Origin of the sequence: Photorhabdus sp. CRCIA-P01 (assembly GCF_003545805.1) — a bacterium.
GTDB lineage: Bacteria > Pseudomonadota > Gammaproteobacteria > Enterobacterales > Enterobacteriaceae > Photorhabdus > Photorhabdus antumapuensis.
In genome coordinates this window covers 1-57,671 of sequence record NZ_NMQR01000022.1, presented here as the reverse complement: position 1 = coordinate 57,671, position 57,671 = coordinate 1, and the positions used below count along the sequence as shown (strand labels likewise).

The 57,671-nt window shown below is 41.1% G+C and carries 49 protein-coding genes, 2 tRNA genes and 2 pseudogenes (1 of these 53 running past the window's edge); 19 read left to right on the top strand and 34 right to left on the bottom strand.

Features of this window, described 5'->3' with window-relative positions; all coding sequences use genetic code 11:
* The 11 genes from D3222_RS14110 to D3222_RS14060 form a co-directional block, all read right to left on the bottom strand.
* On the bottom strand, positions 1-809 hold the 5' portion of the coding sequence (locus tag D3222_RS14110; protein ID WP_118986731.1) for a phage protein. 148 nt of this gene lie to the left of the window's left edge; only the first 809 of its 957 coding nucleotides appear in the window; the start codon lies at positions 807-809; its stop codon lies off the left edge, out of view.
* Positions 810-915: 106 nt separating this feature from the next.
* Positions 916-1,221, bottom strand: a complete 306-nt coding sequence (locus D3222_RS14105) for a phage baseplate plug family protein (protein WP_118986730.1) — start codon at positions 1,219-1,221, stop codon at positions 916-918.
* Positions 1,206-1,811 (bottom strand): phage baseplate protein, encoded by a 606-nt coding sequence (locus tag D3222_RS14100; protein WP_118986729.1) that lies wholly within the window; start codon positions 1,809-1,811, stop codon positions 1,206-1,208. Before D3222_RS14100 ends, D3222_RS14105 begins: the two co-directional genes overlap by 16 nt.
* A 2-nt stretch (positions 1,812-1,813) precedes the next feature.
* Positions 1,814-3,580, bottom strand: coding sequence for a hypothetical protein (locus D3222_RS14095; RefSeq protein WP_118986728.1), 1,767 nt, complete (start codon positions 3,578-3,580; stop codon positions 1,814-1,816).
* Positions 3,570-3,695 carry a DUF6889 family protein gene (locus D3222_RS26470; RefSeq protein WP_255417038.1) on the bottom strand — a complete coding sequence of 42 codons (126 nt, stop codon included), beginning with the start codon at positions 3,693-3,695 and terminating at the stop codon, positions 3,570-3,572. The genes D3222_RS14095 and D3222_RS26470 overlap by 11 nt, the downstream gene beginning before the upstream one ends.
* Before the next feature lie 56 nt (positions 3,696-3,751).
* Positions 3,752-4,183 (bottom strand): phage tail assembly chaperone, encoded by a 432-nt coding sequence (locus D3222_RS14090; protein ID WP_118986727.1) that lies wholly within the window; start codon positions 4,181-4,183, stop codon positions 3,752-3,754.
* Between the two features lie 114 nt (positions 4,184-4,297).
* A complete protein-coding gene (locus D3222_RS14085; protein ID WP_118986726.1) occupies positions 4,298-4,738 on the bottom strand; it encodes a DUF3277 family protein in 441 nt (146 codons plus the stop codon).
* 9 nt (positions 4,739-4,747) lie between these two features.
* On the bottom strand, positions 4,748-6,217 hold the full coding sequence (locus D3222_RS14080) for a DUF3383 domain-containing protein (protein WP_118986725.1): 1,470 nt from the start codon (positions 6,215-6,217) through the stop codon (positions 4,748-4,750).
* A gap of 3 nt (positions 6,218-6,220) precedes the next feature.
* Positions 6,221-6,769, bottom strand: a complete 549-nt coding sequence (locus D3222_RS14075; protein WP_441339100.1) for a phage neck terminator protein — start codon at positions 6,767-6,769, stop codon at positions 6,221-6,223.
* Positions 6,770-7,085: 316 nt separating this feature from the next.
* A complete protein-coding gene (locus tag D3222_RS14070; protein ID WP_118986723.1) occupies positions 7,086-7,505 on the bottom strand; it encodes an antiterminator Q family protein in 420 nt (139 codons plus the stop codon).
* A gap of 1,365 nt (positions 7,506-8,870) precedes the next feature.
* A tRNA-Thr gene (locus D3222_RS14060) sits at positions 8,871-8,946 on the bottom strand.
* A 555-nt stretch (positions 8,947-9,501) separates the two neighbouring features.
* Between D3222_RS14060 and D3222_RS14055 the strand changes: the two genes are divergently transcribed.
* The 8 genes from D3222_RS14055 to D3222_RS14020 all read left to right on the top strand — a co-directional run bounded on the left by D3222_RS14055 (position 9,502) and on the right by D3222_RS14020 (position 15,713).
* Entirely contained in the window at positions 9,502-9,867 is a 366-nt protein-coding gene (locus tag D3222_RS14055; RefSeq protein ID WP_118986721.1) for a Dabb family protein, read from the top strand.
* Positions 9,857-10,279: a DUF2000 domain-containing protein gene (locus D3222_RS14050; RefSeq protein ID WP_118986720.1), complete on the top strand. Its 423-nt coding sequence runs from the start codon at positions 9,857-9,859 to the stop codon at positions 10,277-10,279. Before D3222_RS14055 ends, D3222_RS14050 begins: the two co-directional genes overlap by 11 nt.
* A gap of 13 nt (positions 10,280-10,292) precedes the next feature.
* Positions 10,293-11,696 carry a phenylacetate--CoA ligase family protein gene (locus D3222_RS14045; protein WP_118986719.1) on the top strand — a complete coding sequence of 468 codons (1,404 nt, stop codon included), beginning with the start codon at positions 10,293-10,295 and terminating at the stop codon, positions 11,694-11,696.
* Positions 11,693-12,640: a branched-chain amino acid transaminase gene (locus D3222_RS14040; RefSeq protein ID WP_118986718.1), complete on the top strand. Its 948-nt coding sequence runs from the start codon at positions 11,693-11,695 to the stop codon at positions 12,638-12,640. The genes D3222_RS14045 and D3222_RS14040 overlap by 4 nt, the downstream gene beginning before the upstream one ends.
* A gap of 21 nt (positions 12,641-12,661) precedes the next feature.
* Positions 12,662-13,240 carry a prephenate decarboxylase gene (locus D3222_RS14035; protein WP_118986717.1) on the top strand — a complete coding sequence of 193 codons (579 nt, stop codon included), beginning with the start codon at positions 12,662-12,664 and terminating at the stop codon, positions 13,238-13,240.
* A 68-nt stretch (positions 13,241-13,308) separates the two neighbouring features.
* Positions 13,309-13,851 (top strand): carboxymuconolactone decarboxylase family protein, encoded by a 543-nt coding sequence (locus tag D3222_RS14030; protein WP_118986716.1) that lies wholly within the window; start codon positions 13,309-13,311, stop codon positions 13,849-13,851.
* Between the two features lie 9 nt (positions 13,852-13,860).
* Entirely contained in the window at positions 13,861-14,808 is a 948-nt protein-coding gene (locus tag D3222_RS14025) for an ornithine cyclodeaminase family protein (protein ID WP_118986715.1), read from the top strand.
* A gap of 278 nt (positions 14,809-15,086) precedes the next feature.
* Entirely contained in the window at positions 15,087-15,713 is a 627-nt protein-coding gene (locus D3222_RS14020; protein ID WP_118986714.1) for a LysE family translocator, read from the top strand.
* A gap of 341 nt (positions 15,714-16,054) precedes the next feature.
* Here D3222_RS14020 and D3222_RS14015 read toward each other — a convergent pair.
* Positions 16,055-16,142: transfer RNA gene (locus D3222_RS14015), tRNA-Ser, on the bottom strand.
* A gap of 338 nt (positions 16,143-16,480) precedes the next feature.
* Between D3222_RS14015 and rcsD the strand changes: the two genes are divergently transcribed.
* Positions 16,481-19,171 (top strand): phosphotransferase RcsD, encoded by a 2,691-nt coding sequence (gene rcsD, locus D3222_RS14010; protein WP_118986713.1) that lies wholly within the window; start codon positions 16,481-16,483, stop codon positions 19,169-19,171.
* Between the two features lie 4 nt (positions 19,172-19,175).
* A complete protein-coding gene (gene rcsB / locus D3222_RS14005; RefSeq protein WP_118986712.1) occupies positions 19,176-19,829 on the top strand; it encodes a response regulator transcription factor RcsB in 654 nt (217 codons plus the stop codon).
* A gap of 102 nt (positions 19,830-19,931) precedes the next feature.
* On the opposite strand, the gene rcsC is transcribed toward rcsB, so the two are convergent.
* Positions 19,932-22,748: a two-component system sensor histidine kinase RcsC gene (rcsC, locus tag D3222_RS14000; RefSeq protein WP_118986711.1), complete on the bottom strand. Its 2,817-nt coding sequence runs from the start codon at positions 22,746-22,748 to the stop codon at positions 19,932-19,934.
* Positions 22,749-22,919: 171 nt separating this feature from the next.
* Positions 22,920-25,559, bottom strand: coding sequence for a DNA topoisomerase (ATP-hydrolyzing) subunit A (gyrA, locus tag D3222_RS13995; protein ID WP_118986710.1), 2,640 nt, complete (start codon positions 25,557-25,559; stop codon positions 22,920-22,922).
* A gap of 188 nt (positions 25,560-25,747) precedes the next feature.
* On the opposite strand from gyrA, the gene ubiG reads away from it, so the two are divergent.
* The 4 genes from ubiG (at position 25,748) to yfaE (ending at position 30,537) form a co-directional block, all read left to right on the top strand.
* The gene (gene ubiG, locus D3222_RS13990) at positions 25,748-26,470 is read left to right on the top strand and encodes a bifunctional 2-polyprenyl-6-hydroxyphenol methylase/3-demethylubiquinol 3-O-methyltransferase UbiG (protein ID WP_118986709.1); all 723 of its coding nucleotides are present in this window, start codon (positions 25,748-25,750) and stop codon (positions 26,468-26,470) included.
* Positions 26,471-26,836: 366 nt separating this feature from the next.
* Entirely contained in the window at positions 26,837-29,128 is a 2,292-nt protein-coding gene (nrdA, locus tag D3222_RS13985; RefSeq protein WP_118986708.1) for a class 1a ribonucleoside-diphosphate reductase subunit alpha, read from the top strand.
* Positions 29,129-29,140: 12 nt separating this feature from the next.
* The gene (gene nrdB / locus D3222_RS13980) at positions 29,141-30,271 is read left to right on the top strand and encodes a class Ia ribonucleoside-diphosphate reductase subunit beta (RefSeq protein ID WP_118986707.1); all 1,131 of its coding nucleotides are present in this window, start codon (positions 29,141-29,143) and stop codon (positions 30,269-30,271) included.
* A complete protein-coding gene (gene yfaE, locus D3222_RS13975) occupies positions 30,271-30,537 on the top strand; it encodes a class I ribonucleotide reductase maintenance protein YfaE (protein WP_036781049.1) in 267 nt (88 codons plus the stop codon). Before nrdB ends, yfaE begins: the two co-directional genes overlap by 1 nt.
* A gap of 3 nt (positions 30,538-30,540) precedes the next feature.
* On the opposite strand, the pseudogene D3222_RS13970 reads toward yfaE, so the two are convergent.
* The 4 genes and pseudogenes from D3222_RS13970 to D3222_RS13955 all read right to left on the bottom strand — a co-directional run bounded on the left by D3222_RS13970 (position 30,541) and on the right by D3222_RS13955 (position 32,621).
* A pseudogene (locus D3222_RS13970) lies at positions 30,541-30,870 on the bottom strand (type II toxin-antitoxin system YafO family toxin).
* Positions 30,871-30,920: 50 nt separating this feature from the next.
* The gene (locus D3222_RS13965; RefSeq protein ID WP_118986706.1) at positions 30,921-31,541 is read right to left on the bottom strand and encodes an iron-sulfur cluster assembly scaffold protein SufA; all 621 of its coding nucleotides are present in this window, start codon (positions 31,539-31,541) and stop codon (positions 30,921-30,923) included.
* Positions 31,542-31,965: 424 nt separating this feature from the next.
* Complete coding sequence (locus tag D3222_RS13960; protein ID WP_118986705.1) at positions 31,966-32,385, bottom strand: type II toxin-antitoxin system VapC family toxin; 420 nt, start codon at positions 32,383-32,385, stop codon at positions 31,966-31,968.
* A complete protein-coding gene (locus D3222_RS13955) occupies positions 32,382-32,621 on the bottom strand; it encodes a FitA-like ribbon-helix-helix domain-containing protein (RefSeq protein WP_118986704.1) in 240 nt (79 codons plus the stop codon). The genes D3222_RS13960 and D3222_RS13955 overlap by 4 nt, the downstream gene beginning before the upstream one ends.
* Positions 32,622-33,250: 629 nt before the next feature.
* On the opposite strand from D3222_RS13955, the gene D3222_RS13950 reads away from it, so the two are divergent.
* From D3222_RS13950 to D3222_RS13940, 3 genes are all read left to right on the top strand, one after another.
* The gene (locus D3222_RS13950; RefSeq protein ID WP_118986703.1) at positions 33,251-34,249 is read left to right on the top strand and encodes a Gfo/Idh/MocA family protein; all 999 of its coding nucleotides are present in this window, start codon (positions 33,251-33,253) and stop codon (positions 34,247-34,249) included.
* Between the two features lie 109 nt (positions 34,250-34,358).
* Positions 34,359-34,637 carry a type II toxin-antitoxin system TacA family antitoxin gene (locus D3222_RS13945; RefSeq protein WP_036848211.1) on the top strand — a complete coding sequence of 93 codons (279 nt, stop codon included), beginning with the start codon at positions 34,359-34,361 and terminating at the stop codon, positions 34,635-34,637.
* Positions 34,638-34,644: 7 nt separating this feature from the next.
* The gene (locus D3222_RS13940) at positions 34,645-35,145 is read left to right on the top strand and encodes a GNAT family N-acetyltransferase (RefSeq protein ID WP_118986748.1); all 501 of its coding nucleotides are present in this window, start codon (positions 34,645-34,647) and stop codon (positions 35,143-35,145) included.
* Positions 35,146-35,279: 134 nt separating this feature from the next.
* Here D3222_RS13940 and D3222_RS13935 read toward each other — a convergent pair whose 3' ends face one another.
* The 7 genes and pseudogenes from D3222_RS13935 to D3222_RS13910 form a co-directional block, all read right to left on the bottom strand.
* Positions 35,280-35,786, bottom strand: a complete 507-nt coding sequence (locus D3222_RS13935) for a contact-dependent growth inhibition system immunity protein (protein ID WP_118986702.1) — start codon at positions 35,784-35,786, stop codon at positions 35,280-35,282.
* Positions 35,786-36,478, bottom strand: a complete 693-nt coding sequence (locus D3222_RS26035) for a hypothetical protein (protein WP_232832522.1) — start codon at positions 36,476-36,478, stop codon at positions 35,786-35,788. Before D3222_RS26035 ends, D3222_RS13935 begins: the two co-directional genes overlap by 1 nt.
* 767 nt (positions 36,479-37,245) lie before the next feature.
* A complete protein-coding gene (locus D3222_RS13925) occupies positions 37,246-38,130 on the bottom strand; it encodes an Abi family protein (RefSeq protein WP_157975332.1) in 885 nt (294 codons plus the stop codon).
* A 160-nt stretch (positions 38,131-38,290) separates the two neighbouring features.
* A pseudogene (locus tag D3222_RS26465) lies at positions 38,291-38,395 on the bottom strand (hypothetical protein); the annotation flags it as partial.
* A 49-nt stretch (positions 38,396-38,444) separates the two neighbouring features.
* Entirely contained in the window at positions 38,445-38,648 is a 204-nt protein-coding gene (locus D3222_RS26460; protein ID WP_255417037.1) for a contact-dependent growth inhibition system immunity protein, read from the bottom strand.
* Positions 38,649-38,806: 158 nt separating this feature from the next.
* Entirely contained in the window at positions 38,807-39,313 is a 507-nt protein-coding gene (locus D3222_RS13915; protein ID WP_049584738.1) for a contact-dependent growth inhibition system immunity protein, read from the bottom strand.
* Entirely contained in the window at positions 39,313-44,637 is a 5,325-nt protein-coding gene (locus D3222_RS13910) for a DUF637 domain-containing protein (protein ID WP_118986700.1), read from the bottom strand. The genes D3222_RS13915 and D3222_RS13910 overlap by 1 nt, the downstream gene beginning before the upstream one ends.
* Positions 44,638-45,454: 817 nt before the next feature.
* Here D3222_RS13910 and tyrP point away from each other — a divergent pair.
* Entirely contained in the window at positions 45,455-46,660 is a 1,206-nt protein-coding gene (tyrP, locus tag D3222_RS13905; RefSeq protein ID WP_118986699.1) for a tyrosine transporter TyrP, read from the top strand.
* Positions 46,661-46,716: 56 nt separating this feature from the next.
* Here tyrP and D3222_RS13900 read toward each other — a convergent pair whose 3' ends face one another.
* Complete coding sequence (locus D3222_RS13900; protein WP_118986698.1) at positions 46,717-47,259, bottom strand: YfaZ family outer membrane protein; 543 nt, start codon at positions 47,257-47,259, stop codon at positions 46,717-46,719.
* A gap of 285 nt (positions 47,260-47,544) precedes the next feature.
* On the opposite strand from D3222_RS13900, the gene D3222_RS13895 reads away from it, so the two are divergent.
* Entirely contained in the window at positions 47,545-48,987 is a 1,443-nt protein-coding gene (locus D3222_RS13895) for a catalase (RefSeq protein WP_118986697.1), read from the top strand.
* Between the two features lie 88 nt (positions 48,988-49,075).
* Here D3222_RS13895 and D3222_RS13890 read toward each other — a convergent pair whose 3' ends face one another.
* The 8 genes from D3222_RS13890 to menF all read right to left on the bottom strand — a co-directional run bounded on the left by D3222_RS13890 (position 49,076) and on the right by menF (position 56,888).
* Positions 49,076-49,516: a helix-turn-helix domain-containing protein gene (locus D3222_RS13890; RefSeq protein ID WP_118986696.1), complete on the bottom strand. Its 441-nt coding sequence runs from the start codon at positions 49,514-49,516 to the stop codon at positions 49,076-49,078.
* Positions 49,517-49,526: 10 nt separating this feature from the next.
* Positions 49,527-49,715 carry a hypothetical protein gene (locus D3222_RS13885; RefSeq protein ID WP_198672817.1) on the bottom strand — a complete coding sequence of 63 codons (189 nt, stop codon included), beginning with the start codon at positions 49,713-49,715 and terminating at the stop codon, positions 49,527-49,529.
* Positions 49,716-49,768: 53 nt separating this feature from the next.
* Positions 49,769-51,169, bottom strand: coding sequence for an o-succinylbenzoate--CoA ligase (menE, locus tag D3222_RS13880; RefSeq protein ID WP_118986695.1), 1,401 nt, complete (start codon positions 51,167-51,169; stop codon positions 49,769-49,771).
* On the bottom strand, positions 51,157-52,128 hold the full coding sequence (gene menC / locus D3222_RS13875; RefSeq protein ID WP_118986694.1) for an o-succinylbenzoate synthase: 972 nt from the start codon (positions 52,126-52,128) through the stop codon (positions 51,157-51,159). The genes menE and menC overlap by 13 nt, the downstream gene beginning before the upstream one ends.
* Entirely contained in the window at positions 52,128-52,985 is an 858-nt protein-coding gene (gene menB, locus D3222_RS13870) for a 1,4-dihydroxy-2-naphthoyl-CoA synthase (protein WP_118986693.1), read from the bottom strand. The genes menC and menB overlap by 1 nt, the downstream gene beginning before the upstream one ends.
* Before the next feature lie 12 nt (positions 52,986-52,997).
* Complete coding sequence (gene menH, locus D3222_RS13865) at positions 52,998-53,765, bottom strand: 2-succinyl-6-hydroxy-2,4-cyclohexadiene-1-carboxylate synthase (RefSeq protein ID WP_118986692.1); 768 nt, start codon at positions 53,763-53,765, stop codon at positions 52,998-53,000.
* Positions 53,762-55,456, bottom strand: a complete 1,695-nt coding sequence (gene menD / locus D3222_RS13860) for a 2-succinyl-5-enolpyruvyl-6-hydroxy-3-cyclohexene-1-carboxylic-acid synthase (protein WP_118986691.1) — start codon at positions 55,454-55,456, stop codon at positions 53,762-53,764. The genes menH and menD overlap by 4 nt, the downstream gene beginning before the upstream one ends.
* 112 nt (positions 55,457-55,568) lie before the next feature.
* Positions 55,569-56,888, bottom strand: coding sequence for an isochorismate synthase MenF (gene menF, locus D3222_RS13855; RefSeq protein WP_118986746.1), 1,320 nt, complete (start codon positions 56,886-56,888; stop codon positions 55,569-55,571).
* Positions 56,889-57,671 lie beyond the last annotated feature (783 nt).

The window sequence follows — 57,671 nt, the reverse complement described above, 5'->3', positions numbered from 1 at the left end:
GCGTCCAACATTGCCGGTTGTGCTTTTGCATCCTTATGATCGCCAGACCAAGCGGCTTGTTTAGTCGCCGGATCAACCGGTTTGATTGAGCGGTTATCCAGCCTGATTAATGTACCGGGGCGGATATTCGGATTAATTAAGCATGTAACGTTAATGCCTGAACCAATAGTTTGTTCAGGCATGCCAATAAGACCTGTTTTTGAAGTAAGGACAATCGCTTCAGTTAAGTATTTATTTTTGGGTACAATATGTAATTGGTTATCTTCATAGCGCCAATTAGCATCACATTGTTTTGCCAGATTAGAAACTTCATTGCGATGCATGCCAAAAAGCACTTTCCCTCTGGGTGAGGCTGATTTGCTGAATTCAGGGCGTAGACCTGCCGTAATGCCATATTTGGTAATATCACGCATTAACAAATGATCTAAATCTGCTTGCGAATACCCAGCCGCAATGGTGGTATTCACTGTCGCGTAATTGTGTGCTTCATCCCCGTCCGCTGCATGGATCACAACACAAGTATCAGTTGGGTTGTCTCTCTTTACATACGTGTACTGAATTTGGCCTGAGAATATTTGGCCTGAGTTCTCTTTATAACCGGCTACAAATTTAATCTTGTTAAACTCATTCCGGCGTAATTTATTACTGGTTTCGTTATTAAGGTTATATAGGGTAAAAATACCGGTAGCAGGATTGGAAGATTCCGTTCTGCTAATGTTAAATATGATTTTCAAGTCTGATAAATTTACTTTTTCGCCATCTTTGTCTACAACGATAAGGTGGCATTCTCTTATCCATTGTTTTGACATAATTCACCTAATTAATAGAAGTAAAATTAATAGAAATAAAAAAACCGCAATTACGCGGCGTATGTAATAAATTATTACAAAATATCTTATCCTTACTCTCATCACGTTAATTTATTACAAAGTATAACCTATCCTCTTTGCCAAGATTATTTCTGAAAGGTTTCTCCTGATTTATATCACCATAAAAAATTAATGAGCCGTTAAAACCAAGATGACGATATTGTTCCAGTAAGTCAGCCCCAAAAACCAACGGTAAACCTGTGACAATAAATTCACTGTCCGGCGTCATAATATCCAAAATCCAACCCGCGATATCACGCCACATCAATCTCATTTTATAGTTAATGCCATTTAGCTGAATATCGAATTGCTGATTTTTGGGTGATAAAGGAATTTCTACAACCCTAGCCATTTCTTACCTCGCTCTATAATAAAATCAAGAATAATCTTTGGTATCGATGGCTTCACCGTGACTTTGGCTCCCATATTAACTACAGGTGCTGTATCTTCAGGATTTTTCATATTTTCCGCCGGCGCAGCCTTATTCGGTGATGTTTCAACAATAACAATTTCACGTAGGTTTAACACCACCGATAAAACATTTTCACTGGTTTTATCCGTTGTGACACTGATATCTTTAATCAACATATTTTTATATAAGCGCTTTCCCGTTACGACATCAAACGGTTTATGTGATGCCCTCAGGTCAAGTAGTTGTTGATATATATCACGCGGACTGGTTCCAAGGCTCAGCCCGGTAGAAATATCAAATACCTTTGTCGTATCGATAACATCAAGCAGCGAACCACCACCCGCGAAACCTAAATCCATTCTCACTTCCGATGGGCTGTCATAAGCATGATCACTGAATGTTACCCCCTGCTGGACCGGATGATCGGTGATATTCGATATATCGGTATGTGTTTCTGAAATAACGACACTCGGTACAATGACACCTATCTTTCTCTTTTGCTGAGAAAACATGACTGATAATATATCCATTGTTATCTCACCTGTGTTTGCATATTTCGCAGGAGCATACTGTGAGTACGTTCTATCGTTTCTCCGGTCAGTCTCGCCGCTTCTTTGGGAGATTCAACGCCATTAATCTCAATATGGTAGTTTATTTCTCCTATTCCCTTCATATTATTGCTGGCAGATATTGGCGCACGATGTAATAAAGCAGGAGTAAATTCCTGATGATTCACCATATTATTGATATTTGTCACCGCGCCGTTGATCATTCGGTGATCAATGGAAATATTTCGCAAAGAATGAGCCACACGATTTAAATGTCTAGCCTGCTTTGAAGGTTTATTCGCTGGCTGTAGCTCTGCCATAATCGCTGACCTGATAAATTCTGGTGAATAAGGATTACCACCACTTTCCACTATCATCATGCTATCAATCAACCGTTGCATCACATCAGGATCAGTGAGATCAAGGACCGTATCCTTAGAAATCCCCATCATTTTAGACACATTGGCAATGTACTGTTTGGTTTTATTATGATCCTTCTTTGGTGCCCATACCGGAACAATACTTGCAATAGTCTGTAGCTTTGTTCCTGTAGTTTTACCATGAAAATAACGACTCAACTGGTGAGCAGTAGCCCTTAATCCACTGAATGCATCTGGATACTTAGCAAATCTGGGTTTTGGATTATCTTCAGGTACCGCTCCTGTCTGATGTACAAAGTTCATATTTAATGGATTGTTATTCCGTACTCCTCGCGAAGACTTTAATCTCTTTAGCTTTGCTGCTGTAAGCTCACTATTAAAAATATTCGTTGGTGGATTAACTGGAGTATTTAGCCTCCTATGAGCACCGTGATGCTCAGCAATACCAGCTTTAAAATGGCCTTTATTTAATTGCTTATTCTGTCGTTTCTTTTTCGTTTTACTTGATCGTTCTGATACTTTACTGGAAATATCAGCAACTTTCTGGCTGTGTTCTTTGTCGATTATCGTTTTCTTACCATTAATTTGTTCTTGGTATTTTTCATATTTATCTTTGCTGAAAAATGGAGTCAAGTCAGAAGCAATATAGATCCCATGTGTTGACATCCAATTATTGAGTTGATCATATGTTATAAGTGGTTTTTTATTTGCATCATGTTCTCTTTGCCGCCGTGACAATGTTTCAGCCATTGTTTCGTGATTTTTCTTTGCTTCTTCCTGTAATGCATTTAATCGACTATTAAAATCAAATAATACACCCAGAACAATTTTTCTTCCTGTAAATTTCCACAATTCATTTAATGTCACCAATAAACCTTTCGCAGAAATTTCTCCTTTGTCTAACCATTTGACTAATTCCTCAATAGCATTAAATATGTCATCACTATCAAGTATGCTGGTATTTTGATTAGCACAATCCGTCGGTATTTTTAATAACTGTTCACCCATCGATGTGACCAAGGAGGCAGTATTAAAATGGCGACTATTTGTATCACGGGATTGAACATCAATACACGGCAGAAATGTCTCTACGCTTCCCACAACGCAACGGATACCCTCATTGGTAGATTTAATTTTTTCAATTGTTGCGTCTGTTTTTTGCAACTGTCCGCAGAGTTTGTCCAGCCCATTAGCGGCTTGAGTAATAAAATTAACCACCGCTAATGTGGCTTCTTCAATTTCCGCCCTCATTTTGAGAATACTAGACGTGACTTCGGCAGTAACAGCCATAAATTTACGCTGCCCTACTTCATCAACGTCAAACTTAAGTGATACCAGGAAATCTTTCATTATTTCAGCATTACTGCTCATTTCGCCACCTCTCTATCATGGCCTCATTTTCCGATTTAACATCAAGGGCATCATTCATCAATGCAATATCAGCCAGATCAAGAACGCTGTTTTTCAATGATTCATAACGGCACATGCCCGCAATGACCGGGCGTAACAGATAATCACGCCCTTTCGGGAGGGTTTCAAAATTTAAACTGGATTGTCCTGGAATGACATTGCGCTCTCTAATGGGGCGGGAAAAAAATTTCCCAATGAGTCTCGAATAATAAAACCGACAATTTTCAGCAGTTCGAAGCCGTTGATGTCATCAAACATCAATACCTGTCCATCAGGATCACAAATCCTGCTCCATACTCCATTTTGTTCACGCGAAACCACTGATAAGCAAATATCATTAATTTCATGTCGGTTGGATTTTCCTAATGCGCTGATGGATTCCACCAAATAAGGGAGCACTTCTTCAAAGCCCGTTATCCCATCCTCATTTCTGGCTGTCACAATCTTTTTCATCAGTGGCCCAAGTGCCGGAATAGCCGGAGCCAAAGCCACTGCTAAATCCTGTTGCTGAAAAGCGTTTAGTTTACCAGCGCGATATTTTTTACCCTCGATTTCAAATTCCATGATCACTTATCCTCAAGCGCACTCAAACTACCGCAGCATAAGTCCGATATTAAAAATACGGACAAATGCTCCGGTAGATTTGACGGTGATTTAAATGTTTGTGAAGTAAGCCGGTTAGAATGTGCCTAACATGATGTCGATTTTTCCGCAATCAAATACCCAGGCAACCGTATTACCCGCTTTGGCATTCTGCAAGTCCGGCTGTTTCTGAAAGGCAACAGAACGTGCAACAGCAATGTCATTACTTTGCTTATTTCGAATAACAATCACGTTATTACCCCATGCAGCCGATGAAAGGGATTGCGCACTGAGCATCGCATTCAATTTAGCATTGACTGGACTGGTCTTAAGTAAATTAACCGTGATGGTGCCAGACTTGGTTGCATGCAATGAATGCATGACTTCCCCGTCTGCGCCAGTGGTCATGGTGTTTTTACTCTCCGACATGGTGACTGTAATCCCCTCATCAGAGAGAGCAGCGCCGTTACCAAGATCAAAAGAGCCACCGACTCCAGTAATAGAAGCGGAAACATCAAGAAAAGAATATGTAGCCATTTTCAACCCTTATCTGTTTACATTAATAATGACATCAGCGTAATGGACAGCGCCTGCTAATTTGATGGCACACTGAATAACTGGCGCTTTTCGAGCTTCCCGATCAGCCTGTGCCTGCGTCGCAATTGGCGGTGCGTAAACGTAATAACCTTTGGTTAATGTTGCGCCCGTATCCAACGCACCAACCGGATCACCTCCCCATACGCCATGAGCGACTAACCCGTTTGTCACCGCCTGAGAAAGCGACTGTTCAATATTGGTGATTAAACGTGTAACCCCTTCATCAGTCTGTGGGATCTTGCTGATGCTGGTGTAAAGCAGGTTATAAAGATTGTTCTGAACGTAGTTTTGTAACCAATCCAGACCATGACGCTCATCAATGAAATCCCCATTCGTCATGACACCTTCCTGAATAATGGCAGTATCATTGCTGTATTTAACAAAAACATTGCCGTTTTGCTTCTTCAATATATTAGCTTGCGTTGCGGTGAGGTTTTCTGCGATTACAGCGGGTTCCTGTTTAAATTTCAGGGTAATAGTAGTGTTATTACCGTTGAAATTGACGGTAAACATACGTCCAAATAGAGAAGCAACGGTATAAGGTTTACCGGTTGAATATTGCCAGAGTGTGCGCTGATAGTTTTTCTCTTTCAGTTTTGTGCCGATGTCGGTCTTAATGTCAGCATCCAATACATCCGCTTTTTGCACTGTATGCCCATAGATACGGGAAACAGACGCGGATTCGATGTAATCAGCCACAGACAGAATGTCCTCATCCGTCAACGTACCATCGGCAATAACTAGCCCATACCAACCACTGGATGCCGCACCCAGTGTCGCCACCGCCTCGGCAATGGTTTCTGCTTTGGTAGATTCGATAGCGCTGGCACCCGATATTTCGTCCAACTTTAATACATCACCAATATAAGTTCCCGTCGTTGCCGGTGAAACATAGCCAACCGTACCGGCGGAATTCGGCATAATAGCGAAGCGTGAAGCGGAGCTATCATAGGTGACTGAACAATCTTTCAATTTATCCGCCACCCGTTGAGCGACTCCATTTAGATTGGTCTCTTTACTCAAATCGATGCCGTTGTATACCGTTTCTTTACCGTTAATCGTCAACTTAAAAGAACCCTCGGTGACAGCAGTCAATTTGCTAATAATTTGCTGCTGTTTATCCAATACGGCCCCTTGTAAAGAGGAGGCCACATTGTCCTTAGCCCACCGACCAATATATAAATCAACAGGACGTGGCGACTGGGAATAATAAAGCGCCGCAGCCTGATACTCTGGTGAAGTCAGTCCAAAATCAGCACCGACACCATCAATATCCAAATACCGGCGTAAACGCTCGCGAGGGTTGATCACGTTACTTGCACCGATGATCAGTAACGCACCAAAGTTCCGGGACTGAGCCGCATGAGGAGCCATATTCAACGTGACATTGATAATGTTTGAAACAGGTAAACCCTGCATAATTTAATCTCCAAAGAATTTGACAGGCGCTTCCACCAGTGATTTAACACCGTATTCACGCACCACTTTTCGCCGCAAGGTGATCGTCATGTCATAACGACGCACCCTCTGGTTATTGATAAGTTCCGGTAATGAAGTCAGCCGGCTGAGTTTGTCTACTGAAAGACCAAAACATTCCAACTCGTCATTGTTCTGACTGACCGCCAGTCCATCACGAAAACGAGCGCCGTACCGCTGGCCGTTCAGGCCATAAAAGGAAATCAAGCACACAATTTCTTCATGACGCCATAACTTGGTTCCTTCATCAGTCTGTTTCTCAAAAGCAGGCGAGGCATCCGAAATAAAATCCGTGATAACAAAATCACACCAGTCATCATCCGCCGGTAACTGGGGCAGTTGTGCTGATGTCCATCGAGAACGCACCTTATCGTCAGGCAAACCAGAAACACCGCTCACCCAACGACTCAGTACGTGCTCCAACTCATCATCGTACTCAGGCCCAGGCGTGACAGGTGTTAGCCAACCCGCTTTATCACTACCGTTGCTCATCAAAAATACCTCCATCAAACAGCAATAACTCGCCCTGTGCCAAGATAAACCAAACCTGTATAAGGGCTTAGTTCTCAGCACCAAGTTATGATTGATTTAATAGGGATACCGACCGCGAAAAAGGTAAAAAAATAGGCGTAAGCAATTCGCGACGGCAAATACGAAAAAGGCCGCAACAAAGTGCGACCTCTACAATTATTATTTAAATTTTCACTTCTATCGGTACGTAATAGCAGATGCTGTAAGAACCGAATGAAATAAGCCCCGATAAAAATATCGGGGCTTATTAGCTTTAGCGCTTATTCGCAACTTTAACAGATTAGTACACTACCATAGCTTTTTGCGTACGCGTAAGCTTTTTGTGCTCTCGTATTTCATCATCCATTTCTAACTTAATATCGAGCATAGCCAAACATCCCTGCACAAAACTTTCTCCCTTTTGTAACCGGGAACGCACTTCAATATCAGGTACTTTAATTAAACGCGCGATGGCGCGTTTGGAAAGCCTTAAAGCGTAGTACATAAATAAAACTTCAATTTCTTCAGACTTATCTACCGTCTGCAACTTTGCAATACAAGCATCGATGATCAAGCCATCGTTATCACAGCAGGAAGGACGTAATGAACGAGTTGACGCAATTAGACCTTTAAATCCAGCAGCGATCGGTGGCCAATTAACACCCGTGGCATCATCAACCCAACCGCCCCAACACTCTAAAACTTGTTGAATATTGCGCATATATTTTGACCTTAACTTTTATACCCTTCATCTTTCAAGCTGCTGCTTTGTTGGCTGCTTTCACTCACCCCGGTCACATAGTTATCTATGCTCCTGGGGATTCGTTCACTTGCCGCCTCGCTGCAACTCGAAATCTATTAGGTATAGTAACAAATGGTAGTAAAAATTATTTTCATGATGGTCTCATGCATCCATGCATTCGGTATTATAACGAATTTCTCACTCTCTATTTTTGTGTTTCTCTGTTACGTAACTACATCGTTTAAATAAATCTGTTTACTTAGTCTACTGAATACAAATAGTAAATTATCCCGATTCTGGACTAAGCTTAGTTTCAGAGGAAAACACATAATATCGTTGTTAATACGGATGACCGCAAAGTGTTTATCTTCCTCATCGACGTATTTATTATATAAATTCATAATCTTCATTTAATCCTCTAATGTACCTTCCTTTAAAACGCTTAGCGCCTAAAATAATACGCCTGTTCTTTATTATTCATCAAAAGTTTTCAAGCCACATAGAACCCCCTTTTTATTATGCGATGAAAAATTCATTAAATAAAAAGTAGCACAGATTTTTTATCTCATGGATATTTAAGTGCAAAAAATATTTTGAATCCACTTTGAAGCCCGCCGTAAAATGCCGATTAAAAATGGTTCCCATACCTATGCCAAAGGCACAGAAATTAACCTGTTTACAGGGTGATGGACAACGAACCGGTGCAAAAGTGAGATCTCAATAACCTTATTCCAAATATCTCCACCAGATTAGACAAAACATTTAAGACATCAACAAGATTAATGTTGCTAGCGATAAATTACCGATTATCAGGTAAATATCCATATGAAAAGTTTTAACATTGTCAGATATGCCCTCTGCTGATTAATGAAATTTTTAAACTCACACTCTCCGGTAAATAGTTAGCAAAAAGTATTCTCCTGGCCTGAAATTGATTTTATCTGACATACTTTCACCGCATCTAATACTCCTGCTATTTCCTACTTTATCTCATCTTATTTTCAGTTCCCGCCAAACGAATAGATGGGCATACGCCTATAGCAAACATTCTTTCATGTCTGGAAAACAGACATCCCAAACGCTAATATTTTTCTCTGTTAGTTTTTACCAGCGAAAATAAATCTGTATTATCTGAAAATTTGCCATCCTGTATTTCTAGTTACGTGGTTTCATTTCAACCAGCTTAACCGTAAGTTTAACCATGCTATGAATTTATAAACTCGTTTCAGCGGGAAATTGTAATGGAAAATAGCAGGATTAACTGGATATATAAACAGCATTGTCTATTATCAGACAAGAAAAAAGCCGTTACCTTTTAAAAAGATAACGGCTTCTTATTTGATTTGGTGCCGGCTACCGGAGTCGAACTGGTGACCTACTGATTACAAGTCAGTTGCTCTACCAACTGAGCTAAGCCGGCGTGTTTCAGGGCTAGCCCCTGAAAGCGAGCGCAGTATATTACAACCCATTGCAAACAATCAAGCATAAATAATAGATTATTTTAAAATATTACCAAAACACCTATCATTAGTGACATGCTCAACGACATACCTTGATTTGAAAGTCCACTAACGCAAGGCTACTGCCTCGAATCCTCTGAATTGCTATAGTTTCTTATCAAAATGCAATAACTTGTCTCCAAGCAATATAAGGCTCTGTTAACATGTTAAAAAGCAAATACTCAAAATACGGTAGAACACAAGGCGACAAAACATGTTTTCAAAGCGTAAGCGGAATCAAATTGAGCTTGTTTTTTATAAGCCAAAGGCAAGCCATAACAGCTTTCTTATCATTGTCATTCCCACTTTTTTTAAATCATTACCATAGTGAAATAGTTGACTGCTATAAATGCAATGTGCTATTTAAATTAGATGCAAATCAAAAAAACTAAATCAGGCATGCGCTAATATTAGGTATAAATCAGATCGTTTCTATAGGTTATTATAACTCAAAACCATTAATTATGAGGTAAATTATGCTGGGCAAAAACAACTTAATTGCACATCAAGTCTTATTTACCTTCAAGGATGGAATAAGCTGGGATAGTGAAAAGGCTATATTAGCAGAGAAGATGACTTTAAATCATATAAATGAGATAAGTGAAATTAAAGGATGGTTTTGTGGTCGCAGTACGGTAGACAGAAAGCAATCAGTTGACTTTAGTTTAATTGGTTACTTTGAAAGTTACGAAGACCTGAACATATATATGCATCACCCCGATCATATAAAAGGCGTGGTGCTATGGAAAGAAATAAGTACATGGACAGTCTCGGATATTATTATCGATATAAATAAGTTGATAAATTTCACTCAGTTAATAGGAAAGTCGTATGAAGTTTGACGAAAACCTACATAAAAGTGTCGTCGTTATCGCTGATAGTCTGCCACTTGGGTTAGCCATGAATGCACTGAGCGTCATTAGTGTTTCAATTGGTAGAAATATCAACGGGATTGTAGGACACGATGTCTTTAGTAAAGATAGCATTTGTTATCCCGGTGTCATTAAAACGCCTTTGCCTATTTTGAAAGCAAGTCATGATGTACTGGACGCTATTCATAATGAATTAAAATCTAACGATAATTTTAAATTGAGCCCTTTCTCCTGTTTAGCACAATCATGCAGAACATATGAGGAATACGAAGGAAAATTATCTTCTGAGCATTCGGATGAATTGAAGTTATCTGGAATTGGCATAGTTGGACCAAAGAAAGATATCAATAAACTCACTGGCAACTTACCACTTTATAAATAACCAGGTAACATATATGTATTCCATTTTTAGAAATGAACTTCATGAATTAGGTATGAAATACCTTACCGAGTTAAAAAAATATCTGTCTGGCGAGATAAATATCTCCGCATTGGAAAAAATACAATACGAAAAATTAAAAGAAATCATAAATTATACGAAAAATGGGTCAGTTTTCTATCAAGAGCGTCTAGACGCAATAAACCTAAATGATGATGAAAATTTATCCTCATTGATTGAAAAACTTCCTTTTACGACAAAATCAGATCTAAGTAAGGCGGGAAACACGATATCTTCAGATAGCCTAAGTAACGCTTGGATATATTATGAAACCACAGGGACGACTGGGCCATCAACGCCTTGTCCTCGCAATGAAATAGACTCTTTAGTCAATAACAGTTTTCTGACTCTGCAATATGAGTCTATTTTCAATCAAGAAGGCAAACAACATATTATTGGCGTGATGGGTCCAACGGAATTACACTCCACTGGAGATACATTTGAAGACGTATTTCGCAGTTTAGGGCATACCGTTATCAAAATGTGGCCTCGTTCACCCGTTGTTGGTATGCACAGAGTACTCAGACTGATACAAGACCTCAAAATAACCGCTTTAGTTTGTACACCTGCGGTCGCCGCCGAGTTGCTAAAATATTGCCGGAACAACGCATGTGATGCCAAAGAATTAGGTATCGAGATCATTTTAGTGCTTGGCGAGCTTATTACCCCGAATAGATTAAGAAACTTATCTCGGAATTGGGGTGCTAAAATTTACAACTGTATGTATGCCTCACAAGAAACGTCAATCTTGGCGGCTTGTGACAATACCAATAAGCTTATTACTATTCCATACAACAATTATTACGAACTCATTTGCCCTTTTACTCAGCAAAAGCTCAATGTTGGTGATAATCACGTTGCTGGTGAATTAGTGATTACCCATTTATATAAAGGGAATAAACCTCTGATTCGATACAAAACAGGGGATATGATTCGCTGTAAAGCAATAGACTTAAATCAATGGGAAATAGAACCCATCGGCAGAGTAAAAGATGTATTAGTATTAAACAATGCCAATGTGTATGCTTTTGATATTGAAAATGCCATCTTTGAAGAGCTCGAATATTGTTTTGAATATTTTATCGAAATCCACAACACAACCGGTATAGATGAGCTTAAGATCACTTTGGAACCGAGCGACGAATTAAATGATGCGTCACTCATTAGCAAGATAAAGGAAAAAATGGAATCCAAATTCAATATGAATGTCGATGTCCATGTAGGAGATGTTGGTGGGCTTATTGGAACCGCGGCAATGGTAAGCTGGAAAGCAGCGCGCATCCATGATCTGAGAGATGATACCAACAATATTGAACGAAATTCGGCTTTAGAAATCATGAACAAGAGGGCAACTAAATGACAAACAATATCGTTAGCCCGGTTAATAAAGATTGGATCGTATTTCTAGACGGAGAATATCTCAATTTTAGCAATGCGACCTTTCTTGCCAATACACAAGCTTTAAATTATGGCACCGGGACATTCGAGGGAATCCGGGCTTATTGGGATCAAGACAATAACCAACTTAATCTATTTAGAGCGCATGAGCACTATGAACGGTTAATACAATCAGCTAAAACATTAAAAATTGAATTACCCTATACCAGTCAGGAGTTAACCGACATTACTAAAAATATCATTATTAAAAATGGCTTCAAACAAGATATTTATATCAGGCCATTAGTGCTTAAAAAATCGTTAATGCCGGGTGAGAAATTTGGCGTTAAGCTAAGTGGTGTAAACTCAACCCTCTGTATTAACGCTTTACCTATGGGCGCTTATGCCAAAAAAGCAGAGTTTAAATGTCTTATTTCAAAATGGCGACGTGTATCAAATGCGGCAATTCCATCATCTGCCAAAATTACCGGCACTTATGTTAATTCCGCACTTGCTCATGAAGATGCCAAAGAAAACGGATTTGATGATGCTATCATGCTGAATGAACAAGGCATGTGCGCAGAAGCAAGTACATCAAATGTTTTTATTGTAAAAGATAATTGCGTTATTACACCATCGCTTAGCGCTGGCATTCTTAATGGAATAACCAGACAATCTGTTTTCGATATTTGTAAATTCCGCAATATTCCCTGTATTGAGTCAGAAATTCAAAAAAAGGATCTCTATGAAGCAAATGGCTGTTTTTTAACAGGTACTGGCCTTGAAATATCAATTGTTTCACAAATAGACGATGTGTCATATATACAAAAAGAAGATTCTATAGCCAATATTATTACCAAAGATTATCAAGAAATAATCAGAGGCAGAATAGATGAGTTCTCACATTGGTTAAATCCGGTTTATTAGTGTAATTCCAGGAGAGACATCATGGAATGTGTTTTTTTTAGTTTCAACAAAGATACATTTGATGTTCTAAATATTGCTACCTTAGGCCCGTCAGGTACAAGTAGCGAACAATCCGCTATTCGTTTTGGTGAATTTGCCATTAAAAATAAAGTCGCCGAAAATTACCAAGTTGTTTTATGTAATACTTACGAAGAAGCAAGTAATCAAATTATTTTAAATAACTGCCAGGCATTAGTGGTAGCCAATGCTTATTACAATATCAGTGAGTTTTATATGGATAACAGGTTTAACTTGTCATCCGCATTTTTAAATTATACACCTAATTATGGTATCGCTATTCGTGATGAATTAACGACAGATAATATCGTCATTGCAACCCATCCGGCACCAAAGGCTTTAATCCCAGAATTGTTGCCTGATAATCTAAAAATTGCAGATATCATTTTTAAAGACTCAACCAGTTCAGCCGCAAAAGCTGTCGCGAATTCAGAGGTAGATGCCGCACTCACGACAGAAGTAGCAGCAAAATTACACAATTTAAAATTTATTTCTCATATTCGACCAATTCAAATGCTTTGGTCAGTATTTACAGCCGCATAAAAGCTAATGTTGCTTTAAAATAGGCAAATATATAGATCTATTTAAAATTTCAATATACAGAGGTTATTATGTCTTTACTTACTCTACACACCATTGATACCACACCTGAAAAAAGTAAAAAATTACTTCAAAGTTCGATTAATGATTTCGGCTGGATACCTAACCAAAGTGGTTATATGTCAGAATCTCCTTCACTATTAGCCGCTTACCAACGAGCACACGACCTATTTATTGATAGTTCACTGAATGAAGAGGAAAAAGCTGTGGTGTGGATTACAACCGGAGTAGAAAATGGTTGTCATTACACGGTTCAGGCACACGGCTATATTGCAATTCATAATGGTGTGGACAAAAAAATAGTTAAGGCATTGATTGAAAAAACCGACGATCTCTCCCCACGATTATTGGCACTGCGTGAACTTACCATAGAGGTTATTTACTGCCGGGGACAATTGAAAAGAAGTGCTATTGATCTATTCCTAAGCCGTGGTTTCAGCAAAGAGAATATGCTGGATGTGGTGTTAGGAGTTTCTCAAAAGAATATGTCGACAATTCTCAATAGCATTGCCGGAACCGAGATTGATGATAAATTCAAGCTAGATGATCTATAAGGCATCAATATGCTTTATGTCGATAAAGAAACCGTTGCGCGTTATTTGACGATGGAACTTAGTCTTAAGCTAAGTGAAATAGCATTTAAATTGCAATCGGAAAGAAAAGTAGAACAACCTTTGCGCAATATCATTAAAGGTGAAGACGGCTTAATGGGCACCATGCCGATTTATATTAAGGAGGGGCCATACAAAGGGTTTGGGTTAAAGTCGGTGGTAGTGAGGTTTCAAAGCAATAGCGATAAACCTTCACACATCGGTAGCGTGCTGGTTTACGACGAGCCAGGTGTTTCAGGGATTGCCGCGGTGGATGCCGGCGCTATCACAGAAATTCGCACCGCCGCCGCTTCTGCTTATGCAACCCATCTTCTTGCCGCAAAGGATGCTAGCCGGTTAGCGATACTTGGCACTGGCTTACAAGCAAAAGCACATTTGCAAGCCATGTTATATGTACGCCCGATTAGAGAAGTCACTTTATGGGGTCGTAATGCAGAAAGATGCCGAGAATTTGCCATATGGTGTGATAAAACGCTCAATCTTCCCATTTCGATCAAAGCCTCACCTGCTGAGGCTGTACTCAATAGTGACATCATTTGCACAACCACGGCATCGCGTGACCCTATACTCAATAGAAAAGAGCTACCGGTTAAATGTCATGTCAATGCCATTGGCGCTTCGGCACTGGGATTCCAGGAACTCAGCGAAGATATGTATAGCAATACAACCCTATTTACTGATTCCAATGAATCGATACTTGCCGCCTCTCAATCTGTTATTAAAGCAAGGGAGAAAGGCATTCTTAACGGGTCAGACATTGGGATAGAAATTGGTACCGTTTCTCAATCTCATTCCAATTTGTGCGATCAGGGTGTGACTCTCTTTCAATCCGTTGGTTTGGCCGTTCAAGATATGGTATTTTCTCGGGAAGTCATTCGACAACTAATAAAAATGTCTTAATTATTTTGGATGAAAATATGCCAAACGTAAGACGTTCAGTATTAGAAAAATGTCGTTATTGTCTATATCCCAATGGATTTCAAGATGCATCGCGACGGCAAGGGAGCGAATCCCCGGGAGCATAGATAACGATGTGACCGGGGTGAGTGAGTGCAGCCAACAAAGAGGCAACTTGAAAGATAACGGGTATATACTAAAAAACCCTTATTTGTCACTTGCATACGCAAGTGACATTTCTGTGTTCCGTTACTTCAAGGTGTTATTTTGAGAGGAAAGATATGCTAGAAGTGTCACAAATAGTAACCTATACAGCGGCATTGACTGTTGCTGCGGCGATACCAGGCCCAGGAATGGCAGCGTTAGTTGCCAGAAGTGTGAGTAGTGGCGCGCTGGCGGGATTTAGTGTGTTGTTTGGCCTGATTATTGGTGATCTAACTTATTTGTCCTTTGCTGTTTTTGGCTTGTCCATTATCGCGAGCAGTTTTGACACCTTATTTGTTATGGTGAGATGGGGTGCCGCATTATATTTGAGTTATCTGGCATGGCAGTTCTGGTTTGCCAATCATCAACCCATTGGTGAAGACCAACCCATTAAGAAAAAAGAGTTGGCTGTGGCCTGGTTATCTGGTCTCACTCTAACGTTAAGTAACCCTAAAACGATTGCCTTCTATCTCGCACTATTACCTTTAGTGATTAACATAGAATCTATCTCGTTGCAAAACTGGGGACTCATGTTAGTACCACTGACGGTTTTTGTCTTATTCAGCGTAGGAGCGGTATTTATTATCGGCGCTCTCAGTATTCGGCATCTGTTATCAAGCCAACGAGCACAACGAATGTTATTTAAAGGTGCGGCTGTCATTATGTTTGTAACCGCTGTATCCATGTTATTCAAAGCCAATTAAAACAGTTTAATTTCTTGCCATCTCCACGGTTTTATTGAATAAGAATCTGTCCTGAAAAACCATTCTTGTCAATATACCCTTCATCTTTCAAGCTGCTGCTTTGTTGGCTGCTTTCACTCACCCCAGTCACATAGTTATCTATGCTCCTGGGGATTCATTCACTTGCCGCCGCGCTGCAACTCGAAATCTATTAGGTATAAATCGTGGACCCACATTGACATCCTCTGAAGGACCGGGTTTTACAGCGCACCGGATAATCACCTTATTGTTATGAGAATGGATTAATTATGCACATCGGAATGAAAAAACCCCATGCATGGAAAGTGCATGGGGTCAGTATTTGGCGGAAGGATAGAGATTCGAACTCTAGGATGGTTTCCCATCGGCGGTTTTCAAGACCGCTGCCTTCGACCGCTCGGCCATCCTTCCATGGCGCGAGATTATGCTCCTAACATGATAATATGTCTAGCCTCTGTCGTAAAAATTCTGTGATTCTCTTACTGTTCGCTCAATCCTCAATCTATACCCTTCATCTTTCAAGCTACTGCTTTGTTGGCTACTTTCACTCACCCCAGTCACATAGTTATCTATGCTCCCGGGGATTCGTTCACTTGCCGCCGCGCTGCAACTCGAAATCTATTAGGTATATAATATCCTTTCCAGCCCCGATCCTGCTAAAATTAGCCTAAATACATCGAATCATAAGATTCACCAATTTAACGAGCTCGCTAAACAACCAAGCAATTATTAAGGCTTTTACTCAACGAATGTATAACAAACAATTTTCTATTAATTCATCAACCATAAACCGTTACTACGGTCTGTTCATTATTCTGCTTTTTGTGTCCCTGTTTTTATACAGCTATAACTACTTCAATGCCTGGCTAATGGGGAAAAAATATGCGCTAAACAGTGTTGCAACCAAAATAGTATTACAGATAGAAGATTATCGTTACCACGCTAATTCTATCTTTAAACAAGCCAATAGCTCATCTTTTAAACCACCAGAACTCGTCACACCGATGAAGCTACGACCTGATGTTTACTGGCTTGAGAATCGTTATCAAACCATCGACACGATTATTTTTGGTCACCACAGCACTGCAAGTGTAGAATTGGCACAACGCCTTTCCAATTATATGGAGATTTTGTGGGGTACCCGCAATGAATACAACTCCATGTACTATCTGAATGGTAAAGATAACAGCCTGTTTCTGATAACCACTCACTCTATTCTTAAACCAGAATTGAGATTTAAAGAAAGTTATCTAACACTGACCGCCGAATCAAAACGTTCAGAAATGCTGATGCAATCCACCGCGTTAGATGAACGGGAAAATATTTCATCAATCCGTAAGTTAAATGGCGAAAATATCTATTTTTATACTTATCGGGCGACGTTCAATTCACCGGGTCAATTGGCAACAGTTATCGCTTTTGATTTGCCTATTTGTCATCTTCTTCCTATGGATATGGCCGCCGCCAACTTCAGTTTATTGTCGGATGACGAACAACTCCCTCATGAAATCAATAAAGTCAATATTTCACAGAATGGTTTCTGGCTCGAATTTTCTCAATCACTCAAAGGTACGCAATACAAACTGTTGTATCGGATATCACTCAAAGATTTACTAATCGATTTGTTATACAGAAACATCTGGTTGTTACTGACTGATTCCATATTTATTATCCTGTCTTTAGGTGGGCTTATTTACATTCGTAGAAAATATATCGCGCCAAACGCCCTTATAAGCCACGAGCTACAAGTCAAGGATGCGTTAAGTCACGATATTATCTCCAATATCCCGATTGGCTTATTGATTTATGATTTCTCGGTAAATCAGATAATTATGTGCAATAACATTGCCGATCATCTGTTGCCACATGTCGATTTAAATAAAATTAAGCTGATGGCAAAGCAACATCATGGTGTCATCCAAACCTCAATTGACGATTCAGTCTATGAAATTAAAATGTACAGCATTCGCCTGTTGCCAGAAACTTATCTGTTTTTACTGCAAGATAAAGATCAGGAATCATTAATTAGTCGGCGTCTACAACTTGCCCATTTGGAACACGATAAGAGTGTACAAGCTCGGCGTTTTATGCTGACCAACATTCGTTCTGAATTAAAACAACCAATAAAGGAATTAGATCATATCGCTTACCAACTGAAACAAATTCTTATAGAAGAAAATAGTGTTCGTATCGTCGATAATTTATTAACTAAATCCGAGTATATATCCGACTGGATCGAGAATATTTCATTACTCAATGAATTAGAATCAGGTGAATGGCAAGCAAAAAATGAATCATTTTCATTATCAGTCATTTTAGAAAACATTATTAAAAAAGTGTTTCCGAAGATGAATAATAAAGGATTGAATTATTATTATCATTGTAATATTAATCCCGAATCACTATTTATTGGCGATAGCACTGCCATCAGTAAAATCATCCTGATGTTAGTCAATTATGCAATCACGCTCACATCTTATGGCAAGATATCACTCATCGTTAACTATTCCCTGGAATACAAAGAACAAATTCAAATCGAAATTATAGATACAGGAGTTGGGCTTAATTCAACAGACTTAACAAATTTGAATTATCCATTTTTAAGCAAAGCGACAGGTGATAAATATCAAGCCAATTCAGGGCTGACCTTTTATCTATGTAACCAATTATGTAGAAAATTAAATGGTCATTTTACTATAAACAGCAAACCCAACCTGGGTACGCACTATGCTATCAGTCTGCCCTTCATAATCGGCCAAGACCCATGCCCGCCGCTACTGGAAGACATTACTGCCTTGCTGGATATCAGCAATACGGAGATCCGTAAGATTGTGCAAAATCATCTGCATCATTATGGCGCTGCTTACTTCGACAAAAAGCCAGAAAATATGAATAGAGAATACGATATCATGTTGACGGATAAACCCTATGATTCGACAAAATCGGCTATATTGCTGGTTGATAATCTGGCCGGCTTTGAGCAGATAAAACCTGACTATATTAAGTGTAACTACAATCTGAGTGAAGCCGTTATCAATGCCATTTCGTTATTAATTGAGAGAAGTTTCAGTTTTAACGAATTCAATGCAAATTTAGAAATGTCAGCATTTAACGATGAAAGCAACGATTACGATTTTGGCAATGTTATAAATAGTTATCAAAAACAACTAACTGATAGCGATTACCGACAATTATTTGTCGAGACAGTACCGATAGATATTAATAAGCTGTATACTGGTATAGAACAATATGATCTGATATCGCTTTCGCAAACAGCACATCGCCTGAAAGGCGTCTTTGCTATGTTAGACCTAGAACTCCTCAAACTTTCTTGCGAAACACTGGAACAACACATAACAGACAGTAACGAAATAGAGATTAAGAATAGCATTAGCCGTATTGAATCCTTCATTAAAAGGCTATTGCAGCAGGGTAACTAATAAGATGAATAACCTTAATGTCATTATTGCCGATGACCATCCGATTGTCCTGTTTGGCATCCGCAAATCACTTGAGCGGCTTGAATGGATCAACGTCGTCGCTGAGTCTGAAGACTCGACCACGTTGATCAACAATTTGTCCTGTATTAAAGCAAATGTACTGATCACGGATCTGTCCATGCCTGGGGACATATACGGCGATGGGATCAATTTGATTAAATACATCAAACGCCATTATCCCAGGCTATCCATCATTGTTCTAACCATGAACAATAATCCAGCAATTTTAAGTACTGTACTCGAACTTGATATTGAAGGCATTGTCTTAAAACAAGGAGCACCAACAGATTTACCTGATGTATTGACGGCCCTGAAACAAGGGGAAAAATTTATGCCAGAAAGCGTTTCTGAACTGTTGAAAAAAGTGACGAAAACCCCCTATGGTGATAAACCGTTATCACAAAAAGAGAGTGAAGTTATACGTCTATTTGCCCAAGGCTTTTTGGTAACAGACATTGCCAAAAAACTTAAACGCAGTGTCAAGACTATCAGCAGCCAGAAAAAATCGGCTATGGTAAAACTGGGGGTAAATAACGATATTGCATTACTCAATTATCTTTCTTCCGTCACTATCGATACGAGCAATCACGTTCAGTAAATACCGTTCGTTGTTTTAACATGAAAGTCCTCTCGATGCCCGGCAACTATTTATTTGTACCGGGCATTATTTGTACCGGGCATTGTTTTATAAATCATCGTTTCAAATCATCTTCGTCAGTACTTGTGTGAGAGTCACCAGAGAAACCGGTTTAGACAAACAATCATCCATTCCTGCATCAATACAGCGCTGTTTTTCTTCTGCCAGTGCATTTGCCGTAATACCAATAATCGGCAACTTACACCCATCATTCCGTAAATACATTGTTAACGCATAACCATCCATATTAGGCATATTGACATCCGTCAGAATGATATCAATTCCCCCGTCCTTCAAATATTCCAACGCATCTAATCCATCATTTGCCACCGTTGTTTGAAAACCAATGGATTTCAACTGATCAGCCAATAAACGGCGGTTGATAGGATGATCATCTACCACCAAAATCATAATAGTATTAAACCGAGTGTTTGCCTGAAAAACAGGCGGGGCGGTATTCAATACCACATTATGATTCGGTGAAACCAGCCGCTCAATCATTACCGGCAAATCATGTAAATGGTAAGTGTTATGTAACCAATAGTTTTCTCTGATTTGTTCCGGTGAGCCAATATAGTCCGTCGATAATTCAATATAAGCATATACAGGGGAAATAACCGCATCAGGAAAATCGCTGATAATAATTTCACTACCATCTGTGTTTTGCTCACTGTATAAAACCGTGTGTAAGCCATGATGAACCAGAAAACGCTGTAAAAATTCCTCCAGATAAAGATTACGTATAGCCAAGATGATTTTTCGTTGATACTCATTTATTAGCTGAGTTTTTGGCCTATATTTCGCACCATATAAAGGTAAACGAATAGAAAACATACTCCCTATCTGTGGTTGTGAAATGACCTCAATATCACCATCCATCAGATTGATCAATTTTTCACAAATCGCCAGACCAAGCCCTGTTCCCTGAGATGAGCTTTCCGTATTTGGCATGATCTGGAAAAATGGATCAAATAACTGAATAAGCGCTTTATCAGAGATACCGACGCCGGTGTCCTTTATCCTGACGTATAAGTAATCTCTATCAACTGTCATATGTATAATCACACATCCAGTATTAGTGAACTTAATCGCATTATTTAACAGATTAGATATAACTTGTTGTAATCTAACCGGATCATTGCAGATATAATCCGGAACATCCGGTTCAATATAGCAATACAAGGTCAACGGCTTTTTCACTACTAACGGTAGATAGTTAGAAACAACATGTGAAATAACCTCCTGACAGGAAAATTCTCTAGACTCAATTTTAAGCTGTTTAGATTCAATCTTTGAAAAGTCGAGAATATCACTGATAATTTTTAGCAACAGCGCTGAAGAGTTATTCATCGTTGATAACAAACGGACAGATTCAGTAGGCAATGAATGCGCCTGTAATAACTCCAGGTTTCCAATAATACCGTAAAGCGGTGTTCTCAACTCGTGACTGACGGTAGCTAAAAACATAGATTTAGAATAGTTAGCCTGTTCCGATGCCAACGCCATTTCCTGTAATGATTTTTCCATCCGCACACGGACACTAATATCAACCAAGACACAAATTGCCACCTCTTCATTCCTGTAGCGGGAATGAACAAAACTGATTTGCAAATGATGATTATTACTGGTTACAACATCAACATAACTGCTGGTTCTATCACAAATAATATGAATAATCCGTTCCCGATCTTCATGCGTTAGCATTCTCAAATAATTATGTGCCAACTCATTACTCAGAATATTACTCCCATCACTGACCCGCAATATACTGATCCCAACCGGCGCTGAAGCAACAATCTTATGATTAAATTGTTCATGCTCCTCCAGACGAATCGCATTCTCTTCAGCCGGAGAAAACATTTTCCGCTCAAACAGATACACCAAGATAATGATGACGAAGGCAGATAACGCATTAAGCACAATACTGCTAATAATCTGTAGCTTAAAACCTTCAAAAATAGTTTTCAGTGGCAGCGCATAAATGATACTGAATGAAGATGGCATTAACCGGCGTTTTAACAGTAAATCAGTAAAATTATCATCATAGCCAAAATAAGGCGCTTCCAACTGATAATCAGCATAATGAAGTTTATAGTCACCATTTGCTGGATAATGCAACACCGGTTGATTACTGCGATTCAATAACGTTATTGAAATTGGGCGGTCTTGTCTCTGAATAAAAGAGTCCAATCTGATGAATTGTTCAATGCCTATCATGGCAACCATCTGACCACTTACATATACCGGCGCCAATACGTAGAGATGGCCGCTATCAGATCTTGCACCCGGTATAACCCAATAAACATTTCGTTCTTTACCTTGCTCTTTCAGGCTGATAAGCCTACGTGAATTTTCATAAACTATTTTTTTCAACGTATCGGGTTCAGTCGTGGTATTACGGATAGAAAAACTTACCATACACATACTTTGCGTACCCACCAGAAAAACCTGATTCAACCCCTGAGGCGCAGCAAGATTATCCTTCCAATAGAAGATAAGATTATTTAATGAATTTAAATAACTATGCGTGTTGTCGCGAAAAGTATGACAGTCAGCGCTTTGGTTCAAAGGATGATAAGAAAATGCCGGGTTATTATGTGGAAAATCAAAAATAGCATTTTTTCCATCAGAATTCAGTAAATGCTTTTCTGTCATATATTGGATATCCCGCAGAACACTTGCTGTATGACGCACATAAGAGAGCGTGGAGTCATAATTAGCATTGTATTCTTGCCGAATATCCGATTTAACTTCATTAAAGATATTAACCAGGTAAAAAGCTGTTAATAAAGCGCCTAATGCCCACAACATTAAGCCAAGCACCCGGAAAAGATAACGGGATATTTTCAGCGATGTACGAAAAGAAGAAAGATATCTCAAAAGGTTACCTAATAAAAACCGGCATTATTCAATGTCATTAATGACAAGATATACCTGAGCTTAAAGATTAAAAAGGCCCATCTGTTGCATATTTCAACATTAATAAAAATCCCTTTAAAAAAACAGGCACCGAAGTACCTGTTTCTTAATTAAGTGGAAAAATATCTTCACTTAAACCGGATCAACTGACTCGCTGCTGTTAGCATCTGGTAAATCATCGGTGCTATCACTTTTCAATTCTTCCCCTTCTGCCGCCAGCCCATCTTCATCATCTTCATCATCTTCGGGCTCAGCAACCCGCTGTAAGCCGACAACTTTCTCATCTTCAGCGGTACGAATAAGGGTTACGCCTTGAGTATTCCGGCCAACAACGCTGACTTCCGACACCCTTGTACGTACTAATGTGCCAGCATCAGTAATCATCATTATTTGATCGGTTGGTTCAACCTGAATTGCCCCGATCACGTTACCATTACGCTCACTGACTTTAATCGAGATAACCCCCTGCGTTGCACGGGATTTAATCGGATATTCGCTTTCAGCGGTACGTTTACCATAACCGTTTTCAGTGACAGTCAGAATCTCTCCTTCTCCACGCGGGATAATCAGAGAAACAACTTTATCTTCACCGTTTAGTTTAATACCACGGACACCAGTAGCTGTACGCCCCATCGAACGAACCGCTTCCTCTTCAAAACGAACAACCTTCCCTTCCGCGGAGAACAACATAACTTCGTTACTACCGTCAGTCAGGTCAACGCCGATCAGCTCATCACCTTCATTGAGATTAACGGCGAGAATACCCGCACTGCGCGGGCGGCTGAAATCTTGCAACGCGGTCTTCTTCACTGTCCCACTGGCCGTAGCCATGAAGACATATAACCCTTCTTCATATTCACGCACCGGCAGAATCGCCGTAATTCGCTCATCTTGCTCCAGCGGCAACAGGTTAACAATCGGACGACCACGAGCACCACGGCTCGCCTCCGGTAATTGATAAACCTTCATCCAATACAGACGGCCACGGCTGGAGAAACAGAGGATCGTATCGTGAGTATTCGCCACCAGCAGCCTTTCAATGAAATCTTCTTGTTTGATACGTGCTGCGGATTTCCCTTTACCACCACGGCGTTGCGCTTCATAGTCAGACAATGGCTGATATTTGACATACCCTTGATGTGACAAGGTCACAACCACATCTTCCTGATTAATCAAATCTTCAATATTGATATCAGCCGTATTTTCCGTGATTTCAGTACGGCGGGCATCACTATATTGCGCCTTAATCGCCAACAACTCTTCACGGATCACTTCCATCAAGCGCTCAGGATTTTCCAGAATGAACAACAATTCGGCAATTAATGTCAGCAACTCACGATATTCATCCAGCAGTTTTTCATGCTCAAGACCGGTCAGTTTCTGCAAACGCAGATCCAGAATGGCCTGTGCCTGCTGTTCAGTCAGATAATATTTACCCTCATGCACGCCATATTGTGGCTCCAGCCATTCAGGGCGGGCGGCATCATCACCGGCACGTTCTAGCATGGCGGCAACACTACCTAATTCCCACGGCTGAGCAACTAATGCGGCTTTTGCCTCGGCTGGCGTCGGTGCAAAACGGATAAGTTCGATAATAGGATCGATATTCGCCAGTGCCACAGCCAATGCTTCAAGAATATGGGCACGTTCACGGGCTTTACGTAATTCAAAGACGGTACGACGAGTGACCACTTCACGGCGGTGGCAGACGAAGGCCGAAATAATATCTTTCAGACTCAGTAGTTTAGGCTGACCTTGATGCAGGGCCACCATATTGATACCAAAAGAAACCTGGAGTTGAGTCAAGGAATAGAGGTTATTCAGAACCACTTCCCCCACCGCATCCCGTTTCACTTCAATCACGATCCGCATGCCGTCTTTATCAGATTCGTCACGAAGGGCACTAACCCCTTCGATACGTTTCTCTTTCACCAATTCGGCAATTTTTTCAATCAGACGGGCTTTATTGACCTGATAAGGAATTTCGTGCACTAAAATAGTTTCACGGCCATTCTTCTCATCCACTTCAATTTCCGCACGGGCACGGATATAAATTTTACCACGACCAGTCCGATAAGCCTCCTGAATACCGCGACGACCATTAATAATCGCGGCAGTAGGGAAATCTGGGCCAGGAATATACTGCATCAGCCCTTCAATGCTGATGTTTTCATCTTCAATATAAGCCAGACAACCATCAATAACTTCGGATAAGTTATGAGGAGGAATGTTAGTTGCCATACCCACTGCGATACCGGAAGAACCATTGATCAGCAGGTTTGGTACTTTCGTTGGCATCACTTCCGGGATCTGCTCTGTACCATCATAGTTCGGCACAAAATCGACAGTCTCTTTTTCCAGATCCGCTAGCAATTCATGGGCAACTTTTGCCATACGCACTTCGGTGTAACGCATAGCGGCGGCTGAGTCACCATCAACTGACCCAAAGTTACCCTGACCATCAACCAACATATAGCGCAGGGAAAATGGCTGAGCCATACGAACAATCGTGTCGTAGACTGCACTATCCCCATGTGGGTGGTATTTACCGATGACGTCCCCGACAACACGGGCAGACTTTTTGTAGGATTTATTCCAATCATTTCCCAGTACACTCATGGCATAAAGTACGCGACGGTGTACCGGCTTGAGTCCGTCTCGAACATCTGGTAGTGCGCGCCCGACAATAACAGACATCGCATAATCCAAATACGAGCTTTTCAGCTCTTCTTCGATATTGACCGGGGTGATTTCTCTGGCAATGTCGCTCATGGAGCCCACTATCCCTCATACATTCCGAATTCAAAGGTTTAGAACTATACCACAAACCAACCGTTTTATAAAAATCAGATACGGGCAATCAAAAATTAAGCCGTGTATACTATCTCAGAACTGAGTGAACCCTGGCTGAACGGAGTGAATCCGCCTGCTAAAGAAAGTTTAAGGAGCGACAACCGCTGATGAACATCAAAACCCCTTCCACCCCAAACAATGTTGATCAACAGGAAATAGAGAAATTTGAAGCGATTGCATCTCGCTGGTGGGATTTGGAAGGTGAATTTCAGCCACTGCACCGGATTAATCCACTACGTCTAAATTATATTTTGCAACGTTCTGACGGCATTTTCGGTAAAAAAGCCTTGGATGTGGGCTGTGGTGGCGGTATTTTGTCAGAAAGCATGGTCCGTGAAGGGGCAGAAGTGACCGGACTGGATATGGGTACGGAACCCCTTCAGGTTGCCAGACTGCATGCCCTTGAAACAGGTATCCCCGTGACTTATGTACAGGAAACAGTAGAAAGCCACGCCGAAAAATATCCACAAGCTTATGATATCGTCACCTGTATGGAAATGCTGGAACATGTCCCCGATCCACAATCGGTCGTTCATGCTTGCGCTCAGTTAGTGAAACCCGGTGGACACGTCTTTTTTTCTACCATTAACCGCAACAAAAAAGCTTGGCTTATGGCGGTAATCGGCGCGGAATACATTCTGAAAATGGTACCGAAGGGAACCCATGATGCGAAGAAATTTATCCGACCATCAGAGTTGATAGGCTGGATTGACAGAACATCCCTGCGAGAAAAGCATATTATCGGCCTGCATTACAACCCGTTAACGGATAAATTTAGCCTTGGTCACAATGTAGACGTCAATTATATGTTACACACCCAGAATGTCTGACATATTCATCCGACAGATTAATAAATCGGCAAATAAACCCTATTTTCAGGAATTTTTTTACTCATTTTTGCCGGTGTTTCTGTCAGAGCAACCGCTAGTAATGATGCAGGCTTCCGGCTTTTTAATAAATTTAGTCCTCAAGTTATCCACAAGAATCCGTATTTTTGTGCACTTGATAAAAGCTGTTTTTAACATTATCTTGTTGTCATTATTTAGTGTACCCCCTACATATTGTGTTCCTTAACATTCCATTACCACTACTCTCTCGTGGGTTTTTTCGCCACTGAGAGGGTTATGTTTTGGTCTGGGTAAAGACACAAAACAGGTGGGAGCGAATTTGAAAGTAAATGTAAGGTATGCCTGTCCATGAACCATAGTCTGCTAGTAACAAAGCGTGATGGCCACAAAGAACGAATTGACCTTGATAAAATCCACCGGGTTGTTAACTGGGCAGCCGATGGACTGAAAAATGTCTCGGTATCACAAGTAGAACTGCGTTCCCAAATCCAATTTTACGATGGCATCAAAACCTCGGATATTCATGAAACGATGATCAAAGCGGCCGCTGATCTTATCTCCGGTGATGCGCCTGACTATCAGTATTTGGCCGCCCGCTTGGCAATTTTCAACCTGCGTAAAAAAGCTTACGGTCAATTCGAGCCACCGGCACTCTATGACCATGTATCCCGTATGGTGGAAATGGGCAAATATGACAAGCATTTACTTGCAGACTACTCGAAAGAAGAATTCGAGCAAATGAACGAGTTTATCGACCATTGGCGTGATATGAATTTTTCTTACGCGGCGGTTAAACAGCTTGAAGGTAAATATCTGGTTCAGAATCGGGTTACCGGTGAAATTTATGAAAGCGCCCAATTTCTTTATCTTCTGGTCGCGGCTTGCCTGTTCTCCGGTTATCCGAAAGAGACACGGCTGGGCTATATTCGCCGTTTTTACGACGCGGCTTCCACATTTAAGATTTCTCTGCCTACCCCGATCATGGCAGGTGTACGCACCCCGACGCGTCAATTCAGCTCCTGCGTGTTGATTGAATGTGATGATAGCCTGGATTCCATTAATGCGACTTCCAGCGCGATTGTGAAATATGTTTCTCAACGTGCGGGTATTGGTATCAATGCAGGCCGCATTCGTGCATTGGGAAGCCCAATCCGTAATGGTGAAGCCTTCCATACCGGCTGTATTCCTTTTTATAAACATTTCCAGACCGCGGTCAAATCCTGCTCTCAGGGGGGCGTTCGTGGCGGGGCCGCTACACTGTTCTATCCATTATGGCATCTGGAAGTTGAAAGCCTGCTGGTACTGAAAAACAACCGTGGCGTTGAAGGAAACCGTGTTCGTCACATGGACTATGGCGTACAACTTAACAAACTGATGTATGAGCGCCTGATCAAAGGTGAAGAGATTACCCTGTTCAGCCCATCCGACGTTCCAGGGCTATATGATGCCTTCTTTGCCGATCAGGATGAATTTGAGCGCTTGTACACCAAATATGAGCAGGACAGCAATATCCGTCAGCAACGTCTGAAAGCCGTTGAGCTCTTCTCCCTAATGATGCAAGAGCGTGCTTCCACCGGCCGTATTTATATTCAGAACGTCGATCACTGCAACACCCACAGCCCATTTGATCCTTTAGTCGCCCCGGTGCGCCAATCAAACCTGTGCCTGGAAATTGCACTGCCAACCAAGCCATTGAATGATATCAATGATAAAAATGGTGAAATCGCGCTGTGTACCTTATCCGCATTCAACCTGGGGGCAATTGAAAATCTTGATGATCTGGAAGAACTGGCTATTCTGGCGGTCCGTGCCCTTGATGCCCTGCTCGATTATCAGGACTACCCTATCCTCGCCGCCAAACAAGGGGCAATGGGTCGCCGTACATTAGGCATTGGTGTCATCAACTATGCTTACTATCTGGCGAAACACGGTGTACGTTACTCAGATGGCAGCGCTAACAACCTGACTCACAAAACATTTGAAGCAATCCAGTATTACCTGTTGAAAGCCTCTAATGAACTGGCGAAAGAACAAGGCGCTTGCCCGTGGTTTAAAGAAACCACCTATTCTAAAGGTATCCTACCTATCGATACCTATAAAAAAGCGCTGGACACATTGACCAATGAACCGCTGCACTATGACTGGGAAGCATTGCGCAACGATATCAAACAATATGGTCTGCGCAATTCAACATTATCGTCTTTGATGCCGTCAGAGACCTCTTCACAGATCTCCAACGCCACCAACGGCATTGAACCGCCTCGTGGTTACATCAGCATCAAAGCATCAAAAGATGGCATTTTGCGCCAGGTGGTACCGGAATATGAGCGTCTGAAAAGCGCTTACGAACTCTTGTGGCAAATGCCTGGTAATGATGGCTACTTGCAGTTGGTTGGTATCATGCAGAAATTTATCGATCAGTCGATCTCTGCCAATACCAACTATGATCCGACACATTTCCCGAGTGGAAAAGTGCCGATGAATCAGCTACTGAAAGATTTGCTGCTCGCTTACAAATATGGTGTGAAGACACTGTATTACCACAATACCCGTGATGGTGCGGAAGACGTTCAGGATGACCTGGAAGAAGTCGTGGAATCTGCTGATTCCGATTGTGAAGGCGGCGCGTGTAAGATTTAATTTGAGGAAGTTATGGCCTATACCACTTTTTCACAAGTCAAAAACGATCAGTTACAGGAACCGATGTTTTTTGGACAGCCGGTAAACGTAGCCCGTTATGACCAACAAAAGTATCCGATTTTCGAGAAGTTGATCGAAAAACAGCTCTCTTTCTTCTGGCGCCCGGAAGAAGTTGACGTGTCTCGCGACCGCATTGACTACAATGCGCTACCAGACCATGAGAAGCATATTTTTATCAGTAATTTAAAATATCAAACGCTGCTGGACTCTATTCAGGGCCGCAGCCCGAACGTGGCTTTTCTACCCTTGATTTCCATCCCTGAGCTGGAAACTTGGGTTGAAACTTGGTCTTTTTCCGAAACGATTCATTCACGTTCTTACACCCACATCATCCGAAATATCGTTAACGATCCGGCGGTTGTGTTTGATGATATCGTCACTAACGAAGAGATTCTGAAACGGGCGAAAGATATTTCCGCTTATTACGATGATCTGATTGAGATGACTAATCATTACCAGCTATTTAGTGAAGGAACACATCAGATTGCCGGTAAAACCATTACTGTCAGTCTGCGTGAACTGAAAAAGCAACTGTACCTGTGCCTGATGAGCGTTAACGCGCTGGAAGCGATCCGTTTCTATGTCAGTTTTGCCTGTTCATTTGCCTTCGCTGAACGCGAATTGATGGAAGGTAATGCAAAAATCATCAAACTGATCGCCCGTGACGAAGCACTGCATTTGACCGGCACACAACATATGCTGAATCTGTTGCGCTCTGGTCAAGACGATCCAGAAATGGCAGAAATCGCCAAAGAGTGTGAACAACAGTGCTATGACCTGTTCGTTCAGGCGGCGGAACAAGAAAAAGAGTGGGCGGATTACCTGTTCAAAGAAGGTTCCATGATTGGCTTGAACAAAGATATTCTGTGCCAATATGTTGAATACATCACCAATATCCGCATGCAGGCTGTTGGGTTGAAGCTGCCATTTGAAACGCGTTCTAACCCGATTCCGTGGATTAACGCCTGGCTGGTGTCTGATAATGTTCAGGTAGCGCCGCAAGAAGTTGAAGTCAGTTCCTATCTGGTTGGTCAGATTGATGCTGAAGTTAACCCTGACGACCTGAGTGATTTTGAACTCTGATGACAAGCTATAAAGTAACCCTGCATGGTATGCAGGGTTACCATATCTACAGCTCTCCCAAACTACATAACAGTCTGCTGGAAGCGCTGGAACAAGGTAGAGTTCAAGCTGAATACCAATGCCGTGAAGGTTATTGCGGTTCCTGTCGTGTCAGATTGATAAAAGGCAAAGTGGGCTATCGACGCAAACCTCTGGCTTTTGTTAATGAAGGCGAGATTTTACCCTGCTGCTGTCATCCACTTAGTGATATTGAGATTGAGCTTTAATATTCAAGTAGAATGGAATTCCTCAGCCCTACGCTCAAGCTCTGCAAGAAATGACGTCTTTGCTAATTCGTGAGCTTTCGGGCTCATAATACTAATCACCTGAAAACGCTCACTATCCATCTAGTGCCGCACGTACACTAAATAATTATTCGAGCTTCGGCCAATCTGTGGTTTGTGCTCTTCCCACGGCATTTCATCTGGCATTCTAATATGCAATTTATAGATGTTTGAATCTAGAGTCCTGCTGTTATGTTCCCATTGACCATCCCGGCCAAATACAGAAGGTAATGAGGCTGTTTTTTTCCAATGCTCTAACAACTTTGCATAAACCATTGCAACCTCATGAAACTCAACATCTTTATGAACAGTAACACTGACTCCCATTATAAAAATTCCGGCGCTGACAGACCAAGATTTTTATGTTCTGCTGATATCATCAATTTAATTTCTCTAGAAGTAGGTAAATTATCAGGATGATATGTTTTTGTCGGAGGCAAGCTTTGTTCAATAGCCGAAAGGATATCACACGCAGTATATTCAGAGTTCGCTATTGCTCGACCAAACTTTACAATATTTACCCGAAATATTTCTCGTTCAGACGGATCTGGGAAATTTTTACTCAGATTATCCGGTGACAAAACGATACGTATTGCTTCTTTTATCTTTATGCAATATTCAATGTTGTCATTGGCTAATTTTCTTATGCGTACTGAATTTGAAAATAATCCACCGCTCCCCTTAGCAACACGATGAGCGATAGCCTCAGATAACGACTTTCGCGTGTACTCATTCAGACTTTGCAAGTAAGCCGTCGCTTCTGACAAAGGCAGAAAAACCTGTTCATCTTTCAGATTAAATGTCAATGTAGATACCAAACCTGCCGATTTCTGTATCTCAACTACCGTCATCGGTAGAACGGTACTTTTAGCCGGAACAGGAGCCAGAGACGCCAATAACGCCGCTGTCATCGCTGGAAGAGCCATTGTTTTCACTTGCCTCTTCATATCCTTACCTCCTTCAATGTTGATGTACATCGATTATAAACGTTATAAATTTGGCGATCAATTCGCCAAATTTATGGTGACAAAAGAATAAATTAGACGAAAAGCTCACGAAATCACATTTCATTAGGCTGGTATTGACTATATCAATCAAAGACTATGACTAATTAATGGAAAACAACTACTGTGAAAATGGCGTCGTTGAAATCGCCTGATATTAATACTGGAAAAAAATCATATTAACTTACTTACTCAAAAAATAAAAAACAGGTTATATACCCTATGGATTTCAAGATGCATCGCGACGGCAAGGGAGCGAATCCCCGGGAGCATAGGAAACTATGTGACCGGGGTGAGTGAGTGCAACCAACAAAGAGGCAATTTGAAAGATGACGGGTATAAATCCAAAGTCATAACAACTATGTTATTAGCCCTTCCAAGGGTTAATAACAGTAAGCCCGGCAGCTTCAAAGGGTAATGTGTCGCGGGTTGCAACAATCATCCCATTCGCCGCTGCGATAGCCGCAATATACCCGTCAGCCTTCCCGATGGCTTTCCCCTCGCTCTTCGCTCGCGCCATGATCTCGGCATAAGCTTCCGAAGCGGCCGCATCGAACGGCAAGATGCGACCGGTAAATAAAGGAACAACACTCCGCTCTAAGCTTCTATGCAGGATATCTTTGCGCTTACCATTGGACAGCGCGGCAACCCCAAAGCGAAGCTCAGCCAAGCTGATCGCGGACAGGTAAAGCGTCTCGACATTCTGTTCATCTATCCAGGCAACCACAGCGGGGTCGCCGCTGAGCCGCAGCGGCTCGGAAACCACGTTCGTATCTAGCAGTATCATTCAAAACTCATCGGCTCGGCAGGTGTCTTATCACGCTCGATCTCAAGATCAACGCCCTCCGCCTCGCGGCCGATTTTTGCCAGCAAAGAGCCCAGCTTGATGCGCCCCGCCGGTTGTACGGCGTTTTCCAGAATAAAGCGGATTTCGGCCTCAGCACTACGACCATGTGTGGCTGCGCGTACCCGCAAGGCACGATGCACTTCGTCCGGTACATTTCTGACAGTAATGGATGGCATAGATTCATTTCCTCATTTAGCATGCATTGCAAGCAATATATATTACTGCAATCATGACTACAAGCATGTGGGATAGAACGAGAGTTAATTGCATTCAATCAAAGTCCATTAACCATTAGCAAAGAGTTGAGAAGAAATCAGCCCACAAAAGAATATTATTCGAATAATAGAGATTTAAGCGTTTTCTTGCCATTATTTTACGAAGTAAATCATAAAAAATAATGCAATAAAAAAATGGATAAAACGGTTAATGTGGTAGAGTTTAAGTCCTGAAAAAAGCTTAATTATCGGAAAAAACATAAAGGAGTATCTTTATATCATCAAGCTATTTACTGACTGATTTATCCCCTTCATCTTTTAAGTTGCTACTTTGTTGGTTGCTTTCACTTGCCACCATGCTGTAATTTGAAATCTAATTGGGCATAGATGTGAACCCACATGTCACTTTGGTATAATAGATTATAAGAAATACGATGAAGATTATATTAACTCACTTGATTCAAAAGTAAGAAAAATGTTATATAATCATATATTGGAACGAAAAAATGGGATAAATCAGAATTTTACTATAATCTCCATCAAGATTTTATTAGAAAAGAATTTAATATAAACATATTGAGAAAATAAAAATGCAAAAAACAATAAAATGGGGCATTATTGGTTGCGGTGATGTTACTGAAGTAAAAAGCGGCCCTGCTTTTTATAAATTAGATAACTCTGAATTAGTTGCAGTAATGCGGCGCAATGCTAATTTAGCCGAGAACTTTGCCAAGAGACATAATGTTCCTAAATGGTATTCTGACGCTAATTCACTTATTAATGACAAAGACATTGTTGCAATATATATTGCAACACCACCCTCTATACATAAAGAATATACCATTTTAGCGGCCAACGCAGGTAAAGCAATATATGTAGAAAAACCTATGGCATTAACATTTGAAGAATGTAATGAAATGATAGCTACCTGTCAGTCTCAAAATGTCCCTTTATTTGTGGCTTATTATAGGAGAGCATTGCCAAGATTCTTAAAGATCAAAGAATTAATTGAATCAGGTTCTATAGGAACACCAAGAATTGTAAGTTGTATACTTTACAGAGAGATAGAGCAATGTTACCAAGATCCACATCATTTACCTTGGGTCGTTAATCCAGAAATTTCCGGTGGTGGATTATTTGTTGATTTAGCATGCCATACTCTTGATATATTAGACTTTCTTTTAGGGAAGATTGTTTCTATCAAAGGACATGCAAATTCACAAGGGAATGCTTATCCTGCGGAAGATTGTGTATCAATGTCATTTATGTTTGAAAATAATATTCAAGGTGTAGGTATCTGGAATTTTGCATCGAACTCTAGAGGAGATAATGTTGAAATAATTGGTACTAAAGGAAAAATATCTTTCTCTACATTTGGAAATTCAGCCATTTCATATTATGACGAAAATAGTAAATTACACCAATTTAATATTGACAATCCAAAACATATAGAAATGCCGTTGATTAATACTATCATCAATGAATTACAAGGAAAAGGATTTTGCCCATCGACAGGAGAATCAGGCTCACGAACCAGTTGGGTAATAGACCAAGTATTAAAAGACTATAGAATGAAGAATTATTTATAAGGAATTTGTTTTTAAAAAATATATTGTAATGTTACACTTGCAATGTAATGACAACAGCGTTACATTAGTGTGTTGTTTATACCATCTCTACAGCCAAAGGAGATTTAAAATGAATGTCACAATTGAGAATCGTAAAAATAAGACGCTCAACTTGAGGATTAGGCAGGAAGATCGAGATTTAATCGATAGAGCAGCAAAAGTAAAAGGCAAAACCGTCACCGAATATGTCCTTGATACAATCAAGCGTGATGCTGAAAACACCCTATTGGAACACTCATTTATGGTTGTTTCTCCAGAGGTTTTTGATGCCTTTATCGCTAAACTTGATGATCCAGCAGCACCAAACGAACGTCTTATCAAAACAGCAAACATGAAAAAACCGTGGTGATACAATGATATGTAATGGCCCAACTCCATTAACAGACAATCACAATTTAGACAGCTTTAATTCAGGGGTTGACACCCTTGACAATTGGTTAACAGACAGAGCATCAAAAAACCAAAAAGGAAATACCTCACGAACATACGTTGTAAGCGAAGATAAAAATGTTATTGCCTATTATTCGTTGGCTACCGGCTCAATTATGTCGCAAGAAGCGATAAGCAAATTTAAACGCAATATGCCAAATCCCATTCCGGTAATCATTTTGGGCCGTCTGGCTGTTGATAAAAATTATCAAGGAAAAGGGTTTGGCCGCTACTTAATTAGAGATGCTGCCATTCGTGTCACGCAAGCCGCAGATTTAGTTGGTATTAGAGGGTTAATTGTCCATGCTATCTCAGAAGACGCTAAAGCATTTTATAAATCTGTGGGTTTTGATGAATCGCCTTTAAACCCAATGACGTTAATGATCACATTAAAGGATTTAAAGACGGCTTTCGGAATCAAAGGTTAATGTATATTGAATAGCTATTTAAACCTTTTTAAATAATTAGCGGACACATAATAGCTATTACGTGTCCACCTTAATTAACTCTATAAATCAAAGATTATATCTAATCAATGCAAAAACAAACTGCTACTTTATTGTCAAACATAACTTCTGCAACGAGAAAAAGCCAATCGTAATGCTGCACCAACTTCCTCAGGGGAACTGTCTGCCGGAATGATGACATTATCAGATTCTACAACGCCTTTTCCTGTCCAAAGCTCAAGTTTCTCATGACCATAGGGCATAATAGTTATGACACCATCTAACAAACGAATATCACAACTGTTCATCTTCTTAAATAACTGACGTCTTGAGCGATAGCGATGAAATCCCATCATCTCTGTAACCCACTGATCGTACCGTTCTTTTCTTTTTTCATTATCTAAAAAATCGCCAAGGTTCTCAAAGGGAATAAATCGACTTTTAGAAAGAGCATCAAAAACTGCAACTCCTAATTTTTCATCAGAAGTATCGGGAGATAACATATGGTTACCCCCTAAAGGGTCTAAATTCAGTGAACGATAACCTGAATAACTTGTTATTGAATAAAAATCACCATTAAATACACATCTGGCATTCCGCCATCGCTTAAAAGTCTCACTCATTATTTCACCACCGTAATTTTGACACTTACATTTTTCTCTGCGCCATAAGTAATGGCTCGGTTGATTTGCTCCCATTGGTCAGGAATGGTAGTTTTAGGTATTGCAATTCTCACTTCACGCTTAGATATCATGTCAGCAGTGACAGTTACACCTGCTTTTGTTTCTTTAGTGAAACCAACGGTCTTATCAATATTTTCTTTCATGGAAGTATACAGTTGTTTTGGATTTTTAATTCTTGAAGCAGTACGTGTGTCCAATGTTTTTACACTGGTAGCCAAACCTGTTTTTTCATCATAAAAATCATATACCCTGAAATTCTTTGGCAACCGAGAATCTTTAGGCATTTGCGTAGCAACAAAATCCTCAAAAGGATACCCCTGTTTATAGTTACCTTCTCCCCACGTCATTTGGGTTTTGCTGCCATCTTTTTCTACCCGATACACATGCCGGATGTCTACTGTTGGGTGCGGATCTTTTGAGATGACTTTCGACAATTTAGATGTGGCAGATGTAGACCCTTTGACCGCACCAAAACCACCGCCTGCCATACTGGCTATTTCAGTGACAATTTTTCCTACTTCCAAACCAGCGTTATAGGCTCCCTCAGGACCCGCTTTTTCATATTCAGCTTTGACAATATCAAGCTGCTTGAGATAACCATCCTTTGTCGTTTGCCAGATAAAGCCGGGCATATCCTCCTGAATCAATAGCGTTTTAAGTGCTTCAATGACTTCCGAAGAATTAGAGATAGATGGAGTGTTAATATCAATATTATCTTTAAAATCCGAATCTGGATTTCCTATTTTCCCCCAGTAACAAATTCACTACTAACATTATTAAATTCATTAGTTCTAACAACTAAATCCCTTTTCACGGCCTTTACCATCGTAGATTTATTCTCAATCAGAGCACACTTATTCCCATAAAAATATTTCTTTAACCACATATTATTAATACCAAAATTAACATGTAATAATAATTATAAAAAATCCTCCATTACTTCCTATGATGATAAAAGTACTTTCATAGAGAATAGAGAATAGAGAATAGAGAATAGAGAATAGAGAAACATTATTATTAGCCAATGAAAATATCATTACGGGTTTTATCCCAATGTTGTTAAATTTACATAAAACCAAAAATAACGATAATAAAGACTGATATTATATAAATGCCAGTCAGCTAAGGAAATAAATTACTAGTTGGCTACTTTTGCGCATACAATAATTTGTCCTTAATGGATTAATCAGCCGGTGTGTGTTCCCATCATGCATGGCAGAACACATACTTTCGCTGGAAAGTCGCATCCAATAAGGGATTAAAAAATCATGGTCAAGATTATTTAACGCCGTCCGGCAGAATGGGAATTTCCCCGAACCCGGGGAAAACGGTAAATAGCCACGGGTTTCTGTAAACTTTCCAGCTAACGAAAGTCAGCCAAGGCGTGTTGCTATTTTTTTCATCTTTTATGTCTGTCTATATATTTATTTAATCCTTCAACACTACAAAGAGCATAAAATCTTTCGTTGGCATGATGTTTAATAAAATTATCTTTTCGCTCAGGGCTAATCCAACCAATCATATCAAGCATGTCCTCATAATGCTTAATTAATAAAGCACAACTGGCTTGAGCACCATGTACTGGAGCTGAATAATCCGGTAAATGAGTATTGGGATCGTCATAATGAAATTTCCAAATAGCCTCATGGTGAGAAATTCTATTTCTTAACCCTTTTATTTTTTTAAGCAAATCTTCTATTTTTTTCCGTGTCATATCTTTTGGCGCATAAGGGAAAACATGCACTAAGAGATTAGGCCAGAGTAGTGTCTCAGAATCTTTATCTTCGTACTTGTGAGATAATAAACTTGTCCAGAAGCCAAAAGTTAAAGAGGAAATAATTCTGCTGGGTGTGAGGATTTTATTTTCTTCTATTATTTTATTTTTTGCGGCATTAATTTGGGTTTCTTCCCAGATATATTTATCAATCACTCTCTTTCCGTACTTGTTTAACAAATATCCATTACCATCTTTTTTCTCCTTACTATTTTTAGCCTTCTTGAATCTGATAGTATTTTTAGAGTAAGTTTTTCCACCCATGTAATTAAACAGGCTGTATATCCAATTATGATCTACTTTATATAGTCCTTTTGCACCACGGGGTGGATAGCTCCTTATTGCATAGTCAATAGCATTCCTTAGCGTTACTTCCAAGCATTGTAACGCGGGGATCATGGAACCTGACAGTTCTTTATTCCAACAATAGGCCGCCATGACGTGTTCTGATTGAATTTTTAGGATCGTGGTATAAATCTCAAGACGTTCTTTTGAAATGTATTGTTCCATGTTTAAACCTATTTTGAAAAAACGATAGAATACCGTCAACGGGGCGGTTTGTAAAAACAACTTGACTTCAATCAGTGATGGGTTTAACGTGCATACGTTAAGGCGGAGTCGCCTCTTGAGTAGAGGTCTCATGCGAAAATAGTTATATGGAAAAGCCACCTCAGGGTGGCTTTTCTCGTTTTTTCCTGCCTTTTCCCTGTTCCTGCTTGAATAACTGACGTTTTGAGCGATAACTATAAGATCTCATCATCTCGGTGATCCAATTTTTATACTGCTCATTACTTACATCATGATCAAAATAATCTCCACATTCATCAAGCGATGATTATTCTGCTTTTTGATAAAGCATCAAGTACAGCTTTTCCCAACTCTTGATCAGATACAATTGGCTGTAATGAATGATTGTTTCCTAAAGGATCTACTCCCAATAAACCGTTACCTGAATAAGTTGTTACTGAGTAAAAATCACCATTAAATACGCATCTAGCATTTTTCCATCGTTCAAAAATCTCACTCATTATTTCATCACCGTGATTTTAGCGGTAAAGCTCATTAAATAATGCTTTAAACCTTTTGAGTTAATTAGCAGACACATAATAGCTATTACGTGTCCACTTTAATTAATTCTATAAATCAAAACTCATGACTAATCAGTACAAAAGCCGTTGTTTTATTGTCAAACATAACTTCTGCAACGTGAAAAAGCCAGCCGTAATGCCGCACCAACTTCCTCAGGGGAACTGTCTGCCGGAATAATGACATAATCAGATTCAACAATACCTTGCCCTGTCCAAAGTTCAAGTTTCTCATGACCATAAGGTTTAATAGTTATGACACCATCTAACAAGCGAATATCACAACTGTTCATCTTCTTAAATAACTGACGTCTTGAGCGATAGCGATGAAATCCCATCATCTCTGTAACCCACTGCTCGTATCGTTCTTTTCTTTTTTCATTATCTAAAAAATCTCCAAGACTCTCATAGGGAATAAATCGACTTTTAGAAAGAGCACTAAAAACCACAGCACCTAATTCTTCATCAGAAGTATCAGGAAATAACATATGGTTACCTCCTAAAGGGTCTAAATGCAAAGCACGATAACCGGAATAAGTTGTTACTGAATAAAAATCACCATTAAATACACATCCGGCATTCTTCCATCGTTCAAAAATCTCACTCATTATTTCACCACCGTGATTTTAACGTTTACATTTTTATCTGCACCATAAGTAATGGCTCGGTTGATTTGCTCCCACTGGTCAGGAGTAGTAGTTTTAGGTATTGCAATTCTCACTTCACGCTTAGATATCATGTCAGCAGTGACAGTTATGCCTTCTTTTTTCTCATCAATGAAACGAATGGTATCATCAATATTTCCTTTCATGGAAATATACAGTTGTTTTGGATTTTTAATTTTTGAAGCAGTACGTGTATCCAATGTTTTTACACTGGTAGCCAAACCTGTTTTTTCATCATAAAAATCAAAAGTCTTAAACCTTTCAGGCAACCGAGAACCTGCTGGCATTTGCGTAGCAACAAAATCCTCAAAAGGATACCCTTGCTTATAGATATCTCCTCCCCACTCCATTTGGGTTTTACTACCATCTTTTTCTATCCGATATACATGCCGTATGTCTACTGTTGGATGCGGATCTTTTGAAATGACTTTCGACAATTTAGAAGTGGCAGATGTAGACCCTTTGACCGCACCAAAGCCACCGCCGACCATACTGGCTATTCCAGTAACCAGTTTTCCTATCTCTAGACCCGCATTATAGGCCCCTTCTGAACCCGCTTTTTCATATTCGGCTTTGACAATATCAAGCTGTTTGAGATAGCTATCCTTTGTTGCCTGCCAAATAAAGCCGGGCATATCCTCCTGAATCAACAGTGTTCTAAGCGATTCAATGACTTCCGAAGGATTAGAGACCGCTCCGACAATGGCCATCGCACTATCATAGAGTTCTGATGGAATACCGGAGACAAAACCCGCAGCCAGATAGCCATCTTGTGTGTTACTAATCAAGCCCCATTTAGCAAAAATCTGCACTTTTTTAAGGTAACTGGATTCGGCGGCAAGCTCTTTTTCCATTAATTCCCGCTGATGATGGGCCAGATAGTTATAACGGAAAGTGTTTTCCGCACTGCTCGCTCCACTGTAAGCACCATCTGCTTTACCGGTAAATACTGCACCGGCAAAGCCGCCAAAAACACGGGCAATTTGCGCCTGCCGCTCAGATGTTCTCTGCCATTCTTCGGCTTTGATGAGATTATCGCCCATCATGACGCCAGCCAGTTCCGCAGCCAAAGCGCCCGCCATTGCGCCTTTAACATTTCCTCTGCCAATTTCAGCGCTGATCCCTGCCACAACTGCGTGGCTTAACGTTTTGCCCGGCACTCCAAGCACTTCGCCATTATCACCAATCAATCTGGCACCTTCTGCATGAATCTGGCTGCCAATATTAGATAACAACGCAGTAGTCAAATTATCTTTAAAGCTGCCGCCGTTAATGGCGGTATTCAGGCTGGAACTAATAATGGATTGACCCGCTACCCGTTGGACAACTTTGTTCCAGTCACCATTGCTGATTTGGGGTAATTTCGCTTTTGTGGGATCTAATTTAGTGCCATCAGCCGCTTTATCCCATCCCATATAGGAATCAAATCCGGCCAATGCACCACCCATCGCCATTGAGGTAATCGTTGATTTAACCGCATCACTGCTACCTAATACTTTTAGCGCTTTGGATATATCCCCCTGATTATCCACAATAGCAACCGCCGCCTGTGCCGCCAGTGATGACATACCTGCGGTTAACGCCCCACCGGCAACGCTATTACCTGCATAAGATGCAACAGATGCCGCCAGAGAACTGCCTGCGGTTGCCGCCGCGGCCGCAATCGCAATCACCGCAGAAACCACCGGGTTTAAATGTTGGCTCTTGTGATCCCAACTGTCATAAGCATCCTTGACCACATTCCACTGGATATCTTTATTTTCTCTAAGCCCTTTCAACCAGGCTGTTTCTGGCGTATTTCCCAATACGGCCAATACATTTTGCAATGACTGACCATTTTTCGCTTTGATATCCGCGCTGACACCTTTAGCCGCTTCTACTGTCAGTTTTCCACCAGTGAAAATCTGCGGTAATACCCATTGGGTTTCGGTATAACCTTTATCCCTTTGCTTAATATAAAAGCCTTTGGAAGACGTAATAGTTTGTTCAAAAGAGGTATTTTTTACTGCTTTAAAATTGACTTTACCGTGAGTGCTGGTCAGTTTGGCATTTTTATTAGTGGAGATTTTACTGGCTTCATAAGTGCTGTCATCCCGGCTTAACAGATTAATATCACCACCAGCGATAAATTCAGTGACTTTGTTAGTGACATCATGACGAGTGCGTTTAATGGTTTTCTTCTTGCCATACCATTTACGCTTTGTCTCTGTTTTCTCATAGTGGCTGGATTCTTCCATCGCCTGAGCGTATAGATAGCCCCCTTTTGCCGCGACATCCATCGCACCTTTAGCAGCCAGTTTGGTGGCCTGGAAAAGAATACTGCCATTTGAGATAACGGTTAGTATGCCGCCGCTCGTCAATTCAGTACCTTGCTGAGTCACTGCTTCGGTGAATTCCCTGCCTCTTTCTCGGTAAGAGTGATTCTGCACTGATTCAAAACGCATATTGCCGCCGGAAGAAATCGTTGTATTTCCGCCTGAGCTTAATGTCGCTCCCTGAGTCATCAGCGTTCCATTAGCAGCCAGGGTAAGTTGTTTTCCACCATTAATTACAGCAACAATATGGCGATCATCTTTATTATTATCGTTCTTGTTATCAATAGCGGAATAACCCAGCGCTAATAAGTTAATATTCCGACCTGCTGATAATAATGTGTTACCTTTAGCGTTAATTTGAGCCGCCTTGCCATTAATATCTGCACCACTGATAATATTGATATTATTTCCTGCGGTTAATCGGCTACTTAACTCACCAGAACGGGATGAAGGAAATAATTTACTCAATGAAGGTGACAACTCACGGGGAGCGAGATCAATGTTTTTTGCAGAGGTCAAATTGATATCTTTTACCGCTGAGATATTAACTCCCTTAACAGATAAATTTCCTCCTGCATTAATCACAACCGAGCTTTTAGCATCAAGCTTACCTAGCTTAGATAACATCTGATCAAAGAGCGTTTGTTCTTTACTCTCAGCGTTCACATCCCCCATTCGTTTATGTGTCAATAACTCACTGTTATTATCAATGGTAATATCATTATTCGCAGCTAAAGAAACATTATGACTTCTCGTTAAGAAAATATTGCGAAGAAGAATATTCTTACCTGCATGTAAGAGTAAATCACCCGTAGCTTCCAGGCTACTTATTTTACGCGTATTATCAGGATTAAAATACTCTGGCTTACTACTACTCTGAAACTGAATATTTCCATTGCGGCTGATAATAGTTACATCTTTGCCTTTTAATTCACCTTGAAAAACATTAATGTTATTAGCCGCTGTCATAGATAAACTATTTGACGAAACCAAAGCGGCATTATTAAGATTAATATCATTCTCGGAAATAATATTTAACCCATCAGTAGCCTTTAGTTTATCAGTGATATTAAATTTTCCTGCGTGGAGTAAAATATTTTTTGCTGATAATGTGTCAGGTCTGGCATTTACAGTTATTTCTGACAAGTTTTTTACATCATGTGGCAATAACGTATTGATATTAACGTTACTTTTAAAATCCGCCACCAAATTTTTTTCCGATCTAATTGAAGACGATATATAACTTTCTTCTCCCCAAGTATATAACTCTCCTTGCTTGGTATACTCTGCGTCTTCATAAACATAAAATAAATCCCAATCACCAGGTGGTGCATCATCATCTTTGAATTCACTGCCAACCAGAGGGTTTGATGTAGTATAATGCCAAAATGTATTTTTCTTACCTAATTGACGGCTGATAACATCAATATTTTCCCCAGTCAGAATAAGATCCTGCTTTGCATATATAGATGAAACATCATTTCGCAAATTAGTTGCATTAATATAAGCATTACCACCAGAAATAATATTCCCTGCTGGGCTTATCTCCTTTATTGAAAATCTATCCTGTTTAATATTGATAAAGTTATTTTTTAATAAATCAATAATGCCAAACCATTTATCACGATTAAAATCTTTCAGTTTTACAGCCAATGTAATGACGGAATCAACACCTTGTCTAATACCATAAAAACTACCAGCCCATTTGTTAATTGCTACTGAGTCAGCCGGGATAGTCTTCCATTCCGTTATGGTTTGATCTCTGACATTATCCAGTTTATCCGTGCGAACAACCAAATCCCCTTTCAAAGTCTTTATCGTCGCAGATTTATTCTCAATCAGAGCACTCTTATTTCCCTGGGCATTTTTCTGTAACCACATATTATTATTGGCTTGCAGAAGTGCTTTATCACCGATATTACGCAAAGTATCACCCAATATCCGGGCATCCCGGCCCGCAGTGACACGCCCTTTATTGTCCAATTGAGTACTTGCCAAGGTAATATCCCGTTCTGCCTGTACCTTGATATTAGGGACAATATGCGTTTCTTTGGCACTGAGGTTAAAATCCGTTTTGGCTTTGGCATTTCCCAGTTCGATTTTGCCATTAACATTTAAGGTAATATCACGCTGGTCGCTGGTTAACTCTTTCAAATTAACCCCAACGCCATCTTCAGTAGCAACCAAGCGAATTTTATTCGCATACATACCACCTAATGCTTTGGTATCAATCGCTAATTGAGGCTTAGCGCCTTCTCCGGTAATTTTTTTCACTGTGCCATCGTTAAAATCAATCCGGTTAGCCCCTTGTGTAAGGGATAAATTATTCGCTTGAATTTTGCCATTTAATTCAGTCGCCCGGCTGATAATATCGACATAATCCGTCGCCTTGCCATCCAGCCCTTTACCGCCAATGGTAATCTGGCCTTTTTTAACCTCCAACGCTTCCAATGCACCCTGCTTATCAAATTGGGGTTTACCGGTAGTCAATGTTGCACTGCCGGTATTGATAAAACCACAGCCATCACAGGTAATGCCATTAGGGTTAGCAATCATCACATTGGCTTTATGACCAAATACTTCTAGTTTACCTTGAAGGTCAGATCGCCCGTTGCCAGTAACTTCATTAATAATCAGCTCAGCCGATTTTCCATTCAAGTTAGGATTAGCATTAAGTTGCCCGGCCAGTTGCGATTGAGCTGCCTGAATCGCGTTATTCAGTACGGCGCCCTGAGTGGCAACGTTAAACTCTTTATAGGTGTTGTGAGATATCCCCGCGTCATTCGGCGTGGCAATATTCACCACCGGGATATTGCCCTGATTTTGTACCTGCGTATGGTGATTGTCCGGTGTTATTCCCGCAGCAATCGCCGGGTGGAGTGGCTGAATTGCCGTCAGGTAAATTAAAAGATAACTCGTGCCTCTCGCCACGGAGTTGTTGCGTTTACTCATCGTACTTTCCCTTTTGTTTACTTTAAGTGTGACAAAGTCAGTGAGACTGACCAATAAGTGACCCGGTTCTGCGGTCAGGCTGCGGTGATAAAATAGTCATCTTTCCACAGAGAATATTGATGATTTGATAGTTACATCATTAAACCATTCTAATGTGTAATTAATTGACTGTCAGAATGAATAGTATGAAATGTGATCATCGATAGGTTTTTTAATCCTAATAATGGGGAATCTATTATATTAAATGCCGGAAAATCACGATAAGGATCGAGATATTGTTTCCTTACGCCAGAGACAGGACTCTCAGTTTTTGCGTGATGGTCTCTGGCAATCGGGCTAGGACGAACTCCCACGATGAAAAGGCCAGTAGAAAATTTCATCATTAAAGGTAAGAGGCCCTGATTAAAGATTGTTTAATTGAGTGATAACCTCTTGATCCGCTGGGCTAATAAACAATGAAGCATAAGCTTCCCCTGATATAGCGAATAGAACGGATACAGCTAATTTCCTAAGACAAACAGATATTCTTTCCATTGATAATTTTTATTTCACAATACGTTTAATTGTTAAAAGAATGGATAATGTCTTAGTTTGACTGGCAATTCAGATTAAAATAAGAGTAAAATATTACTTTTTAAAAATTAAATAGAATAAATAACTTCTTATATTTAATGAAATACATAATTTAGGATAACGCAAAAATGCAATTGTAATTATTTATTTACACTTAGTGTAACCGTAGTTTGACATAAATAAGTTAATCCTTTAGCCTGCCTTTCTATAACGATTTCAATCAGTTCAGAAACTAGGGGAAAGCGTGAAGAATCGTACTCTTGGCAGTATTTTTATCATAGCGGGCACGACAATTGGCGCAGGAATGCTGGCTATGCCGCTGGCAGCGGCCGGCGTTGGTTTTGGAACAACCTTCGTGATGTTAGTCGCTCTTTGGATTTTGATGAGCTATACCGCTTTGTTGCTGGTGGAAGTTTATCAGTACAGCCCGGCAGATACCGGCTTAGGAACTGTGGCAAAACGCTATCTGGGACGTGGTGGTCAATGGCTTACCGGTTTCAGTATGCTATTCCTGATGTATGCCCTGACCACCGCTTATATCAGCGGTGCCGGTGAATTGCTTTCAGGCAGCCTGTCTTCTTGGCTGGATAAACCTATTCCTGTCTCATTTGGCGTACTGATTTTCACCCTTGTCGCGGGCTGTGTTGTCACTATCGGGACTCAATCTGTCGATATGATTAACCGCCTGCTATTTACGGCAAAAATCATCTTTCTGGTTATTATGCTGACCGTCATGATGCCCCACATCAAAAGCACTAACCTGATGTCAATGCCTTTGGAACAAGGTTTGGTATTATCGGCTATTCCCGTGGTATTCACCTCTTTTGGTTTTCACGGCAGTGTGCCAAGTATCGTGAGTTATATGGGGGGCGATACCCGCAAGTTACGCAAAATATTTGTTATCGGCAGTGCTATCCCATTGACTGCTTATATTCTGTGGCAATTAGCAACACTGGGAGCGATTTCTTCCCATACTTTTGTCGGGATCTTAGCGGAGCAATCAGGACTGAATGGGCTGTTAAAAGCCGTGAGAGAAGTTGTCGCGACGCCTCGTGTAGAGCTTGCTGTCCGCCTGTTTGCTGATTTGGCGCTGGCAACCTCGTTTCTTGGGGTCTCCTTAGGTTTGTTTGACTATATGGCAGATCTGTTCAAACGCCGTAACAATGCGACAGGCCGCCTGCAAACCGGCATCATGACTTTTATTCCGCCACTACTTTGCGCTTTATACTATCCAAACTTCGTCATGGCGCTAACTTTCGCCGCGGTAGCACTGTCCATTCTCGCCCTGTTACTGCCTTCCATGCTGGCATGGCGTAGCCGTCAAATTGAGCAAAGAGCCTATCGGGTAAAAGGCGGAAAACCCGCGTTGATTTTGATATTTCTTTGTGGGATTACTGTGATTGCCATCCAGATTGGTATTGTCAGTGGTTTACTGCCAGAAGTGGGTTAATTAGCAGTTGAAACGGTCCGCATCAGAAATGGTGCGGACGGCATGCAAAAAGTAAATTAGAAATTCAAACCGGCACCGATATAAAATCCATCAGCCAATTTGTTATCCCTTTGCGCCTCTTTTCCTCTCATATTCATGATCCGATAACCTGCATCCACCGTCAGCGGTTTAAATACGGTAAAACGTAAGCCACCAGCAGCCTCAACATAAGAATCAATGCCCGAAGTTAATCTGGATGGCGCACCGTAAGCTTCACCGTACAGAGATAAAGAGGGCATAACAGCCCAACTCAACCCCACACCTGTGGCTAATGCCTTACCCTCTTTCCCATCTTTAGGGGATAAATAGAGAACCTTACCGCCAATGCTAGCAGTCAATGGACCGATAGGCAGACTGAATGCCGTTCCCAAACTTCCCAACTGCCCGTTATGATCACTGCGTGCCCAGTTGCCATTAAAAGATAACCCGGCACTGTTATCACCAATTGCCGCATAAGTATTGGTGAAATGGCGGCCAGCCTGGACATTCACGGAAATGGCATTCGCTGACTCAGCAACGAACAATAAACTGGTTGCTACCGCAGCAAGATAAAGCTTCATTATATTTCCTCTTTATTTACTTAATGTTAAACATCTTACTTAAATACAACTAAACCGATTGACAACAAAAAGAAAGGAATCATCTATACTTACTAAATATGTGTGAATTCTTCATTTCATGTGCTTAATAATTAACTATATAAATAATTTTATATTCAATAGTAAAGAATAAAATAATAAATAAATTATAAAAAAACACAAAATTTGCATTTCGCCATTTGACCAGAACGTTTTTCTTAATCAGCGATTCCGCTGTTTTTTTTCATGTAAAACAGGAGAAGTGTGATGAAAAAGAGAGGACTTACAACGAATGCTGGCGCCCCTGTCGTTGACAACAATAATGTCATGACTGCGGGTCAACGTGGTCCTATGTTGTTACAAGATGTTTGGTTCTTAGAAAAGCTTGCCCATTTTGATCGTGAAGTGATCCCAGAGCGCCGTATGCATGCCAAAGGTTCTGGAGCTCATGGCGTCTTTGTGGTGACTCACGATATTACTAAGTACACCCGCGCTAAGATTTTTTCTGAAATAGGCAAAAAAACCGAGATGTTTGCCCGTTTCTCAACCGTCGCCGGTGAGCGCGGCGCAGCAGATGCGGAACGTGATATTCGTGGTTTTGCGCTTAAGTTCTACACTGAAGAAGGTAACTGGGATTTAGTTGGTAACAACACCCCGATATTCTATCTCCGTGATCCACTGAAGTTCCCAGATCTTAACCATGTTGTTAAACGCGATCCCCACACTAATTTACGTAATCCTGCCTATAAATGGGATTTCTTCTCTCATCAACCTGAATCACTGCACCAATTAACCATTGATTTCAGTGACCGTGGTGTACCTAAATCTTTCCGTCATATGCACGGTTTTGGTAGCCATGCTTTCAGCTTTATCAACGCAGATAATGAACGTTTCTGGGTGAAATTCCACTTCCGTTGTCAGCAAGGTATTAAAAGCCTGATGGACGAAGAGGCAGAAGCGCTGGTCGGTAAAGATCGCGAAAGTTCTCAGCGTGACTTGTTTACCGCAATTAAACAAGGCGATTATCCACGCTGGAAATTAAAGGTTCAGATTATGCCAGAGAACGAAGCTTCTCAGACGCCGTACAATCCGTTTGATTTGACAAAAGTATGGCCTCATGGCGATTACCCAATGATTGATGTCGGTTATTTCGAGCTAAACCGTAACCCTGATAACTATTTTGCAGACGTTGAACAGGCTGCTTTCAACCCCGCTAATGTCGTGCCAGGTGTCAGTTTCTCCCCTGATAAGATGTTACAGGGCCGCCTGTTCTCCTATGGTGATGCTCAACGTTATCGCCTTGGCGTTAACCACCATCAAATTCCGGTTAATAAACCTCACTGTCCGTTCCATAATTACCACCGTGACGGTGCAATGCGCGTGGATGGCAACAGCGGAAACACAGTGACTTATGAACCAAACAGTGCAGGATTGTTCCAGGAACAACCTGAATTCAAACAACCATCATTGTCTTTAGAAGGAGATGCCGATAACTGGAACCATCGTCAAGATGAAGATTATTTCAGTCAGCCTCGCAGGCTATATAACTTAATCAGCAGTAAAGAACATCAACGTATGTTTGATCGTATTGCCAGTGAACTGTCACAAGCACATGAAGAGACTCAACGCCGTCAGGTTGAGCTATTTAGAAAAGTTCATCCAGAATATGGCGCTGGTGTTGAAAATGCGCTGAAAAAAATCAAAGGATAGTGTCTAACAATACGTTTTTTTAACCGTCTCTGCCCATTATTACACAATAAATAATGGGCAGTACGAAGTGTTTAATTGAATATTTTCATCACGCCAGCTTTTGCCACATATTATCTTTTTCAGCAAAAACCAATTTTTCTGCTTGCTGTTGGATACTGGTTTCTGACAACTTCCTCAGCATTTCACCAATATAACTTTGCTCATCAATTGATTCTGTGTAAAGAGAACGCAAAGCAACATCAGCGACCCTTGGAATACCAGACTGCCCCTTTTCCCAACGGGCAATTGTCTGAATATCGACGCCCAACAAGTTAGATAGGAGCTTTTGAGACATATTCATTTCAATGCGTAAAAAACGAACTTCTTCTGCTGACAGTGGGCGTTTCAAGGAAACTAATACCTTAGCAATTAAACGATGCAATTCATCAAGATTGTCGATACTGATATGAACTTCACCATCAATTATTTCCTGTTGAAATCCATTCGCTAACCAAATATTTGATAATCCACTTTCAACATAATGATACATAATATTATCCTTATTTAACTATCACCGTAATCACAAAACAAGACGGGTCGTACTCATATCTTTTTAAAACAATAACAACTTCGATTAATTCTCCCGCTGCAATGCCTTGAAAATTGAATTTCCAATCACCACTCGCCGTTTGATGGGATACAGAACTCGGAGAAAATTCTCTGATTATAGGCAATCCATTTTCTTCCATGAAATCTCCTATCAAAAAGATAGGTATCATTATGATAGTTTAATCGATATGAATCAAGAAAAACTGGGCAAATCCAACACCCATTTTTTGATTTGCTGACGGGAAACTTTAATGCCGTTATTTTTAAGCTTTTGAGGTAACAGATAGTAAGCAACTGGGCGCTGAAAAGCAGCCAGTTTATCAATCAACCATTCAGGTAATATATCAATGACCTCAGATGAATTACTGTCTATGACCGCGACAGGACGATAACCAAATTCAGGGTCAGGTACGGGAACAATAAAGTTTTGTGCAACCTGTGGATAGGTGTTAATCACCCGTTCAATCTCTTCCGGCTGAATCCCTTCTCCACCGCTGAAAAATTGATTATCCATCCGGCCAAGTATCCGCAACTCACCATTTTGTATCACTCCTCGATCACGAGTATGAAACCAGCCATCACGATCAGCTAATGGTTGTAATTTTCCATCCAGCCAATATCCATTGGCAAGGCTGCCAGAACGAATTTGAATCTCCTCCTTGATCAACCGAACTTGCTTGCCCGGTAATGGATTTCCCACACCAGGCAACTCATCTGCCCGTTTAATGCATACTGTTGAAGCCAGTTCGGTTAAACCATAACTACACCAACAACGAATACCTTGCTGCTCTGCCCTTTGCGTCAATTCAACGGGGATCATCGCCCCACCCAGCAGCACTTCTTTCAAATTCGGTGGCTGATGTTGTGACTGCTCCAGTAACCGCCAAAGCTGAGTCGGAACCAATGACGCATGAGTACAATCCGCCAAAGCGTGATCTAACAGATGGGTATTTCTGAGTACCAAACAAGCCCCTTTAATTAGCCAGCGCCAAATAATCCCCTGACCCGATACATGAAACAACGGCAATGAGAGCAGCCAGCTATCTTGCTGCTGAAAATTGATTACTGAAAGGACATCTTGCGCACTGGCAAGATGAGCATGAATTGAGTGAATAGCCGCTTTAGGCATCCCGGAAGAGCCGGAGGTCAGTATCATACTGGCCGGGCGTATCGCATCCCATGCCACTGAATTATCATCAGCATTTAGCGGTTCACTTTTCCAATCGAGGGATTTGGCATCCATCACAAGCAAGTTGTCACCACAAAAATCAGCCACAAAATCGATATTCAAATGTGGCAGTAATTTAGCCAAAAGCATTTCAGGCAGTTGAGGATTCAGTGGCAATACCCGCGCACCACACTGTAGCGCTGCAAGATAGCAAAACAACATCTCTTCACTGTTCTTCCCTCGCAGCATTACACCACTGCCTTCAACTACCCCCTGTTGGCGAAAATTGGCCGCTATCGTATCCAAAGAGATAACTAACTGATGCCAGGTTAGGGCGCGATTATGCAACTTGACAGCAATATTTTCAGGACTAAGCAATGCCCAGTAACGCCACGGCCACTGGGTAAATGAATTTAACTGCACCATGCGATTTCTAACTCGTCCAATCCTGTTACTGGCACCGTGCTACCCGGCCAACAGCGCACTAATTGAGACTGAATCAATTCCAGTGTATCCAGCCCAGGAATAGTCGCTGGCGTCAGCCAATGAGCAATGCGGGCAAGTTGAGTCAAACCGAAGCTGGTTTCAATACTGGAGCTGATCACAGCCTCCAATCCAGCATTGCGCGCGGCTGAAATCAACTGACGGCAACGGGCAAGGCTTCCTATCAGAGTGGGCTTGATCACAATAGCAGCCACCCCTGCTTGTGCCTCTACGTTAAACCCCTCATCCCGGACGCTTTCATCCCATGCAATGGCAATCCCTGTATCACGGGCAAAAGCGAGCGATTCTTCCGGGGTTTGACAAGGTTCCTCCAAAAAGGCAATTCGGTGGCGGTAATCTGGATTGACATACTTAGCGAAGCTGTCCGCTTTAGCTCGGCTCCAACTACGGTTAGCATCCAGCCGCAAAGATAAATCCGGTACCGCTTCCAGTAAAACATTCACGACCATGCCATCACGTACAGCTTCATACAGCCCAACTTTCACTTTGGCAACTTTTTGTCCACTCATGTTACTGAGACGAACAATCAATTCATCAGGATCACCATTGCACAGCGGCGCTTTCCGGTAATCAGCGTCTTCCGGTAATTTACCCTGTAATTCAGCTAATGCGCAGCTAAGCCCAAATGCCACAGAAGGTAATTCACTTTCATCAGGTTCAGCACCAAGGTGCCACTGTTTAAGCCATGCCACCGCTGCTTCACCGGCCTGTTCAACGGTTTCTTTGCTGAATTCCGGCAATGGTGCAATTTCACCCCATCCCTGTTGACCATTTTCCTGTAAGTGAACTAAAAAACCATCACGAGTTTTAAGCCGCTGATATCGCAGGATAACACCTGCCTCCATTGGCAATCTGAACCGGTATAAAGTTACAGTACGCATTATGGGTTACGTTTGAATTTACTGAAATCAGGGTGGCGTTTCTCAACGAATGCATTACGTCCCTCCTGACCTTCTTCTGTCATATAGAAAAGCATGGTGGCGTTACCGGCCAGCTCCTGCAATCCAGACTGACCATCACAATCAGCATTTAGAGCGGCTTTCAGGCAACGCAGAGCCATTGGGCTATTTTTCAGCATTTCACGACACCAGCGAACGGTCTCTTTTTCCAGATCCGCATGAGGCACAACAGTGTTAACCAGCCCCATCTCCAACGCTTGTTTAGCATCATACTGACGACACAGGAACCAGATTTCACGGGCTTTTTTCTGACCAACAATCCGTGCCATGTAAGATGCCCCCCAACCGCCGTCAAAAGAGCCCACTTTAGGCCCGGTCTGACCAAAAATAGCGTTATCAGCCGCAATGGTCAGGTCACACACCAAATGAAGTACATGACCACCACCAATCGCATATCCAGCAACCATGGCAACGACGGGTTTTGGACAAGTGCGAATCTGGCGCTGGAAATCCAATACATTCAGGTGATGCATGTCGTTGGCATCTTTATAACCACCGTAATCACCACGGACTTTTTGATCACCACCAGCACAAAAGGCTTTTTCACCCATACCGGTCAGAATAATCACACCGACAGTGTCATCATAACGGGCATCATCCAGCGCTTGCATCATCTCTTTAACCGTCAATGGCCGGAACGCATTACGTACTTGCAGGCGATTGATGGTGATTTTAGCCATGCCATCGGTGGATTTGTGATAAAGAATATCTTCAAATTCGTCAGAGCAGTCCTGCCATTCAATCGGGGCATACAGCTCTTCTTCGCTCGGGTAAATCATATTCGTATTCCTTCAATCAAAGAGTGATAAAAAATGGTTTACTGCCGCAGCAAACGCCGCCGTGTTCGTTCGGTGAGCATTATGCCCAGCATGTGGAATAGTTTGCAGCGGCAAAGCGCAACGTTTTGCTAATTGTCCGAATTTTTTGTCATTTTCGCCGCATAGATAAGCAAAAGGCAACGTCAGTTGTTGCAATACAGGCACCAACCAAGGTTGATGTCCAAGCGAGGTATTTTCCAGCATATCAGCCACACTATCACCATTATTATGGCGGCGTATTTTGATCAGATGTTGACGCGGTTCAGGCAATAGATCAGAAAAAATGGGCTGCTGATACCAATCAGACAAAACCTGTTCCATCGACTGAGAACGAAAACGTCTGGCCCAATTTCTATCGTGATCGAGGCGATCATTCCGCTCCTGTTGGGAAAATAATCCAGGATTTCCGCCTTCAACCAGCAATCCGCATAATCCCCGAATATCACCATAACAGGCATGATACATAGCAATGCGTCCACCCAAGGAGTAACCAATCAACCAATATTGATCAATTTGCTGTTCTCTTAACGTTTTAGATAGAAGACGGCTCATCTCTGTAAAATCGTTTATCCGCACCCTTGCGGAATCACCGTGACCGGGGAGATCAACGACCAATGAAGGATGTTGAGCACACAGATTCACTAATGGCAACCATTCATCACCACAACCCAATAATCCATGCAACCACACCAGCCAAGGGCGGCCATTGTGACCGTTGAATTTGCGACAAGCGAGACTCACAACATCGCCACCTGTTTTAACAACCGTTGCAAACAGTCAGCCCCTTCTTTGTCCGGTACTTTTAGCTCAATCAGTGTGGTTTCATTTTGTTGCCATGCCTGCTCAATACCTTGTTGCAACTCCATCCAATTTTGTGGGCTGGCATACTTCAAGCCGAACATTGACGCAGCATGATCAAAATTAACGTATTGAGGCATACAGTAAAAACGCTGCCTTGCTTCTTCCGAGGTTGGTAGTAGAGAAAAAATCTGCCCGCCGTTATTATTTACCACAATTAATACCATTGGAGCGGAAGGATGACGCAACAGAGCCAAGCTATTGAGATCATAAAGCGCCGATAAATCACCGATAACCGCCAAAGTGGGCTTTGCCGTTGCCCGTTGCACACCTGCCGCAGTGGAAATTAACCCATCAATACCGCTAGCCCCTCGGTTACTGTAAACTGGATATCCCGCCGGTAATTGCCCCAGTGCATCTATCAAACGAATAATCAAGCTGTTACCGACAAACAACTGCCCGCGTTCAGGCAGTAATTCACTCAATCGATAGGCCACGGTTGCTTCACCGAATTTCCCGGCTAATTCAGTTCTGACGCAGTTAACGGCTTTTCCTGACCAGATTATGAGCTCTTCTGCCCACGGTGTATGAGATTGCGCCCACGGCATACACGACTGTGCGGGATGAGCCAGTAACCAGTCAGCAATATCATAAGTTAATTTTCTGCCACGATGACTGGCAGGATCAAGTCGGCCAGGTATCGGATCAATAATCCAAAACTCCTGCGGTTGGCATTTCGCCTGCCACTGTAACAAGCGTTTCCCTATCAGGCTGGAACCAAACTGCACTACCAATTGCGCTGGCGCTAAAATCTCCCGCACATGAGGATTATCCAACCATAAATCGGCACAAGGTAATGGCTGCCCAGTTTGTGAAAGCACATTACCAATCAGCGGCCAGCCCAATGCCTTTGCCCATTTAGCAACATTAACTCCCTCTTCGGCACTCATTCGACCAGCCAATACAACGCCTTTTTTCTGTTGCCAACAGTCCCAATCTTGTACTTCTGCCACAACATTAGCTACTGGCTGGCTCAACCAAGGTGTTTTACTTTTCCACCAATCGCCTAACTGCTGCGGCCACTCATCATAAGTAGGCTCTTCATTACCATATAATGGTTCGGCAAATGGGCAATTAATATGCAAGGCCCCATGCCGCAAATTCGCCATACTATGATCTATGACAGAAACCAGCCAGCTTGCCGGTATATCTACGGTCGGTCTTGGCAAAGAAATTGTTTGGCATGGATGAGAAGCAAAAATACCATTTTGACGGATAGCCTGATTCGCGCCACAATCCATCAATTCTGGTGGCCGATCAGCAGTAAGGAAAACCACTCGTTCACCCGTTAAACTGGCTTCAATTAATGAAGGATAGAGATTTGCCACTGCGGTTCCAGAAGTCACGATAACGGCAACCGGCTCTCTACTGGCTTTGGATAACCCCAGTGCCAGATGTCCTAATCCGCGTTCGTCAAAATGAGTATGACAAATCAGTTTATTATTTGCTGCGGCAGCTATTGTCAAAGGCGTGGAGCGTGAACCGGGCGCAATGCAAACATGACGTAATCCGTGGCGAGTAAGTGCTTCCAATAAAAGTTCCGCCCAGCGGCGGTTAAATGCGCTGTTTGACATATTTTACTCAAAGAATTTCTATAAAAGCTGGCTATTAGCCTAACGGCACAGATAATTATTTCTTTATCCTAGTTCAATGAATTACCACTTAATCGGGGATTGTTTTCATTAACTATATACCTTTCAGTAAAGAGCGTAATCCAGCAGCTTTATTCTCTATCTCTATCCACTCCTGTTGTGGATCAGAACCCATCACAATCCCCGCACCGGCATACAGTGAAAGTAGATTGTTGTTAATTTCCGCGCAACGTAGCGAAACCGCAAACTCACTCTGTTCACAGGAAAGATATCCTGCGGACCCCGCATACCAGTCACGACTGAATAGCTCGCTATCACGAATAAAATCACGCGCCGCTTCACGAGGTAATCCAGCAACAGCGGCCGTTGGTTGTAAACGATGCAAGCAATCACTATCACTGGCACTCTTTAGTTTTCCCTGAATTCGGCGGCGTAAATGCTGAACCTTTCGCAAACGGATCACATCTGGCGAAGCCACATCGACAGAAACCACAGCACCTTGAAGACGCTGGCAAATATCATCAACAACGAGCAAGTTTTCATGCTGATTTTTTTTATCACCTAGCAACCATTGCCCCAATTTTTCAGCTTGCCGAACATCATCTGAATTGGTAACCGTCCCCGCCAGCGCTTCTGTATAAAGCTGAGTCTGCTTACGGTGGTAAAGCCGTTCTGGCGAAGACGCCAAAAATGCCTCATGCTGATTAAAAGCCAGCATAAAATGATAACAACGATGATTTATCTGGCGACTCGCTGCCATAAACTGTGCAGCCGCTAAAGATTCACTCAGTTCTAGTTGCGTCTTACGCGCCATCACGACTTTCTCCATCTTACGATGGGTAATAGTATTCAAAGCCTGCTCAATCAAGTCACACCACCGGGCGCGTTCCGGCACATTCTCCGCGTTCACTACCACCGCCTGTAACGCAGAGAATTCCTGGTGCGAAACTAACTGTCGCAGAAATTCCCGTGCATTTCTCATATCCTGCCGGCCAGCTATATTCAAATACAACCAGCTTTCGTCACGGTAGCGACGTAATTCGATACGGGGCAAAAACAGATAACTTGTTTCCCCTACTTCGGATTGCGTAATACGGGCTGGTTGAATCCGATCCCAAGCATTCAGCCCCCAGATCCGCATCTGTGGAAACTGACTGTTTCTCTGCAAAAAATTTTCGGCTAAAGCGATATCACTGAAAAGATGAATTTGCCCACAAGCAGCGACTTCTTCATGACCCTCTCTGTGATGCCAATAGAACTGCGGATAATGAGACTGCGCTGCCAGCCATTCCAGCCAGTAAGTGCTGCAACCTGCTGGCAAAGGAAATGAAATCTGTTGGATACCAACTTCGCTAACTTGTTCATTATTCAGTGTTTTGCATATATCAGCGACAACATTAGCAATTTGATTCACCACTTCTGCCCCAAAAGACATGATAAAAAGTAGGATTATACGGGGCATTAATAATAATTAAAGCCCTGATTATTTATGTAGTTATGCTTGTTCGATTCCGTTAGCGACATGCTCTCCAATACTGAAACAAGCTAAATCAGAAGCTTTACCCTTCAGATAACGAATACTAAGTTCATTAACATGATCGATTTTCACGATGCAATTTATAAAAAAATAACTCTTTTACTTACTACGGAAAATTTACTAAATAAATACCGTTATTATAAACAACGGAATAAATATTTATTCTTCTAAAAAAACGCCCGATAAAACACAGATATTATTTTCATAATAGCTAAATATAATTATAAAAAAATCATTCTTATTTGTTAATTTCAACCATCACATGAACAATTAACACTTTAATTAAAATAGAGATCTAAAAATAACAAAAAATTTATTCAATGACATAAGGAAAAAAGGATACTATTCCATCTATTTTTTAAACATACCATAAATGACAAAACAAAAAACATCTAATTTATTCTTTATAAAAAAAACATATTACCTATCTTTTAAATTAATAATATAGAAATCATATAATCGCCACATCACCAAACCAACATAACTGATTGTTTTAAAATATATTTTATAAAAATAACATTAAAAATATTTTATATTCACCCTCTTAACATCAATTAAAAAATGAAATTTTAAATCATATAAACAAGAAAAACAAAAAATTACCTTTATATTTAATTACTAAAATAATAAAAATTCATACTATTTAATTTCATATATTAG

Excerpts from the sequence above, each read along its gene's own strand:
- D3222_RS14105 (WP_118986730.1), bottom strand. The coding sequence starts at position 1,221 with ATGGCTAGGGTTGTAGAAATTCCTTTATCACCCAAAAATCAGCAATTC.
- D3222_RS14100 (WP_118986729.1), bottom strand. The coding sequence starts at position 1,811 with ATGGATATATTATCAGTCATGTTTTCTCAGCAAAAGAGAAAGATAGGT.
- D3222_RS14095 (WP_118986728.1), bottom strand. The coding sequence starts at position 3,580 with ATGAGCAGTAATGCTGAAATAATGAAAGATTTCCTGGTATCACTTAAG.
- D3222_RS26470 (WP_255417038.1), bottom strand. The coding sequence starts at position 3,695 with ATGTGCCGTTATGAATCATTGAAAAACAGCGTTCTTGATCTGGCTGAT.
- D3222_RS14090 (WP_118986727.1), bottom strand. The coding sequence starts at position 4,183 with ATGGAATTTGAAATCGAGGGTAAAAAATATCGCGCTGGTAAACTAAAC.
- D3222_RS14085 (WP_118986726.1), bottom strand. The coding sequence starts at position 4,738 with ATGGCTACATATTCTTTTCTTGATGTTTCCGCTTCTATTACTGGAGTC.
- D3222_RS14080 (WP_118986725.1), bottom strand. The coding sequence starts at position 6,217 with ATGCAGGGTTTACCTGTTTCAAACATTATCAATGTCACGTTGAATATG.
- D3222_RS14070 (WP_118986723.1), bottom strand. The coding sequence starts at position 7,505 with ATGCGCAATATTCAACAAGTTTTAGAGTGTTGGGGCGGTTGGGTTGAT.
- D3222_RS14055 (WP_118986721.1), top strand. The coding sequence starts at position 9,502 with ATGCTGGGCAAAAACAACTTAATTGCACATCAAGTCTTATTTACCTTC.
- D3222_RS14050 (WP_118986720.1), top strand. The coding sequence starts at position 9,857 with ATGAAGTTTGACGAAAACCTACATAAAAGTGTCGTCGTTATCGCTGAT.
- D3222_RS14045 (WP_118986719.1), top strand. The coding sequence starts at position 10,293 with ATGTATTCCATTTTTAGAAATGAACTTCATGAATTAGGTATGAAATAC.
- D3222_RS14040 (WP_118986718.1), top strand. The coding sequence starts at position 11,693 with ATGACAAACAATATCGTTAGCCCGGTTAATAAAGATTGGATCGTATTT.
- D3222_RS14035 (WP_118986717.1), top strand. The coding sequence starts at position 12,662 with ATGGAATGTGTTTTTTTTAGTTTCAACAAAGATACATTTGATGTTCTA.
- D3222_RS14030 (WP_118986716.1), top strand. The coding sequence starts at position 13,309 with ATGTCTTTACTTACTCTACACACCATTGATACCACACCTGAAAAAAGT.
- D3222_RS14025 (WP_118986715.1), top strand. The coding sequence starts at position 13,861 with ATGCTTTATGTCGATAAAGAAACCGTTGCGCGTTATTTGACGATGGAA.
- D3222_RS14020 (WP_118986714.1), top strand. The coding sequence starts at position 15,087 with ATGCTAGAAGTGTCACAAATAGTAACCTATACAGCGGCATTGACTGTT.
- rcsD (WP_118986713.1), top strand. The coding sequence starts at position 16,481 with ATGTATAACAAACAATTTTCTATTAATTCATCAACCATAAACCGTTAC.
- rcsB (WP_118986712.1), top strand. The coding sequence starts at position 19,176 with ATGAATAACCTTAATGTCATTATTGCCGATGACCATCCGATTGTCCTG.
- gyrA (WP_118986710.1), bottom strand. The coding sequence starts at position 25,559 with ATGAGCGACATTGCCAGAGAAATCACCCCGGTCAATATCGAAGAAGAG.
- ubiG (WP_118986709.1), top strand. The coding sequence starts at position 25,748 with ATGAACATCAAAACCCCTTCCACCCCAAACAATGTTGATCAACAGGAA.
- nrdA (WP_118986708.1), top strand. The coding sequence starts at position 26,837 with ATGAACCATAGTCTGCTAGTAACAAAGCGTGATGGCCACAAAGAACGA.
- nrdB (WP_118986707.1), top strand. The coding sequence starts at position 29,141 with ATGGCCTATACCACTTTTTCACAAGTCAAAAACGATCAGTTACAGGAA.
- yfaE (WP_036781049.1), top strand. The coding sequence starts at position 30,271 with ATGACAAGCTATAAAGTAACCCTGCATGGTATGCAGGGTTACCATATC.
- D3222_RS13965 (WP_118986706.1), bottom strand. The coding sequence starts at position 31,541 with ATGAAGAGGCAAGTGAAAACAATGGCTCTTCCAGCGATGACAGCGGCG.
- D3222_RS13960 (WP_118986705.1), bottom strand. The coding sequence starts at position 32,385 with ATGATACTGCTAGATACGAACGTGGTTTCCGAGCCGCTGCGGCTCAGC.
- D3222_RS13955 (WP_118986704.1), bottom strand. The coding sequence starts at position 32,621 with ATGCCATCCATTACTGTCAGAAATGTACCGGACGAAGTGCATCGTGCC.
- D3222_RS13950 (WP_118986703.1), top strand. The coding sequence starts at position 33,251 with ATGCAAAAAACAATAAAATGGGGCATTATTGGTTGCGGTGATGTTACT.
- D3222_RS13945 (WP_036848211.1), top strand. The coding sequence starts at position 34,359 with ATGAATGTCACAATTGAGAATCGTAAAAATAAGACGCTCAACTTGAGG.
- D3222_RS13935 (WP_118986702.1), bottom strand. The coding sequence starts at position 35,786 with ATGAGTGAGACTTTTAAGCGATGGCGGAATGCCAGATGTGTATTTAAT.
- D3222_RS26035 (WP_232832522.1), bottom strand. The coding sequence starts at position 36,478 with ATGCCCGGCTTTATCTGGCAAACGACAAAGGATGGTTATCTCAAGCAG.
- D3222_RS13925 (WP_157975332.1), bottom strand. The coding sequence starts at position 38,130 with ATGGAACAATACATTTCAAAAGAACGTCTTGAGATTTATACCACGATC.
- D3222_RS26460 (WP_255417037.1), bottom strand. The coding sequence starts at position 38,648 with ATGAGTGAGATTTTTGAACGATGGAAAAATGCTAGATGCGTATTTAAT.
- D3222_RS13915 (WP_049584738.1), bottom strand. The coding sequence starts at position 39,313 with ATGAGTGAGATTTTTGAACGATGGAAGAATGCCGGATGTGTATTTAAT.
- D3222_RS13910 (WP_118986700.1), bottom strand. The coding sequence starts at position 44,637 with ATGAGTAAACGCAACAACTCCGTGGCGAGAGGCACGAGTTATCTTTTA.
- D3222_RS13900 (WP_118986698.1), bottom strand. The coding sequence starts at position 47,259 with ATGAAGCTTTATCTTGCTGCGGTAGCAACCAGTTTATTGTTCGTTGCT.
- D3222_RS13895 (WP_118986697.1), top strand. The coding sequence starts at position 47,545 with ATGAAAAAGAGAGGACTTACAACGAATGCTGGCGCCCCTGTCGTTGAC.
- D3222_RS13890 (WP_118986696.1), bottom strand. The coding sequence starts at position 49,516 with ATGTATCATTATGTTGAAAGTGGATTATCAAATATTTGGTTAGCGAAT.
- D3222_RS13885 (WP_198672817.1), bottom strand. The coding sequence starts at position 49,715 with ATGGAAGAAAATGGATTGCCTATAATCAGAGAATTTTCTCCGAGTTCT.
- menE (WP_118986695.1), bottom strand. The coding sequence starts at position 51,169 with ATGGTGCAGTTAAATTCATTTACCCAGTGGCCGTGGCGTTACTGGGCA.
- menC (WP_118986694.1), bottom strand. The coding sequence starts at position 52,128 with ATGCGTACTGTAACTTTATACCGGTTCAGATTGCCAATGGAGGCAGGT.
- menB (WP_118986693.1), bottom strand. The coding sequence starts at position 52,985 with ATGATTTACCCGAGCGAAGAAGAGCTGTATGCCCCGATTGAATGGCAG.
- menD (WP_118986691.1), bottom strand. The coding sequence starts at position 55,456 with ATGTCAAACAGCGCATTTAACCGCCGCTGGGCGGAACTTTTATTGGAA.